The sequence below is a fragment of the Halomonas alkalisoli genome, assembly GCF_021412585.1.
Classification (GTDB): domain Bacteria; phylum Pseudomonadota; class Gammaproteobacteria; order Pseudomonadales; family Halomonadaceae; genus Halomonas; species Halomonas alkalisoli.
This window is the reverse complement of sequence record NZ_JAKCMI010000037.1, coordinates 226,196-267,733: the sequence shown is the minus strand read 5'-3', so window position 1 is coordinate 267,733 and position 41,538 is coordinate 226,196. Positions and strand designations below refer to the sequence as shown.

Here is a 41,538-nt window from a genome sequence, read left to right as displayed (position 1 = left end):
GGCGACACCTTCGAGTCGCGCAACCCGGCGACAAACGAGATCCTGGCCCAGGTGGCAAGCTGCGACGCCGTCGATGCCGAGCTGGCCGTGACCGCGGCCCGGGCGGCCTTCGCCGGCGGCGAGTGGTCCCGCCTGGCGCCGAGCAAGCGCAAGAAGGTGCTGCTGCGCCTGGCCGATCTGATGGAAGCCAACAAGCACGCGCTGGCGCTGCTCGATACCCTGGACATGGGCAAGCCGGTTTCGAGCTCGCTGGGCGACATGAATGGTGCCATCGCCTGTATCCGCTACCAGGCCGAGTGCATCGACAAGCTCTACGGCGAGGTGGCGCCCACCGGCGAGGACGCCCTGGCGCTGGTGCTGCGCGAGCCCATCGGCGTGGTGGCGGCCATCGTGCCGTGGAACTTCCCGCTGATGATGACCGCCTGGAAGATCGCCCCGGCGCTGGCCGCCGGCAACAGCGTGATCCTCAAGCCCTCGGAGAAGTCACCGCTCTCGGCGCTGCGCCTGGCCCAACTGGCGAAGGACGCGGGGATACCGCGTGGGGTGTTCCAGGTGCTGCCCGGCTTCGGCCATACCGTGGGCAAGGCGCTGGCGCTCTCCATGGAAGTCGACTGCCTGGCCTTCACCGGCTCCACGGCGGTGGGCAAGCAGCTGATGCAGTACGCCGGCCAGTCCAACCTCAAGCGGGTCTACCTGGAGTGCGGCGGCAAGTCGCCCAATATCGTCTTCGCCGACTGCAAGGAGCTTGACCGGGTGGCGAGCCACGCCGCCGCGGCGATCTTCCACAACCAGGGCGAGGTGTGCATCGCCGGCTCCCGGCTGCTGGTGGAGAACGCGATCCGCGAGGAGTTCGTCGAGCGCGTATTGAAAGCGGCGGAGACCATGCAGCCCGGCGATCCGCTCGACCCCGAGAGCTTCATGGGTGCCATCGTCGACGAGACCCAGCACCGGCGCATCCTCGACTACATCCGCCAGGGTGTGGAAGAGGGCGCGCGGCTGCGCACCGGTGGCCAGGCCATCGACGGCCCGGGGTTGTTCATTCCGCCCACGGTCTTCGATGGCGTCACGCCACAGATGACCATCGGCCGCGAGGAGATCTTCGGCCCGGTGCTGGCGGTGTTCGGCTTCGACAGCGAGGAGGAGGCCGTGGCGATGGCCAACGACACGCCCTACGGGCTTGCCGCGGGGCTGTGGAGCCAGGACATCGACCGCATCATGCGCGTGACCCGGCGGCTGCAGTCGGGCCAGGTGTTCGTCAACAACTGGGCCGGGGGCGACCAGACCATGCCCTTCGGCGGCGTGAAGCAGTCGGGTAACGGTCGCGACAAGTCGCATCACAGCCTGGAGGAGTACTCCAGCCTCAAGAGCGTATGGATGGCGCTTGAGACCTGAGTTCTCTTCCTGCGATGCATCGACGTGGGAATCAACGTTCTGGCCGGCTTCTTCTCGTCTACGGAGCCGGCCTTTCTCGTTTCAGCCGGTCATCACGCCTGCTGGCGCGAGACCAACGCCACGTGATCGAGGAATAGCCGGAACAGCTGCGACTGGCTGGAGACCTCGAGGCGCTGGTAGATGTGCTTGCGGTGCACCTTGACAGTACCGTCGCTGATGTCGAGCTCTCGGGCTGCCGATTTCGTCGAGTGGCCAGCCAGCAGCAGACGCACGATCTCCTGCTCACGCATCGTCAGTACCCCGGCCCCGAAACTGGCCAGGGCCGCTTCCACCGGTTCCTGCTCCGCCAGGCGTTGCTGGAACTGGCTTCCTTGCCATTTCCAGTATTCGACCAGCAGCGCTTCCATCATGGGTGAGAGGTGACGCAAGGCCTGCAGGGCGCGACGGGTCAGCGGTGGCGACGTGACTCCGAAGCCCAGCGACACGGCAATGACCACATCCTCTTCGACCCGGCAAAAGATGCCGACTTCATCTACCAGGCCCAGGGCGCGGTAGTAGTGAGCGTAGTAATCGCTGGCCTCGAAACGGTCCGGCGCCAGTTCGCGCAGGCGGTGGGCGCCCTGGTCCAGGCCATCGCTCACGGCCGTGAAGAAGGGGTCAAGCAGGTAGGCCTTGCTCAGGTAGCGCTCGATGCCCTGTTCGCGTCGATGCAGGGGGTAGTCGTCATGAATCAGCAGTGGCCGGCGGCGGCCGCGATAGGCGTTGATCAAGACGGTTTCGTGGCCCACGAGCTCGCGCAAGCATTGGTCGAGCCTGGCCGGAAAGTCGGACGCTGCCGCCGTGCGCATCAGGCGTGCCAGCTGCTGATGCCAGGCAAGGCTTTTGGAATGGGCAAGGAAATCGAGCATGGAGTCGTAGGCTAAGTGGCGCGGAAGACTCACGATACCATGGCCTCGCGTTGACGACTGCACGCTGGTCGTGACCCGACCGAAGCCGATGAGGGCACAGGGGCTTCAAGCAGGATATCCGTGGGTAAACAGTGACAAGCCTGACGGTTTTGGGGAGACTTTCGCCCCGGCCCCATTCGCGCTGCAGCAGGAGAAAGCCCCTTGACCGATCTGACGACACTGCTGGACTCCCTTCCCGTCGGCTATGCCATGGCGCTCTCGGCGCTGCTGGCATTCCTGCTCGCCTTCGGCCTGGCCGGCCTGTTCGCTGCCCGGCGTCAGCGCGCCGATGCGCAACGGCACGCCGCCGCCCTGGCCGAGCTGCGCGAGCGGCTTGCCGAGCGCGAGCGACGCCTCGATGAATCGCAGCGCATGCTGGGTGAGGTGCAGATAAGCGAGGCGCGCCTGGCTACCACGCTGGAGCAGAAGCAGCAGCACTTCGCCGAGCAGCTAACGCTGTTGCGCGACAGCCGCGACCAGCTCAAGCAGGAGTTCGAGAACCTTGCCAACGAGATACTCGAACGCAAGGGCAAGGCCTTCTCGGAGCTGTCCCAGAAGCATATCAGCGGCTTGTTGCAGCCTATCCAGAGCGAGATGAAGGGCTTTCGCGAAAAAGTGGAATCCATCCACCGCTTCGACACCGAGCAGCGCGCCAGCCTGCGCACCGAACTCAAGCATCTGCAGGGCCTCAACCGCGAGATTACCGACCAGGCCGACCGCCTTACCCGGGCGCTTCAGGGGCAGAAGAAGGTGCAGGGGAACTGGGGTGAGCTGATGCTCGAGAACGTGCTGGAGGGCTCCGGCCTGCGCGCCGGCAAGGACTACCAGCGCGAGGTCAGCTTCGCTACCGAGGAGGGGCGGCGGCGGCCCGATGCCATCGTCTACCTGCCCCAGGGCAAGCATCTGGTCATCGATGCCAAGACGTCGCTATCCGCCTATGTGCGGTACGTGAACGCGGACGAGGAAGTGGCGAGGGGGCAGGCGCTGGCCGAACATGCCCGGGCAGTAGGCGATCGTATCGCCGAGCTGGCCGACAAGCACTACTACGACCTGCCGGGGCTCAACTCGCCGGAAGTGGTGGTGATGTTCATTCCGGTGGAGTCCGCCTATGTGGAAGCACTGAAGTTCGACGAGTCGCTCTTCCAGCGGGCCATCGAGAACAACGTCCTGGTGGCGACGCCCACCACGCTGCTCACCAGCCTGAATATCGTGCGCCAGCTGTGGCGCTTCGAGGATCAGAGCCGTCACAGCGCCGAGCTGGCCAGCCGTGCCGAGAAGTTCTACAACAAGCTGCGTCTCTTCCTGGAGAGCATGGAGGACGTGGGCAGGAAGCTGGACGGGGCCCGTGACAGCTATGACAGGGCCATGGGCCAGCTGGTCAATGGCCGTGCCAACCTGATCAAGCAGACCGCCGAGTTCCAGGAGCTGGGGGTGGCGGTGAAGAAGGAGCTGCCCGCTGAGCTCGTCGAGCGAGCCCGCCTCGAACTCACCCCCGGCTGGAACGACGAGCCGGGGGACGAGGAGGATGACCTGGCGCGCAGCGCTCCGGGGTCTCTGAAATAAGCCGGCCTTTCGGCGGCACTCGCTTGGCTATGGGTATTGCCTGAGCTCGGCGAGCAGGCTTTCGGCTTCCTCGGTCAGGGACGCATTGGCGCGCATGTCGCCGTTGCGGGCTGCCTCCATCGCCTGCTGCAGCTTGTGCTCATACGCTTTCTGCAGTTTCTTCTTCGGGTCAGGCTTCAACCATCCGAACATGGTGTCTCTCCGTTAGGGTCTTGAGGGGCACGAGACGGCGCTCCCTCGTGCTCAGAAATTTTCCCATTCGGGCTGGAGTCGCTGTCCAACGATACCCTTGGGCGAGCGGCTCCGGGTGGGTTGTGGGTCATCGAGTGTACGCCAATCACTGTAGGTAGCCCCCATGGAGGAGGGGGGCCGGTTTGCGACAGTGCTGCCTTGGGGCAGGTGGAAGGCCGACATGGCGTTGATCAGCTGCTGGGCATGCTGGCTCAGGTTGGCGGCGGACGAGGCGCTCTGGTTTACCAGGATGGCATTCTGCTGGGTCACCTGGTCCATTTCGTAGACCGCCTTGCCGGCTTCCTGGACGCCGGTGCGCTGTTCGGCGCTGGCCTGGCTGATCTCCTGCATTATCTGGCTGACCCGGCCGATCGCTTCGATGATCTCCTCCGTTGCCTGGCTGGCATCGGCGGCACGAGCGTTGCCATGCTTGACGCGCTCCACGTTGCTGGTGATCAGCGCATTGATCTCGCGGGCGGCATTGGCGCTGTTCTGGGCCAGCTTGCGCACCTCGGCGGCGACCACGGCGAAGCCGCGACCGTGCTCGCCGGCCCGGGCGGCTTCTACCGAGGCATTGAGGGCCAGGATGTTGGTCTGGAAGGCGATGTTGTCGATGGTGGAAATGATGCTGGCGATCTCGCTGGAGCTGCGATCGAGGTCGTTCATGGTTTCCGCGACCTGCTGCACGGCGGCGCCACCGCGCCTGGCCGTGACGGACGCGCCCTCTGCCTCGTGGCTCGCCTGTTCGGCATTGGCGGAGTTCTGGGACACGGTACCGTTGAGCTCCTCCATGGCGGAGGCGGTCTGGGTCAGGGCGCTGGCCTGCTGCTGCGTGCGTGATGCAAGGTCGTTGTTACCTTCGGCGATCTGCTCGCTGTTGATCGCCACGGCGTCCGCTGCGGCACGTACCTGGGCGACGATGTCCTGGAGCTGCCGTGCCATGTTCATCTGGGAGGCCATGATGCTGCGGTCGTCGTTCTGCCGCAGTCGCCCGGTGGTCGTCAGCTCGCCGCGGCCGATTGCCTCGGCGAATGCCTTCACTTCGTGGGGCTCGGCGCCCAGCTCCCTGAGCAGCTGGCGGGAGAGCAGGTAGGCGATGATGCCGCCGATGAGCAGCGCGGCCAGGCAGAGCCCCAGCATCAGTATCTGGAAGCCCTCTGCCGTGTCGCGGGCCACGGCGGTGTCGGCGGCGCTGTTGCCTTCCTGGTAGTCGATGAAGCCGTTGATCTCGTCAAGCCAGGCGAAGAAGGCGGGGCCGGCCGCGGCGAGCAACTGCTGGCGGGCCGCCGGCAGATTCCCGGCCTGGCGTTGCGCCATGACGTCGGCGGCGAGCGCCTGGGTGGCGGCGGCCTGGCTTTCGATGGCGGACAGCAGGGTGCGCTCCCTGGCGGTAACGCTGTCCGGCGCGGCGCTCATGACATCGCTGAGCCCCCCGGTGGCGCGCTCGTAGTTTTCGGCCAGCACCCGGTAGTCGGCCTGCAGGGCGGCCAGGTCAGCGTCGCTGGTGACCAGGGTCATGTCGCGCAGGAGGATGGCGCGGTCATGAACGCTGCCTCGCCAGTCGATGGCGTGGCGCAGCTTGGCGCCATTGATGTCGTTGATGGTGGTGAGGCCACTGTCGATGCGGTTTACCTGGCTGATGCCGATGAGGGTCAGGGCCACGATCAGCACCAATACGGCTGAGAAGCCGCTGGCCAGTCGGGATCGGATGCCAAGCCGGGAGAAACGTGCCGTCAGGGAGCTCATTGTCTTTCCTTCTTTTTTTATGAGGCGCTCTGCGGCGCCCGGGCCAGCGGCGCTTGATCAGCAGCCTGCGTAGGAGTGCAGTCTATTCCCTGTACTGTAATTGTACAACTATATATCTTATGTACAGGTATTGTCGGGCAGGCGCAGTAACACGCCGCCTGGTGGCGGTGGCCTGGCAATCGGCGCGGAAGAAGTGGAAGGCGGGTCAGAATGTTCGAGCGGGGGTGCAGCAGCTCACCAGACGGCAGGGTTCCTTGCCGGGGTTGCGAAAGCGATGGGGCACGTTGGTATCGAAGTAGTAGGCTTCGCCGGCACCGAGGGTGCGGGATTCGGCACCGATGGTGATCTCGATCTCGCCTTCCAGCACGACGCCGGCTTCCTCGCCCTGGTGGGCGATCATCTCGCGGCCGGTATCGGCGCCGGGAGGGTAGGTCTCGATCATGAACGCCAGCGCACGGCTGGCGCGGTTGGCGCCGACCAGCTTGTAGATGACCTCGCCGGTGCCCACATCGGCGAGCTCGGCGGCGGAATAGAACACCTGATCTCGGCTCTCCAGGTCCATGGTGAAGAAGTCGCCGACACTGATGGGAATGGCATCGAGGATCTTCTTCAGGGAGCTGACCGAGGGACTGACCTTGCCCTGTTCGATCAACGACAGGCTGGAATGGGTGACGCCGCAGCGCTTGGCCAGCTCGCGCTGTGAAATGCCGCGTAGAGTACGCAAGGCGCGCAGCCGTGCACCGACGTCATCCGCCATCCTGATCTCCTTGTGGTTTAGGCAGCCGGGGCATGCGCGCCGTCGGCGCGTCATGCCCCGATGGGCTCAGCAGAGCGCGTCCAGCTTCTCTTTCAGCAGTTGGTTGACCTGCTGGGGGTTGGCGGTCCCCCGGGAGGCCTTCATGACCTGGCCGACGAAATAGCCGATCATCTTGCCGCGCTTGTCCGGCTCGGCGTCGCGGTACTGGGCGACCTGGGCGGGGCTCTCGGCAATCACCTGGTCGATCATCGCTTCGATGGCACCGCTGTCGGTGACCTGCTTGAGACCCTGGGCCTCGATGATGTCGTCGGCACTGGCGCCCTGACCGTTCCACAGGGCCTGGAAGACCTGCTTGGCGGCCTTGCCATTGATGGTGTCGTCCATCACCCGGGCGATCAGTTCGCCGAGCTGGCGGGCCGAAACGGGGCTGTCGGCGATCGGCAGGCCCTCCCGGTTGAGTGCACCGGAGAGCTCGCCCTGGACCCAGTTGGCGGCCTGCTTGGCATCGCCACAGACGTTCTTGGCCTCTTCGAAGAAGTCGGCCATCTCCCGCGTGGCGGAAAGCACGCTGGCATCGTAGGCGGAAAGCCCCAGCTCCTGCTCGAAGCGGGCGCGCTTCTCGGCGGGCAGCTCCGGCAGGTTGCTGCGCAGGTGATCGACATAGGCCTGGTCGAGCACCACGGGAAGCAGGTCGGGACAGGGGAAGTAGCGGTAGTCGTTGGCTTCCTCCTTGGTGCGCATGCTGCGGGTCTCGTCCCGGTCGGGGTCGAACAGGCGAGTCTCCTGGATCACCTTGCCGCCATCCTCGATCAGCTCCACCTGGCGCTCCACCTCGAAGGCGATGGCACGCTCGACGAAGCGGAAGGAGTTGACGTTCTTGATCTCGGCACGGGTGCCGTAGGCTTCCTGGCCCCGGGGGCGTACCGAGACATTGACGTCGCAGCGCATCGAACCCTCGGCCATGTTGCCGTCGCTGATGCCGAGGTAGGTGACGATGGAGTGGATCGCCTTGAGGTAGGCGGCGGCCTCCTTCGCCGAGCGCAGGTCCGGTTCGGAGACGATCTCCAGCAGCGGGGTGCCGGCCCGGTTGAGGTCGACCCCGGTCATGCCGTGGAAGTCCTCATGCAGCGACTTGCCGGCATCCTCTTCCAGGTGGGCATGGTGGACGCGGATGCGCTTGGTGCTGCCGTCATCCAGGGTGATCTCCACTTCGCCGGCACCGACGATGGGGTGATACATCTGGCTGGTCTGGTAGCCCTTGGGCAGGTCGGGGTAGAAGTAGTTCTTGCGGTCGAAGACCGATACCTCGGGGATTTCGGCGTGGATCGCCAGGCCGAACTGCACGGCCATGGCCACGGCGGCCTCGTTGAGCACCGGCAGCACGCCGGGCAGGCCCAGGTCCACGGCGCAGGCCTGGGTGTTGGGCTCGGCGCCGAAGGCCGTGGACGCACCGGAGAAGATCTTCGAGCGGGTGGCGAGCTGGACGTGGACCTCCAGCCCGATCACGGTTTCCCATTGCATCAGGCGTTCTCCTCGGCAAAGGCGGGACGGCGACGGTGCCAGTCGGTGGCCTGCTGGAACTGGTGGGCGACGTTGAGCAGCCGCGCCTCGCTGAAGTGGCTGCCGAGGATCTGCAGGCCCACCGGGCGCTGGCCCACGAAACCGGCCGGCACGCTGATGCCGGGAATGCCGGCCAGGTTGACGGCGATGGTGTAGATGTCCTGCAGGTACATCGACACCGGGTCCTTGTTGGCTCCCAGGTCGAAGGCCGGCGTAGGTGAGGCTGGCCCCATCAGCACGTCGACCTCCTCGAAGGTGTCGAGGAAATCCTGGCGGATCAGACGACGAACCTGCTGGGCCTTCTTGTAGTAGGCGTCGAAGAAGCCCTCGGAGAGGGTATGGGTGCCGATCAGGATGCGTCGCTTGACCTCGTCGCCGAAGCCTTCGGCGCGGCTGCGCTTGTAGAGGTCGATCAGGTCGGCCGGGTTGTCGCAGCGGTGGCCGAAGCGGACGCCGTCATAGCGCGACAGGTTCGAGGAGGCCTCGGCCGGGGCGATGACGTAGTAGGCCGGGATGGCGTAGTGGGTGTGCGGGAGGCTCACCTCGCGCACGCTGGCACCCAGCGACTCGAAGACGGCGATTGCTTCGCGGGTGGCCTTCTCCACTGCCGGGTCGAGGCCGTCACCGAAGTACTCGCGGGGCAGGCCGATCTTGAGGCCGTTCAACGGTGCGGCGAGTTCCTTCGAATAGCCGGGTACGCCGCGGGCGACAGAGGTGGAGTCGCGCAGGTCGTGCCCGGCGATGGCGCCGAGCAGCAGCGCGCAATCCTCGGCGGTGCGGGCCATGGGACCCGCCTGGTCGAGGCTGGAGGCATAGGCGATGATGCCGTAGCGCGACACCCGCCCATAGGTGGGCTTGAGACCGGTGATGCCACAGAAAGCGGCCGGCTGGCGGATCGAGCCACCGGTGTCGGTGCCCATGGCCGCGGGCACCAGCCCGGCGGCAACCGCGGCGGCGGAGCCCCCCGAGGAGCCCCCGGGAACCGCGGTGAAGTCCCAGGGGTTGTGCACCGGGCCATAGTGGCTGTTCTCGTTGGAAGAGCCCATGGCGAACTCGTCCATGTTGGTCTTGCCCAGGCTCACCGTGCCGGCGGCCCTGAGCTTCTCGACCACCGTGGCATCGTAGGGTGAGACGAAGCTGTCGAGCATCTTCGAGCCGCAGCTGGTCTTCACCCCGCGGGTGCAGAAGATGTCCTTGAGGGCCAGCGGCAGGCCGGTGAGCGGCCCGGCGTTGCCCTTGGCACGCGTGGCATCGGCTGCGTCGGCGGCGGCCAGGGCCTGGTCGAAGGTGACGGTGATGAAGCTGTTCAGTTCACCGTCGAGGCGGTCGATGCGGCCCAGCAGGTGCTGGGTCAGCTCGCGGCTGGAGAACTCGCCGGCGTCGAGCGCCCGGGCGAGTTCGACAAGAGTCTTGTCATGCATGCGGCATGGCTCCATGAAGGCGTGCCGTTAACGGAAGAGGGCGCGTGCGGTCATTCGACGACCCGGGGCACCAGATAAAGTCCGTTCTCGACGGCAGGGGCACAGCGCTGGAATTCGTCGCGCTGGTCGCTCTCGGTGACTTCATCGGCACGCAGGCGTTGAGTGGCATCCAGCGGGTGGGCCAGGGGGGCAACGCCTTCGGTATCGAGGGCCTGAAGCATGTCGACCATTTCCAGAATACGACCAAGATCATCGACATAGCCGGCCGCCTCGTCGTCGTTCAGGCCAAGGCGGGCCAGGTGGGCGGCCCGCTGCACGTCTGCGTGTTCAAGCGCCATGGGCTGGGTGTCCTCGCACGGATTGGGGGTGTTGAATAGCGGGAAAAGGTACCACATTCGACGTGCCGCGGGCACTCTTCTCTCGGTGATGGGCGTGGCATGTTGCTTGCTGCGCGGGGGCCGCGATGATACCGTTTGCATCCGCACAAGGGTCCCCGGTCTGCACTAGGTAACGACGTCCATGTTCAAACGCTTGAGGGGGCTGTTCTCCAGCGATCTGTCGATCGATCTGGGTACGGCCAATACACTGATATACGTCCGTGGTCGCGGCATCGTGCTTGACGAGCCGTCGGTGGTGGCCATCCGCCAGTCCGGCAATATGCGCAGCGTGGCCGCCGTCGGCGCCGATGCCAAGCGTATGCTGGGCCGTACGCCGGGTAACATCACCGCCATACGACCGATGAAGGACGGGGTGATCGCCGATTTCACCGTCACCGAGCAGATGCTTCAGCACTTCATCCGCAAGGTTCATCAGAGCACCTTCCTCACGCCGAGTCCGCGCGTGCTGGTCTGCGTGCCCTGCATGTCGACCCAGGTCGAGCGACGCGCCATCAAGGAGTCGGCCGAAGGTGCCGGTGCCCGCGAGGTGTTCCTGATCGAGGAGCCCATGGCGGCTGCCATCGGCGCCGGCCTGCCGGTGGACGACGCCCAGGGCTCCATGGTGGTCGACATCGGTGGTGGTACCACCGAAATCGCCATCATCTCGCTGAACGGCGTGGTCTATTCCGAATCCATCCGCGTCGGTGGCGATCGCTTCGACGAGGCCATCACCGCCTATGTTCGCCGCCACTATGGCAGCCTGATCGGCGAGGCCACCGCCGAGCGCATCAAGGAGGAGATCGGCTGCGCCTACCCCGGCGGCGAGCTGCGCGAGATCGACGTGCGCGGGCGCAACCTGGCAGAGGGCATTCCGCGCAGCTTCACCCTCAATTCCCACGAGATCCTCGATGCCCTGCAGGAGACGCTGGCCTCCATCGTCGCTGCGGTCAAGAGTGCGCTGGAACAGTCTCCGCCGGAACTGGCCTCCGATATCGCCGAGCGCGGCCTGGTGCTGACCGGTGGTGGTGCCCTGTTGCGTGACCTGGACAAGCTGATCGCCGAGGAGACGGGGCTGCCGGTCATCGTCGCCGAAGATCCGCTGACCTGCGTGGCCCGGGGTGGCGGCAAGGCGCTGGAGATGATCGACCGCCATACCTTCGAACTGCTGTCCAGCGACTAGGCCTTGTCCGCAAGTGCCTGAGCGGTCGGGGCGCTTCGTCGTGCGGTGGTACCTTGCGAGCCGGTCCATGCAGCCCATTCGCTTGCATGGCCCGCCGTGCTCCATGCGCCTGTACTCGACCGCTCGGTGACGGCTTCAGACCTTCCCTGATACCGGCAAGGCGTAAAGGAGACTTGGGGGAGATTCGCCATTAAGCCGCTGTTTTCTCACGGATCGGTACCAGGTTATCGCATGCTGTTGTGTGCGATGCTCGCCTCCGCCCTGATGTTTGCCGATCATCGCTTGACGCGCATGGAAGAGGTGCGTGCCCAGCTTTCCTCCGTAGTGGCGCCGATCCAGTGGCTGGTGGCCGTGCCCAGCGATGTCCTGGCCTGGGGCTCCCTGGCCCTCTCGGACCAGCGGGCCCTGGTGGAAGAGAATCAGCGACTGCGGGAGCAGATCCTGCATCTCTCGCATCGAGTTCAGCATATGTCCAGCCTGACGGCCGAGAACGTGCGCCTGCGAGAGCTTCTGGGTGCGGCGGCGCGCAAGGAATCCCCCTATATCACCGCTGAGTTGCTTTCGCTGGACCCCGACCCCTTCAATCACCAGATGGTGATCGACCGGGGCCGGCGCCATGGCGTCTATGTGGGGCAGCCGGTGCTGGATGCCTCGGGTCTGGTGGGGCAGGTGACGGCCGTCTCCGCCTATTCGAGCCGAGTCTTGATGGTGGCGGATGCGAGCCATGCGCTACCGGTACAGGTCAATCGCAACGGCCTGCGCTTTATTGTGCAGGGCAGCGGTCATTACGATGAACTGCGGGTCCTGCATGTGCCGGATACCGCCGATATTCGTGAGGGTGACCTGCTGGTGACATCGGGGCTCGCCGGACGTTTTCCTGCCGGTTACCCGGTGGCGCGGATCACCGAGGTGGTGCATGACCCCGGCCAGCCCTTCGCCCGGGTCAACGCTGCGCCTGTCGCCATGTTGCAGCGTTCACGCCACTTCCTGCTGCTGTTTCCGCCAGACCCCGTGGCGGTGCCGGACGATGAGTCATGGGATATCGACCCGGATCGGCTTTCTGATGAACAGGCGCCTGCCGTGCAGGTTCCTGCCGGACAGGCCGCCGGCGCCGATGCGGTGCGCGGGGAGGAGGCAGACTGATGGCGAATACGCACCGCACCGCACTGCCCTGGGTATGGCTGACGCTGTTGCTGGCCCTCTGCCTCCAGGTGATGCCCCTGGCCGAAGGGTGGCAGATATGGCGCCCGGACTGGCTGGGTCTGATGCTCATCTACTGGTGCATGTCGGCTCCCGACCGGGTGGGGGTGCTCCACGGCTTCGTGCTGGGCATCCTGCTGGATCTGATCGAGGGCGCCCCTCTGGGGCAGAATGCCCTGACGCTCTCGCTGCTGGCCTTCCTGGCCGCGCTGGTCTATCCGCGCTTTCGCACCTACTCCCTGTTGCAGCAGTCGCTGCTGATCCTGGTGCTGCTCGGCCTGGTGCAGCTTGTCGAGCAGTGGTTGCGGACACTCTTCGGCCCCTTCTCGATGCATCTTGCCTTTCTGCTGCCTTCGCTGATCGGTGCCGTGCTGTGGCCCTGGCTGACCACCATGTTCCAGGCCATGGAACGCCGCCTCGCCGACACTGGCTGATCCGGAGTCCACCGCATGAGCGCATCGTCCACCACTGCGGTCCTCTGCCTGGCGTCGGCATCGCCGCGCCGCCGAGAGCTGCTGGCGTCGATCGGGGTCGAGGTCGAGGTTCGCCCGGTCGACATCGATGAGACACCCGGCGACGCCGAGTCCGCCGCTGTCTACGTTGCCCGCCTGGCCCGCCAGAAGGCGAGCGCCGGCGCCAGGTTCTCCTCCCTGCCCGTGCTGGGGTCGGACACGGCGGTCGTCTGTGATGGCGTGATCCTGGGCAAGCCCGATGATCGGCAGCATGCGGCCGCCATGCTGCGCACGCTATCGGGACGCCGCCATCGGGTGATGACTGCCGTGGCGGTGTCCGGTCCGGCGGGTATGCTGGAAGCCTGCGTCACGACGGAGGTGGTCATGCGCGACATAGCCGAGCACGAGATTGCCGCCTACTGGGACACCGGCGAGCCTGCCGACAAGGCCGGGGGGTATGCCATCCAGGGCTTGGCTGCGGTCTTCATCGAGCGCATCGAGGGGAGCCACTCGGCGGTGGTCGGGCTGCCGCTGTTCGAGACCGCGACGCTCCTGACGCGTCAGGGCGTGCCGCTGTGGAACCGTCTCGGCCGATAACGCCCCTGTCTGCCGACCGCACTATGTCATAATGCTCCGAAGACTGACTGGACAAGGATTTCCGCATGAGCGGCGAAGTACTGATCAACCTGACGCCGATGGAAACCCGGGTAGCCGTGGTGGAAAACGGAGTACTGCAGGAGGCGCTCATCGAGCGTACGCGCCGGCGAGGCATCGTCGGCAACATCTACAAGGGACGCGTGGTGAGGGTTCTGCCTGGCATGCAGGCAGCCTTCGTCGACATCGGCCTGGACCGTGCCGCCTTCATCCATGTCCATGAGGTCATGCCGCCGGGCACCCCTTCCGAGGAGCAGGTCGCCATCGGGCAGCTGCTCAGCGAAGGGCAGTCCCTGGTGGTCCAGGTCACCAAGGATCCCATCGGCTCCAAGGGCGCCCGCCTGACCACTCACCTGTCGGTGCCGTCACGCTACCTGGTCTATATGCCGGACTCCCCGCATCACGGCGTCTCCCAGCGCATCGAGGACGAGCGCGAGCGCGAGCGCTTGCGTGAACTGCTCGAACGCTGCCAGCTCGAGCAGGATATCGAGGTCACCGGTGGCTTCATCGTTCGCACCGCAGCCGAGAACGTGGGGCAGGAAGAGCTCTTCGCCGACATGCATTTCCTGCTGCGACTGTGGCGCAAGGTCAGCGAGCGCAAGGTCTCCGCCCCGTCTCCCAGCGTCATCTACGACGACCTTCCCCTGTTCATTCGTACCCTGCGCGACCTGATGCGTGACGACATCGAGAAGGTGCGCATCGACTCGCGGGAGAATTACGTCAAGCTGATCGAATTCGCCGAAGAGTTCATGCCCGACTCCTCGGCTCGCATCGAGTACTACCCCGGCGAGCGTCCCATCTTCGATCTCTACAGCGTCGAGGATGAGATCATCAAGGCCCTGGGGCGCAAGGTGCAGCTGAAGTCCGGCGGCTACCTGGTGATCGATCCGACCGAGGCGATGACGACCATCGACGTCAATACCGGTGGCTACGTGGGCCATCGCAATCTCGAAGAGACCATCTTCAAGACCAACCTCGAGGCGGCCAACGCCATCGCCCGGCAGCTGCGCCTGCGGAACCTGGGTGGCATCATCATCATCGACTTCATCGACATGGAGGAGACGGAGCACCAGCGGCAGGTGTTGCGTGTGCTGGAGAAGGCGCTGGAGCGTGACCATGCCAAGACCAAGTGTACCGGCGTGACCGAACTGGGGCTGGTTCAGCTGACGCGCAAGCGCACCCGGGAAAGCCTGGAGCAAACGCTGTGCGAGGCCTGTCCAACCTGTGGGGGGCGCGGCACGCTGAAGACTGCCGAGACGGTCTGCTACGAGATCTTCCGCGAGATCCTGCGCGAGGAGCGCGCCTACAGCGCGGAGACCTACATGGTGCTGGCCTCCCAGTCGGTGGTGGATCGTCTGCTCGACGAGGAGTCCGCGGCGGTGGCCGATCTGGAGACCTTCATCGGCAAGACCATCCGCTTTCAGGTGGAGAACCACTACTCCCAGGAGCAGTACGACATCGTGCTGATGTGACGCCGCGATGCATCCGATACGTCTGCTAGGCCGCTGGGTCTTGACGCTGGCGGCCATCGTGCTGGGGCTATTGGCGCTGGCGACGCTGGTGCTGCGCCTTGCCCTGACCCAGGTCGACGAACTCGCGCCGCGGGTCGAGCGGCTGCTGGAGGCCCGTTCGGGAGCGGTGGTCGAGCTGGCGAGCATGGAGGCCCGTCTGGCCGGGCTCGATCCCCTGCTTCGGGGCGGTGGGTTGACCGTCCGCAGTCAGCGTGGGCCCGACGGGGTGCCGCTACTGGAAGTCGAGCATGCCAGCCTGCGCCTGAACGCCACTGATACCGCCAGAAACGGTTTTCCGGTCGTGGAGGATGCCCGGCTGAGAGGCCTGACGCTGCACCTCTACCAGGATGAGCAGGGCGGCTGGCACTGGCCCGATCCCGCTGACATTCCCCCTGAGTTCATGCCCAAGGGCGACTTCGACCTGGAGGCGCTGGACTTCTGGGTAGGTGTGTTGCTGCGCCAGCGTGCCTGGGCCGAGGACGTTCGCCTGGTGCTGCATGGCCAGCAGGAGCGGGTGGAGATGCATGCCCCGCGGCTTCTGCTCACCGGTGACGAGCGTCATGCCCATCTCGAAGGGGAAGTGCATCTCGAAGGCCAGGATGAGCCTGCCTTGGTGGCCGCCCTGGACGTCTTCCCGGGTCCCGGTGGGCTGCGCGACTTCAGCGCCGCCCTTCAGGCCGACATGAAGTTCGATACGCTGATCGGCCTGGTCGAGCTGCTTGCCTTCGATGACCCCCTGCGGCTGGAGGAGGCCCAGGGGGACGCCCGACTATGGGGGCGCTGGCACCGGGGATCGCTGGCCGATGCCCGGCTGGATATCGATGTCCCCCGGCTGGCCCTGCGGCGCGGTGGCGATCTCGTCCTGATGGAACCCTTCAAGGCCCGCGGTCAATGGTTGCGCAGCGAGGATGGCTGGGAAGCCTGGATGGAGGGCGATGCCGAGGCCACCGACTGGGCCGAGCCGGAGGCGCTGGCGGCAGCGCCGGGGCCGGCGTTGCCGCGCTACTGGTACCTGCGGCACAGCCCAGACGAGTGGTGGCTTACCACCAGCGAGTTCGACCTCGCTTCACTCGCCGCATGGCGGGAGCGGGCCCTGCTGCCCGAGGGCCTGACACGGGTGATCGAGACGCTCGATCCTCGCGGGCTGGTCGCGGGCCTGGCGGTGGGCCGGGAGAACGGCAGCTGGGTGGCGCGAGCCGCGGTCCATCAGGTTGCCGTCTCGGCCTGGGGAGAGGTGCCGGGCGGCGGGCCGCTGGATGCCTGGGTCGAGGCGCGGGACCTCTCCGGTCGGGTGCATTTTGTCGGCGTCGACGACCCGGTTTTCGAACTGCCGCGGATCTTCGCCGACCCCATGGCGCTGTCCCACGCCAGCGGAGTGGTCAGCTGGTCCTATGACGGGCCGCGCAGCTTCGTCAGCGGACGTCGCCTGAAGGCGGGCTGGCAGGGGGCCGAGGTGGAGGGCGGCTTCGGGCTGGTGGTCGGCGGCGATCTGCGCGGCGGCCTGGGCTTGGACCTGCAGTTCCGTGATGCCGATGCCCTGGAGCGTCCCCTCATGGCGTGGCTGCCGGTCGGCGTGCTCGGCGACGAACTCGAGGCGTGGCTGGGCGCCGGGGTGGCCGGCCATGTGCCCAGGGGCTCGCTCAAGCTCCACCTGCCCCTGTTCCTCGGCGGGGAGCGTGTTCCTCCCAGCATGGCGCTGGACCTGGATATCGAGCGTGGTCGGCTACCCTTCTCGCCCGACTGGCCGGCCCTCGAGCAGGTCGAAGGCCGGCTGCAGCTGGGTATCGATACCCTGGAGGCCGATGTCCACTATGCCGAAAGCCTCGGCGTCGAAGTGCGTCGCGGCCGCGTCACCCTTGCCGATGAATATCTGGCGGTGAGCGGTGACCTGATCGCCGATGCCGACGCGCTGCGCCGGTATCTCGGGGCCATGCCGGTGGAGGGCATGGAGCTGGTCGATCCATGGCGGGGCGTCGGTGGGGCCACCGGTGAGCTGCTCCTTGGCCTGCCTCTCGGCGAGCCCGAAAACATGGCGCTGGACCTCGAGACCACGGTGGCGCTGGAGCAGCTGACCCACCGGGACTTCGGCGTCACATTGCGCGACGTCAGCGGCCCGCTGGCCTGGCGTCAGCGAGGCGAGGAGGCGGGTGCGCTCCAGGGGCGGCTGGAGGCTCGCCTGCTGGGGGGCCCTCTCGCGGCGGATATCGATACCCGGGCCGGCAGGGTCGATCTCGAAGGTGCCATCGACGTAGCCCGCCTGTTCGAGCTGGACGCCGTGCCCGACCTCGGGCCACTGCTATCCGGCCGGCTGCCCTGGCAGGGAAGGCTGCGCACCAGTGAGCGCAACACGTTTCGCCTGGAGAGCGGTCTGCAGGGCCTGGCCATCGATCTGCCGGCCCCGCTGGGGAAGGCGGCGGGAGAAACGCGCTCCCTGTGGGTCGACGCCGACCTGGACAGGCGAAGCGTAGAAGCCGAGCTGGGTGGCGAGCTGCGGGTGCGCTGGAGGGACACGCCGGGTCCGGGCGGCGGCCAGGGGCAGGCCTGGCTGGGGCGCTGGCCAAGCTCTCCGGCCTGGCCCAACGGTGAGGGTTGGGATCTGGACCTCTACCCGACACGTCTCGACTTCAGCGAGTGGGGCGGTGTCCTGGCTTTGCTGGCGGACGCCGGGGAAGCGGCGGCCGGCGAGTCTCCGTTGCGGCGGCTGAGGCTGGAGACGGCCTGCCTGGTAGGCCCGGATGGTTGCCTGGGGGCGGCGACGGCGTCGGCCCAGCCTCAGGCCGGAGGGGGATGGCGTGTGAACATGGACTCCAGCCTGTTGACCGGCCATCTCGACTACCGTCCGACGCTGGCCGATCCCCTCGATATTACCCTGCAGCGCTTGACCCTGGACGGCCTGATGCCGGCACAACAGGAGGGCGTGGGTGCATTGCTGGACGAAATCGACGTGGCAACCGACCCCGCGCCGCTGCCAAGCTGGGTCGGCCAGCTACCTCATGGACGCCTGCGGATTGCCGATATTCAGTACCAGGGGCGTCAGATGGGGCCCTTGACCGCTCGCTGGCAGAGCGGGCCGGACCGCTTGACCGTGTCGCCATTGGGCCTGACCCTGGGGCAGGTCTCGGCCCATGGCGAAGTGATCTGGGAGTCGGCCGGTCCGGGCGACAGCCTGACCCGCTCCCGGCTCTCCCTGGATGGCCGGGACCTGGGCTCGGCGCTGGAGAAATTCGGTCAGCCGGTGGCCATTCGCAGTGGTGAGACCCGGGTCAGAAGCCAGCTTGCCTGGCCGGGAGCGCCGTGGCAGTTCGCGTTGGCCCGCTCGCGTGGCAATATCGACGTGGAGCTGCGCAATGGGCGCTTCGTCAACCTGGAGTCACCGACGGCCAGGCTTGTCGGCCTGCTCAACGTGGACAACCTGGTACGCCGGCTGCGAATGGACTTTTCCGACGTGACCGGGCAGGGTACGGCTTTCGATCATGTGGTTGGTGCCGCTACCCTGTATGCAGGCGTGCTGGAAACCCAGGGGCCCGTGCATATCAGCGGACCGGCAACCACCTTCACGCTCGATGGCACCGTCGACCTGGCCCGGCGGGAACTCGACCAGCGGCTGGGCGTCACAGTTCCAGTCAGCAGCAGCCTGCCCCTGGCCGCCGTTATCGCCGGGGCCCCGGTGGTGGGCGGTGCCCTGTTCATCGCCGATCGCCTCTTCGGCCGCGCCATCGACCGGGTCACCCGAATTCACTATCGCGTGCGCGGTCCCTGGACCTCGCCGCAGATCACATTGGAAACCGCCGAATGACGACACGACCGCAAGCCATGCTCGATACCGCCGCCGATATCCTGCTGCGTCCCGGCGGCCTCGGCCTCGAGTCGCTGGATGCCGGCCTGAGGCACGTGCTCACTCCCGGCGTCGACTACGCCGACCTCTATTTCCAGCGCAGCTGGCACGAGAGCTGGGTGCTGGAGGATGGGGAGGTGAAGGAGGCCGGCTACAACATCGATGGCGGCGTAGGCGTGCGCGCCATGGCCGGTGAGAAGACCGGCTTCGCCTACTCCAACCAGATCACGGCCGATGCCCTGGCTGAGACGGGGCGTACGGCGTCTGGCATCGTGCGTAGCGGCGCTGCGCTGTCGGCGGCGCCCCGGGTGATCAGCCAGGCCAGCGTACGCTACGACGCCATCGATCCCCTCTCCGGCCTTTCGGCCGAGGAGAAGATCGCCCTGCTCAAGGAAGCCGACCGCGCGGCTCGCGCCGCCGACCCCTCGGTTTCCCAGGTCAGTGCGTCGCTCTCCGGCGTCCACGAAGTCGTCCTGGTACGCGCCAGCGACGGCACCCTGGCGGCGGATATCCGGCCGCTGGTGCGCTTCAACGTCAGCGTGATCGCGGTGAAGAATGGGCGTCGCGAACGTGGCAGCGCGGGCGGCGGTGGGCGCTATGCCATGGCTCGCCTGCGTGACGAGAACGTGGCCGAGCGCTATGCCCGGGAAGCCGTGCGCCAGGCACTGGTCAACCTCGATGCGGTGGATGCGCCGGCGGGACAATTGCCGGTGGTACTGGGGCCAGGCTGGCCGGGCATCCTGCTGCACGAGGCGGTGGGGCACGGCCTGGAGGGCGACTTCAATCGCAAGGGAAGCTCGGCCTTTGCCGGGCGCATGGGCGAGCGCGTGGCATCGCCTGGCGTGACGGTGGTCGACGATGCCACCCTGGCCGATCGGCGAGGCTCCATGAGCGTGGATGACGAGGGCACGCCGGGGCAGTATACGCCGCTCATCGAGGACGGCATTCTCACCGGCTACATGCAGGACAAGCTCAACGCCAGGCTGATGGGGATGGCGCCCACCGGCAACGCCCGTCGCGAATCCTTCGCCCATATGCCGATGCCGCGCATGACCAACACCTACATGCTGGCCGGTCAGGACGAGCCGGCCGATATCATCAAGAGTGTCAGGCGCGGCATCTATGCCGTCAGCTTCGGTGGCGGGCAGGTGGATATCACCTCGGGCAAGTTCGTCTTCTCGGCAAGCGAAGCCTACCTGATCGAGGACGGCCGCATCACCGCGCCGGTCAAGGGCGCGACGCTGATCGGCAATGGCCCGGAGGCCATGGGGCGGGTCTCGATGATCGGCCACGACCTGGAGCTGGATACCGGGATCGGCGTCTGTGGCAAGGACGGGCAGGGGGTGCCGGTGGGCGTGGGCCAGCCGACGCTCAAGCTTGATGAACTCACTATCGGCGGGACTGCCTCCTGAAGATAGGCGGCATGTCGCAGGCTGGTTGAGGTGCACTGTAGAAGGCCGGCTGTGCCATGCCGAGCGCTCCAATAGAGACTTGTCTATGAGTCTTCGCTGTAGGAGCGCCGGTTCCCGTCGCGACTGGAGGCCGCAGGCCTCCCGGCGGTGTTGCCGGGGCTGCTAGAGCCCCGCCGTATCGCGGATCAGCCGGAACAGGCGCCGCGAGCTGGTGGGGGGCTTGTCCTGTTCACGCTCGCGACGAGCGTTGCGAATCAGCTGGCGCAGGGCCTGGCGGTCGACATCGGGATAGTCGGCGATGAAGGTCTCGACGGCGTCGTCGCCCTCCTCGATGAGGCGGTCACGCCACTTCTCGAGACGGTGGAAGGCCAGGTCGCGATGGCGGGACTCCTGCTCGATGGAATCGAACACCGCCTGGATGGCGTCGAGGTCCTCGCCGCGCATGAGCTTGCCGACGTACTGCATATGGCGGCGACGCCCCTCATGGGAGCGGATGCGCGAGGTCTCCTCCACCGCCGCCAGCAGGTCGTCGGAGAGCGGGAACCGTGACCGCTCCGCGGGCGTCATGGCGATGATCTGTTCGCCCAGCGCCTGCAGCTTGTGCATCTCGCGCTTGAGCTGTGACTTGCTGGGCCGCTCGTCTGGCTGTGAAGGGACTTCCTGGGACATGCCGTTACCAACTAGTGTGAAGGGTCAACAGTATCGTGAGCTTGATCGCCCCGGTGGGATCAATGCGACACAGTATACCAGCCCGCCAGCGCATGGCGGGATACTGACACGTTCGAATGCCGGCCGGGCCGGTGAATGAGGGAGAGACAGATGACACAGGCTTTCGATGCCGCCGCTCAACAGCCGTTGCTGACGTCCCGTGCCGAGCAGGCACTGGCGCTGGCACGCCGCCTGGGCGCCGACGCCTGCGAAGTGGGTGCCAGCGTCGACCAGGGAATCGGCATCAGCGTGCGTGAGGGCGAAGTGGAAACCGTCGAGTTGTCCCGCGACCAGGGCATCGCGGTGACCGTCTATCAGGGGGGGCGCAAGGGTAGTGCCTCCTCGACGGATGCCAGCGATGAGTCGATACGCGCGGTCGTGGAAAAAGCCATGGCCATCGCCCGTTACACCGGCGAGGATCCCGCGGCGGGGCTGGCGGATGCCGCGCTGATGGCGACGGAGCTCCCCGATCTGGACGTGCACCACCCATGGGCGTTGACCACCGAGCAGGCCATCGACCTGGCCCTGGCCTGCGAGGCTGCCGGCAGGAGCCAGCCGGGGATACGCCAGTCCGAAGGGGCCTCGCTCTCCAGTGGCGAAGGCGTGCGGGTCTATGCCAATAGCCACGGCTTCCTGGGCAGCCAGTGCGGCAGCCGACACTCGCTTTCCTGCATGCTGATCGCCGAGGACGAAGGGGGCATGCAGCGCGACTACGACTACACCAGTGCCCGCGATCCGCAGGACCTGCTTGCACCCGAGGTTGTCGGCCGGTCGGCGGCGGAGAAGACACTGCGCCGCATGGGCTCCCGGCGGCCCGATACCGGGCGCCTGCCGGTGCTGTTCGATGCCACCGTTGCCAGCGGCCTGATTGGCCATTTCATGAGTGCGATCGCCGGTGGCTCCCTGTATCGGCAGGCCTCCTTTCTCTGCGACCGCCTGGGCGACGGGCTCTTCCCGGCCTGGTTCTCCCTCTATGAGCGGCCCATGGAGAGGGGCGGCATGGCCAGCTCCCCCTTCGACAACGACGGGGTCCAGACCCGTGACAACGTCTTCATCGAGAATGGGCAACTGGCCAGCTACATGCTGTCCGCCTACAGTGCCCGGCGTCTCGGCATGCAAACCACCGGCAACGCCGGCGGTGCGCGGAACCTGCGTATCGACGCTCCGCTGGCAACCCGTGACGAACTGCTGGCGCGCATGGGCCGCGGGGTGCTCGTCACCGAGCTGATGGGGCAGGGGGTCAACGGCGTCACCGGCGATTATTCCCGGGGCGCTGCCGGCTTCTGGGTGGAGAACGGGGAAATCCAGCACCCGGTGGAGGAGTTCACCATCGCTTCGAATATGGAAGCGATGTTCAAGGGGCTGGCCGCCGTCGGCAGCGATATCGACACCCGTGGCAGCATCCATTCCGGCAGCTGGCTGATCGATGAGATGACCATCGCCGGAGGCTGAGGCGGGTTATCGGGGCGCTGTGTCACGTCCAGGCGAGGGGGGGCTTTAGGCATCCTCCTCGAAGCGGGCATCGAACAGGGTTTCCAGCGCATCGAGTACCTGTTCGGCGTCCTCGCCCTCGGCGCTCACCGTCAGCTCGGTGCCGCATGGGGCGCCGAGCATCAGCAGCGACATGATATTGCAGGCGTCGGCATCCTGGCCGCCACGGCTGACGGTGACGCGTGCCTGGAAGGGTTGGCAGCACTGGACCAGCTTGGTGGCCGCTCGGGCATGAAGGCCGCGCTTGTTGGTCAATACGAGCTTGCGGCTGACCACGCTCAGGGCTCCTTGCATTCAGGTTTTCCCGGTGCGGCCGGCGCGGAAGAGGAGATCGGCGTATGGATGCCGAGCTCCCGGTGGCGCAGGCGAACGTCGGGTTGCCGCTGGGCCAGGTGGTGTGCCAGCCGCTCGGCCAGGTAAACCGAACGGTGCTGTCCGCCGGTGCAGCCGATGGCGACGGTGAGGTAGCTTCGATGGCTGCTGCGATAGGCGGGGAGCCAGCGCTCGATCCAGCCGATGATGTCGTCGAGCATTTCGCCCACCAGCGGGTACTGCTCAAGAAAGGCGACGATACTGGGATCGCGGCCGGTGGCGGAGCGCAGGCGCGGGTCCCAGTACGGGTTTGGCAGGCAGCGGGCGTCAAAGACGATATCGGCATCCAGCGGCACGCCCCCCTTGAAGCCGAAGGATTCCACGGTAAGGGTCAGCTGATCGGGCCGGTGGCTGGCGACCTGGTCGGTGATGCGGCCGCGCAGGTCGTGGACCGACAGCCGTGAGGTGTCGATGATCAGGTCCGCCAGATTGCGGATGTCGCTCAGGGTGGCGTCTTCCGACTCGATTGCCTCCCCCAGCGTCATGTCGCTGCCGCGGGTCATCGGATGGCGACGCCGTGTGGCCGAGTAACGCTCGATCAGGATGCGGGCGTCCGTGGTGAGGTAGATGACCTGGCAATCGATCTGCCGCGAGCGAAGCTCCTCGAGCAGGCGTGGAAAGCGCTCCAGGGCGTGGGGCAGGTTGCGGGCATCGATGCTGACGGCGATGGAGGATTGTCCGGACGGTCCGCTGGGGAGTTCCTCCACCAGCGATCCCAGCAGCATTGCCGGGAAGTTGTCGATGGCGTAGTAGCCCAGGTCTTCGAGCGCCTGCAGTGCGATCGACTTGCCGGAGCCGGAACGGCCACTGATGATCACGAGCTGCATGCGGGTCTCCTGGTTGGCTGGCCGGGCGGCCCGGGGTGTATCAGGACGGCGTCTGTCGTCGAATCGCCTCGATGAGTCGCTCGTGGAGCTCACGCTGGCTGGTGCTCTTGCGCAGCCCGACTCGCGTGTCGACGTCGTTCATCACGCTGGCGACCTGGCTGAGTAGCGCCAGGTGCGTGTCATCGGCTTCTTCCGGCACCAGCAGCACGAAGACCAGGTCGACCGGCTCGCCGTCGATGGCGTCGAAATCGATGGGTTCTGCCAGCTTCAGGAATGCCGCGACCGGGCTGTGGCAGTGGGGGCTCCGGGCGTGAGGGATGGCCACGCCATTGCCGATGCCCGTGCTGCCCAGGCGCTCCCTGCCGATGAGGCGGGCAAAGACTTCCTGGCTGTCGAGGCTCGGCGTGTTCTGGGCGATGAAGGTGCTGAAGAACTCCAGCACCCGCTTCTTGCTGCCACCGGGCACGTCGAACAGGGCGCGCTCCGGGGGCAGGATGGTTTCCAGTGTCATGGCAATCAGCGAATGCCGGCGCCCTGGGCGCGGGCCTGGGCCTTTTCCTTGTGTTTGACCAGTTGACGATCGAGCTTGTCGGTCAGTGCGTCAATAGCGGCGTACATGTCGGGATCCATGGCTTCGGCGTGAAGGTCTGCGCCGGCGGCATGCAGGGTGCAGGCGGCCAGTTGACGCTCCTTCTCTACCGAAAGCGTGACCTGGACGTTGGTGATGTTGTCGTAGTGGCGCTGCACGCGGGTCAGTTTTTCGCTGACGTAGTCACGCAGGGCATCGGTCAGTTCCACATGGTGGCCGGTAATATTGACTTGCATGACAGGCTCCTTCGTCCTTCGAGTGGTGTCCCGATTGTAACCCTTTTTAGGGCCCTGCAAACCCCTACCTTGCCGGTTTCCTGCGAAGGGCCAAAGGTAGGGGTGTCGGGTCAGCGAAAGCGCTTGCGCTCGCTGGAAGAGGCTATGCCCAACGCTTCCCGGTACTTGGCGACGGTTCGCCGCGCAACGCGGATGCCGTCCTCGGCCAGCAGATCGACCAGGCGACTGTCCGACAGCGGCTTGCGGGGCGGCTCGTCCTGTACCAGCTTGCGGATCCGGGCACGAATCGCGGTGCTGGAATAGGCGTCGCCTTCGCCTTCTCCGCCGCCGACATGGCTGGAGAAGAAGAACTTGAGTTCGAACACGCCGCGTGGCGTGTGAATGAATTTCTGGGTCGTCACACGGGAGATGGTCGATTCGTGCATGTCCACGGCCTGGGCGATATCGGCCAGGATCAGTGGCCGCATGGCCTCCTCCCCCTGCTCGAGAAAGTCGAGCTGGCGGGCCATGATCTCGCGGCCGACCCGCAGCAGGGTGTCGTTACGGCTGGCCAGGCTCTTCATCAGCCAGCGCGCCTCCTGGAGGTGATCCTTGAGAAACTGGTTGTCCTGGCTCTTGTCGGCGCGGCGTACCAGGGCCACGTAGTCGGGCTGGATGCGTAGCCTGGGCAGGGCGTCGGCGTTGAGCTCGACGCGCCAGCCGCGCTCGTCATGGCGAGCGAGCAGGTCGGGGGTGATGTAATTGCCACCCACCTCGGCGAACTCGCTGCCCGGGCGCGGGTCCAGCGAGCGAATCAGGCCGATCACCTCCTCCAGGGCCTCATCGTCCAGGCCCAGGCGGCGCTTGAGCAGTCGGCGATCGTCGCTGGCCAGGGCCTCGAGGAACTGGCGCACGAGGCGCCTGGCCTGGGGGAGCAGCGGGGTGTCGTCGGGTAGTGCCGCGAGCTGCAGCATCAGGCATTCACGCAGGTCCCGGGCGAAGACGCCAGTGGGCTCGAACTGCTGCAGGCGCAGCAGCACCTGCTCGACCTCCCGGGTCGGCAGGCCTTCCAGGCCCTGCTGGCGCAGCCCGTCGCGAATCTCTTCCAGCGGCTGCGCCAGGTAGCCGGTGCCGTCCACGGCATCGATCAGGCTCTCGGCGATCTGGCGCTGGCGCTCGCTCAGGTCGGTCATCGCCAGCTGCCAGATCAGGTGGCTGGCCAGGCTCTGGCCGGCGGCCTGGCGCTCGAAGTCGGGTCCTTCGCCGCTGCCCGAGCTGGCGCCATGGTCGGGGTAGGTGTCCGACCAGTCGCTGTCGGTGGAAAGTTCGGAGGGAATTTCGCTGGCCCAGTCGTCGTCTTGGGCCTCTTCGGCGGTCTGCTCGCCGAAGCCGTCGTCGAGCTCCAGCATGGGGTTGGCTTCCAGCGCCTGCTGGATCTCCTGACGCAGATCGAGCGTCGAGAGCTGCAGCAGCGCGATCGCCTGCTGCAGCTGGGGCGTCATGGTCAGCTGGGTGCCGACACGGAGTTGCAAGGATGCTTTCATGGCCATGAGAATAGGGGCTCATCTGCCGAAAAAAACCACCCTAGCCCGCTGCGGGTCGTCTTGCAAGTGCTTTGTTTGCAATAAGCATGCCATGCGCAATTTCCATGCCGCATGACCATATAATTATTGACAACAAGCGGTTGTGTTGCCCCGGCTCGGGCTCGTTACAGGCGAAAGTCCTCGCCCAGATAGACTTCACGCACCCTGCGATTGGCCAGAATGGCATCGGCGTCGCCTTCGGCGATGATCTGTCCGTCTCCGACGATGTAGGCGCTATTGCAGATATCCAGGGTCTCGCGCACGTTGTGGTCGGTGATCAGGACCCCGATGTCGCGCGCCTTGAGCTGGCGGATGATGCCCTTGATCTCGCCGACCGAAATGGGGTCCACGCCGGCGAAGGGCTCATCGAGGAGGATGAAGGCGGGCTCGGTGGCCAGCGCCCTGGCGATCTCTACCCGCCGTCGCTCGCCGCCGGATAGGCTCATGCCGAGATTGTCGCGGATATGGGTGACGTGAAAGTCTTCCAGCAGCTCCTCGAGACGGGCCCGGCGTCCGCGACGGTCCAGGTCCTTGCGCGTCTCGAGAATCGCCATGATGTTATCCGCCACCGAGAGCTTGCGGAAGATCGATGCTTCCTGGGGAAGGTAGCCGATGCCGGCGCGGGCGCGCTCATGCATGGCCGATCCGCTCAGGTTCAGGTCGTCGATGTGCACTTCGCCGGCGTCGGCGCGGACCAGGCCGACGATCATGTAGAAGGAGGTGGTCTTGCCGGCGCCGTTGGGGCCGAGCAGGCCGACGATGCTGCCCTGCTCGATGGAGAGGCTGATGTCGTGCACCACGCGGCGACGCTTGTAGCTCTTGGCCAGGTGAGTGGCTCGCAGGGTCTTCATGGGCACATCAGCGCTCCGGTTGCAGGGTCATGCGAATCCGCTGGCGACCTTCGACCCCTTCGCTCTCGGCACGCGCCTGAACCACGCGGCGATCGAGGAAGTATTCGAGATAGCCGCCATCGAAGGTGTCGCCCCGCTGATGCAGCTCGGCCTGGTCGATCAGCTCTACCCGTCGCTCGGCGACATGGTAGACGATGGTACGTCCCCAGCCACGCACCACGGGTTCGTCGGGATCGGGCTGCTGTTCGATATAGGCGCGTTCGCCGGTGGCGGTGGCGCGGGTCAGCTCACCGGCCTGGTTGCGGCGGATCTCCACCCGGTTGCCGGTCAGTCGCATGGTGCCCTGGCGAATGTCCACGTCGCCGGTATAGACGGCGGTGCCGGCGGTGTCGTCGAGGTCGAGCTGGTCGGCCTCGACTTCGATGGGCTGATCGGCGTCGCGCTGCTGGGCCACGGCGGCACCGCCTGCCCATGCCATGCCAACCAGCGCCAGGGTGAGCAGCATTCGGGCGGTCGGGAACTTGTATCGCTTCATGGCGTGACATCCTCTGGGTTGACGGCGTCGGCCTGGCCCCGCTGGGCGCCTACCGGGGGGTGGTGGCCGCGAACATTGTCGGTCAATCGTGACCGGTTGTCATGGATCCAGGCATCGAAGCGATCGCCGCGCATGTGTTGGGGCGGCTGCTGGAGCAGTGCCGGGGTGTCGCTCCAGGCGTGCCCGACATCGGCATCGAAGTGCAGGATGTCGGTATCGAGCTGCCAGCGCTCCTCCGGGGCGAACAGGCGGGCGTTGCCGGTCAGCGTCAGTGGATTGCCCCCGGGGCCGAGCCGCCCCTCGTCGCCGTTGGCGATCCAGAGCCGCCCCTCTCGATCGATCAAGTGGGCGACCGGGGTTACTGCCCGGGTGACATCATCATGGGGGGTATGCACCAGGCGCGGGCTGTCCAGGCGCTGGTGGGCCCGCCCCTGGGCGTCGAACCGCGTCAGTCTGGCCTCTTCGAGGTAGTAGTCCGGCTCCCCGGCCTCATCGGTGGGCACCGGGCCGGGGGAGGGGGTCTGCCAGGGGGCCAGCCACGCCAGCAGTGCTCCCAGGCCAATCAGGATCAGCAGAAGCCACAGTCGAAACGAGGGGCGGGGCAGGCGCTTGGGTAGCATGCGGTCAGTGCTGGACGTGAAGGTAGGTGTCGACCAGTGCGTCCCGGTGACCCTGGGCTTCGAGCAAGGTATCGCAGATCTCGCGAACGGCCCCGTGGCCACCGCTGCGCGTGGTGATCCAGTCGGCCAGGGAGTGGATATAGGGCGGGGCCCCGGGCACCGTGATGCCGATGCCGGCACGCTGGATGGCGGCCAGGTCGGGGAGGTCGTCGCCGCAGTAGGCGACCTGCTCCAGGGAGAGGTCCTTGCGCCGGCAGAGCTCGCGCAGGGTGGCCAGCTTGTCCTGGCAGCCCTGGAAGACGTGGTCGATGCCCAGTGACGCGGCGCGATGGCTGACCATGGGAGAGTCACGGCCCGTCAACAGGGCGACCTGGATGCCGGCGCGGCGCAGCAGCTTGATGCCCAGTCCGTCCTGGGTGTGGAATGCCTTGATCTCCACGCCGTCGGCCTGGAAATAGAGGCGACCGTCGGTCAGTACCCCATCGACATCGAGGGCCAGTAGACGGATCTGGCGCAGACGGTCGAGGAGGCGGGGGTCGTTGATCGGGGTTGCCAGAGCCATGGGCTCTCCTTAATGGTTCAAAAGGTCAGAGGTTCAAAAAATCAGAGGTTCGATGGGTCGTCAGATCACGCCGCTGCGCAGCAGATCGTGCATGTGCAGGGCGCCGACCGGGTGCCCCTCGTCGTCGACCACGGCCAGGGCCGTGATCAGGTTGTCCTCCATGACGCGAACTGCCTCGGCGGCCAGCAGGTCGGGGGCGATGCGCTTGCCGGGACGGGTCATCACGTCATCGACCGTCAGTTGGCTCAGGTCGTTGTGCTGGTCCAGGGTGCGGCGCAGGTCGCCATCGGTGTAGACGCCGATCAGGTGATTCTGCTTATCGACCACGCAGGTGAAGCCGAGCCCCTGTCGGGATATCTCCAGCAGGGCGTCCCGCAGCGGGCTGCCCAGCGGTACGCTCGGCAGCCGCGCCCCCTGATGCATGAGATCGGCGACCCGCAGCAGGAGTCGCTTGCCCAGGCTGCCGCCAGGGTGGGAGCGGGCGAAGTCCTCGGCGGTGAAGCCCCGGGCTTCCAGCAGGGCCACGGCCAGGGCATCTCCCAGGGCGAGTGCCGCCGTGGTCGAGGCGGTGGGGGCCAGGTCAAGCGGACAGGCCTCCCGGGCGACGCCGGCATCCAGGTGGGCGTCGGCGTGGCGCGCCAGCGTCGAATCGGGGCGCCCCGTCATGCTGATCAGCGGTGTGCCCAGGCGCTTGAGCAGCGGCAGGATCGCGGTGACCTCGCCGGTTTCGCCGGAGTTGGAGAGGGCCAGCACCACGTCTCCGGGGGTGATCATGCCGAGATCGCCATGGCTGGCCTCGCCGGGGTGGACGAAGAAGGCGGGCGTGCCGGTGCTGGCCAGGGTCGCCGCGATCTTGCCGGCAATATGGCCGGATTTCCCCATGCCGGTGACGACCACCCGCCCCTGGCAGGCGAGCATCAGTTCGCAGGCGCGATCGAACTGGCTGTCCAGGCGGTCGGCAAGCGCGGCGATGGCCTGCTGTTCGACCTCCAGGGTGCGGCGCGCACTGTCCCGCAGTGGCGATGCACCGTTGGCTGGGTCGACAGGCTGGGGTGAAGAGGTGTCGATGGTCATGGCGATGATTGTTGCCCGTTGTGGCGTTTCACTCAAGGGCTGCCGTTGCCGGCAAGCGCCAGCCAGCCCAGGTAGCCGAGATAAGCCGCCAGCAGCAGGCCGGCCGGCAGTCGTGTGAGGCGGCCCTGGCGCTGCCACAGCAGCAGCATGGCCATGGCCAGGGTCAGCAGCAGCATGACGGGATAGTCGCGGCTGGCCGCTGCCGCATCGATTGGTCCGGGTGCGAGCAGGGCGGGAATGGGCAGCACTGCCAGCAGGTTGAACAGGTTCGAGCCGATGACATTGCCGATCGCCAGCTCATGGTGCCCCTTGAGGGCGCTGGCCACGCAGGCGGCAAGCTCCGGAAGGCTGGTGCCGATGGCCACGACGGTGAGGCCGATGATCAGGTCGCTGACGCCCATGCCCTGGGCCAGCTCGCTGGCACCCCAGACCAGTATGCGGGAGCTGAGCATCAGCAGCAGCAGGGTGCCGGCCAGCCAGCAGAGTGCCCGCGGCAGTGGCAGATCGGGTATCTCTCCCACCGGGACGGCGTCCGGTGTATCGGCGCGCACCAGCCACCACAGGCTGAAGATCAGCAGCAGGGCGAGGAAGAGTGCATCGAAGCGTCCGAGGATGCCGTTGGCCAGGGCATATCCGGCCATGCCGGTGGCACCCAGCAGCAGCGGCAGTTCGCGCCGCACCAGCGAGAAGGGCACGGGGATCGGTCGTACCAGTGCCGTGACGCCGAGTACGAGGCCGATATTGGCGATATTCGAGCCCAGGGCGTTGCCGGTGGCCAGGTCGGGAATGCCGTCCAGGGCGGCGAATACCGCCACGACCATTTCCGGGGCGGAGGTGCCCAGTGCCACCACGGTCATGCCGATCAGCAGGGTGCTCAGGCCGGTGCCGCGGGCGGTGGCCGCGGCCGCGCCGACGAAACGATCGGCACTCCAGACCAGGGCGATGAGTCCGGCGATGACCATGAGCAGGGGTATCAGCATGAGTAGGACAGGGCCGAGGCGTTGAGGAGGCGCATATTAGACGTGCTGGCGGGCCAGTGTGCAAGTGCGGCCGGGGTTGGGCTGGCGCCCTGCGGCCTGGTTAGGATACGATGTTCGATAATTTTTCGATGGACATCCGCAATGACCGATTCCCCCTTCGTGGTGGTGGAGGGTCTGCATTTTGCCCGGGGGGAGAAGGATATCTTCCGTGGCGTGGAGCTGCAGATCCCGCGGGGCAAGATTACCGCCATCCTGGGTCCCAGCGGCACGGGCAAGACGACCCTGCTCAAGCTGATCGGCGGACAGCTCGCTCCCGATGAGGGCCGCGTCAGGATCGACGGCGAGGATGTGCATGCCCTGTCGCGCAAGGCACTGTTCCGGCTGCGGCGCCGGATGGGCATGCTGTTCCAGAGCGGTGCGCTCTTCTCCGATCTCAGCGTGTTCGAGAACGTGGCCTTTCCCCTCCGGGTGCACACCGACCTGCCCGAGGCGATGATCCGTGACGTGGCGCTGATGAAGCTGCAGGCAGTCGGGCTGCGCGGCGCGCGCGACCTGATGCCGTCCGAGCTCTCCGGGGGCATGGCCCGCCGGGTTGCCCTGGCCCGAGCGATTGCCCTGGACCCCGAGCTGATTCTCTACGATGAGCCCTTCGTGGGGCAGGATCCCATTTCCAAGGGCGTCCTGGTACAGCTGATCAAGCGGCTCAACGATGCGCTGGGACTGACGGCCATCGTGGTGTCACACGATATCCAGGAAACACTGTCCATAGCCGACTATGTCTACGTGATTTCCGACGGCCGGGTCATGGCCCACGGTACGCCGGACTCGCTGGATGTGGATGAGGATCCGCGGGTCAGTCAATTCGTCCATGGGGAGCCCGACGGGCCGGTGCCCTTCCACTATCCGGCGACCGATTTCTTCAGCGACATCCTCAACATGGAGAAGCGTTCATGATCGGGCGAATCGTGAGCCTGGGGCGTCGCGGTTGCGAAGTGCTCGAAGCCCTGGGCCGGGCGGGGCAATTCCTGGCCCAGTCGGCCGTTGGTGTGCCATCGCGGGAGGGCTGGTACCTGTGGCTGCGGCAGGTGCATTTCGTCGGCGTGCTGTCGCTGGCCATCGTGCTGGTCTCGGGGCTCTTCATCGGCATGGTGCTGGCCCTGCAGGGGTACACCCTGCTGGTCGATTTCGGCGCCGAACAGGCGCTGGGGCAGATGGTGGCGCTCTCTCTGCTGCGTGAACTCTCTCCCGTGGTTGCCGCACTGCTGTTTGCCGGCCGGGCCGGCTCGGCGTTGACCGCCGAGATCGGCCTGATGAAGGCCACCGAGCAGCTCACCAGCATGGAGATGATTGGCGTCGACCCGCTGCGACGGGTAGTGGCCCCCAGGCTATGGGCCGGTTTCGTGGCGCTGCCGCTGCTCACCGTCGGTTTCAGCGTGGTCGGTATCTACGGTGGGTACCTGGTGGGTGTCGAGTGGCTGGGGGTCTTCGAAGGCTCCTACTGGGGCAACATGCAGGCCAGCGTCGATTTTGTCGGCGACGTGGGCAATGGCATGGTCAAGAGTGTTGTCTTCGCCCTGGTGGTCACCTGGATCGCGGTATTTCAGGGCTACGATCTGGTGCCCACCTCGGAAGGTATCTCGCGGGCGACCACACGAACGGTGGTCTACTCCTCGCTGGCGGTGCTCGGCCTGGATTTCGTGCTCACCGCGCTGATGTTTGGAGGATTTTCCTGATGACGGGAAGGCTTGTTTTGACGTTCGGAGAGACGGAATGAAACGCAGCAAGACGATGGAGCTGGGTGTCGGCCTGTTCATGCTGGCGGGCATCCTCGGGCTCCTGTTCCTGGGGATGCGGGTCAGTGGCATGGCCTTCACCGTGCCGGGGGATACCTTCCGGCTCGAGGCCAACTTTGCCAATATCGGCAGCCTCAAGCCGCGCGCCCGAGTCACCATGGCGGGGGTGACAGTGGGTCGAGTCACCGCCATCGAGCTCGATACCGACTGGTACGATGCCCGCGTGGTGCTGGAGCTCGACGGCGAGCTCGAGGGTCAGTTAGCCCGCGACACTACCGCGGCGATTCTCACTGCCGGCCTGCTCGGTGAGCAGTACATCGGACTCACGGTAGGGGGTGATCCGGAGACCCTTGCCGATGGCGATACCATCCGCGACACCCAGTCTGCCATGGTGCTGGAAGAACTCATCCAGCAATTCGTGTCCAATATGGTCAGCGACTAGAGGCCCTTGCCTTGCATCACTCAATCATCGTTTCGTTAGAGGTCAGCCCATGACAGGTCAAGCCAAGACATTGATGTCTAGCTCCCATACTCTCCTTCGTCTGCTGGTGGTCGGGTTGTGCCTGGCGCTGTTCTCGCTGTCGGCCAAGGCCGAGCCGGAGCGCAGCCCGGAGCAGGTGATTCGCGACAGCATCAACGAGATGATGGGCCAGATAGAGGGGCGGGAAGATTACTTTGCGGCCAATGTGAATGAACTGAAGGCATTGGTCGACGAGAGCCTGGATGAGATTGCCGACTTTCGCTACATCGGGGCAAGCGTGATGGGGCGCTATTTCCAGAACGCCACGCCCCAGCAGCGCTCCCGCTTCGTCAATACCTTCCGCCAGACGCTGATCGATACCTACACCAAGGGCCTGGTGACCTTCGACTATCGCGAGCTGCGGGTGCTGGACAGTCAGCGGCCGCCGCGTCATGAAGATCAGGCGAGCGTGGCCATGGAGGTGGTCGCGGTCGATGGCACCGTCTACCCCGTCAGCTATACCCTGCGCCTCTCGGATGGTCAGTGGAAGGTGGTCAATGTCATCGTGAACGGCATCAACCTGGGGCTGACGTTCCGCAATCAGTTCGACCAGGCCATGCGCGATCACAACCGCGATTACGATGCCGTGATCGACAGCTGGTCGCCGGAGCTGGCTGCCGACGAGCTCGAAGAAGGCGGCAGTGAATGAGCCTGCTGCTCGACCGTGGGGGTGTCCGTCTCGAGGCCAGCCCCGCCAGGCTGGCCGTGACCGGCGATGTCGATTTCGACATGGCGGCTCAGCTTGCCGAAGCCGGTAGCGGCTGGCTGGTCTCGCAGTCGGCCGGTTCCCGACTGGAGCTGGACCTGCATGGCGTCGAGCGGGTCAGCAGCGCGGCGCTCAGTGTATTGCTGGAGTGGACCCGGTGCGCCCGCGGGGCCGGCATCCAGATTGATGCGGTACGTCTCTCCGAGCCCTTGCTCAGGTTGACCAGGGTCGCCGGTCTCGATGCCCTGCTGCCGGTTGCCGAATCGACCTCTTCTTGAGTTCTGCCCTGCCCGGCATCGCCAAGCGGGGCGCTTTTCATTACCATGTCACCATTACCCGACTCTGGCACCGGCCCTGGCGGCCGTGTGCCCCCTTTTTCGACCACAGGAGTTCCGGTTTCCATGCAACCCAGTGATGTCAAGGCGCTGCTAGAGACCCGTATCGAAGGCTGCGATTTTCATATTCAGGGCGAAGGCTGCAACTTCCAGGTCATCGCCGTGGGTGACGTGTTCGACGGCCTGTCGCCGGTCAAGCGCCAGCAGTTGATCTATGGCGCCCTGTCCGAAGAGATCGCCTCAGGGGCCGTTCATGCCGTCAGCATCAAGACCTATACCCCGGCGCAGTGGGCTGGCGCGCCGGAAAATGCGGCTTCACAGAACCAGGGTGCCTGACGGTCGAACCTCCATGGACAAGTTGATCATAACCGGTAGTGGCCCCGTCAGCGGCGAGGTCTGGGCCAGCGGCGCCAAGAACGCCGCTCTGCCCATTCTGTGTGCCACACTGCTCGGCGACGAGCCCGTGACCATCGGCAATCTGCCGCATCTGCAGGACATCACCACCACGCTGGAGCTGCTCGGCCGCATGGGCGTCGAGCCGGTGATGGGGGAGAAGATGACCATCCAGCTGGATGGCTCCCAGGTGAAGGATTGCCATGCGCCCTACGAGCTGGTCAAGAAGATGCGCGCCTCCATCCTCGTGCTCGGGCCCCTGCTGGCTCACTTCGGCCATGCGGACGTGTCGCTGCCCGGTGGCTGTGCCATCGGCTCGCGCCCCGTGGACCTGCATATCCGGGGGCTGGAGGCCATGGGGGCGGAGATCCGCGTCGAGGGCGGCTATATTCGCGCCCGGGTCGACGGGCGCCTCAAGGGCGCCACGATCTTCTTCGACACCGTCACCGTCACCGGTACCGAAAACCTGCTGATGGCTGCGACCCTGGCCGCCGGTACTACGATACTGGAGAACGCCGCCCGCGAGCCCGAGGTGGTCGACCTGGCCGAGTGCCTGATCAAGATGGGGGCGAAGATTCGTGGCCACGGTACCGACACCATCGTGATCGAGGGTGTCGAGCGACTCCACGGTGCCTACCACGACGTCATGCCGGATCGTATCGAGACCGGTACCTTCCTGGTGGCGGCTGCGCTCAGCCGCGGGCGCGTGCGGGTTCGCAATACCCGCGCCGACATCCTCGAGGCGGTGCTGGCCAAGCTGGAGGAGGCCGGTGCGAAGATCACCCTGGGGGAGGGCTGGATCGAACTGGACATGGAGGGGCGTCGGCCACGGCCGGTGAATATCCGTACTGCACCGTACCCCGCCTTTCCCACCGACATGCAGGCCCAGTTCGTGGCCCTCAATGCGGTGGCGGACGGCAACTCCCGGGTGGTCGAGACCATCTTCGAGAACCGCTTCATGCACGTGCAGGAACTGAACCGCATGGGGGCGAAGATCGTGCTCGAGGGCAACACCGCGCTGATTACCGGCGTCGAGCGGCTCTCGGGCGCACCGGTCATGGCCACCGACCTGCGGGCCTCGGCCTCGCTGGTGATCGTTGCCATGATGGCCGAAGGCGAGACGCTGGTGGACCGCATCTACCATATCGATCGCGGCTATGAGTGCATCGAGGAGAAGCTGCAGCTCCTGGGCGCGCGGATCCGCCGAATTCCCGGCTGAGCGGCTCCTTCGACATGCGCTTTTCCCGACCACAGGCGAGACCATGAGCAAGCAACTGATTCTGGCCCTCTCCAAGGGCCGTATTCTCGACGAAACCCTGCCGCTGCTGGCCGATGCCGGCATCACGCCGGCAGAGGACCTGGGCAAGAGCCGCAAGCTGCTCTTCGACACCAACCTGGCGGACGTCAAGCTGGTGATCATCCGCGCCACCGACGTACCGACCTATGTCCAGCTCGGGGCCGCCGACCTGGGTGTCGCCGGCAAGGACGTGCTGCTCGAGCATGGCGCCGAGGGTCTCTACGAGCCGCTGGATCTCGAGATCGCCAAGTGCAAGCTGATGACCGCCGGCATCGATGGCGCCGAGCCGGCTCGTGCGCGTCGCCGGGTGGCCACCAAGTTCGTCAACGTGGCCCGGCGCTATTACGCGGAGCAGGGCATCCAGGCCGAGGTGATCAAGCTCTATGGCGCCATGGAGTTGGCGCCGCTGATGAATCTGGCCGACGAGATCGTCGATATCGTCGATACCGGCAATACGCTGCGCGCCAACGGCATGTCGCCGCGGGAGCTGATCGCACCGATCAGTACTCGTCTGGTGGTCAACAAGGCGGCCATGACCATGAAGCACGCTCAGCTCAAGCCGTTGATCGCTCGCCTGACCGATGCGGTCGGCAAGCGGCGTGCCAGCGAAGGCGCCATCTCGCCTTGAACGCCGCGGCGCAAGGCAAGTGAGCGCATTACCACTGCTTTCATTCTTGTAGAGGCGAACGCCATCATGAGCGAAACCCTAGTCGATACCGTCGAGATCGCGCGGCTCTCAACCGCCGACGGCGATTTCGAGACGCGCCTCGACGCGCTGCTCGCCTGGGAGGGCGTATCCGATGCCGAGATACAGCGCCGCGTCGATGACATCCTCGCCGGTGTCAGGGCGCGTGGCGATGCGGCGCTGATCGAGTACTCCAATCGCTTCGACCGGCTCGCCGTGTCGGGCATGGCGGAGCTGACCCTCGGTGCGGAGCGGCTCGAGGAGGCCTTCGTCGGTCTTCCCGAAGAGCAGCGCGATGCCCTGTCGAAGGCGGCGGAACGGATCCGCGCCTACCACGAGCGCCAGAAGCCGGAGTCCTGGGCCTTCACCGAGGCCGACGGCACCGTCCTGGGGCAGCAGGTCACGGCCCTGGATCGTGCCGGTATCTACGTCCCCGGGGGCAAGGCGGCCTACCCCTCCTCGGTGCTGATGAATGCCATACCCGCCCATGTTGCCGGGGTGCGCGAGATTGTCATGGTGGTGCCCACGCCGGATGGCGTGCTCAATGAGCTGGTGCTGGCGGCGGCGCACCTGGCGGGGGTCGACCATGTCTTCACCATCGGCGGTGCCCAGGCCGTAGCGGCCCTGGCCTATGGCACCGAAACGGTGCCCCGGGTCGACAAGATCGTGGGTCCCGGCAACATCTACGTGGCTACCGCCAAGCGGGCGGTGTTCGGCCAGGTGGGGATCGACATGATCGCCGGGCCCTCCGAGATCCTGGTGATTTCCGATGGGGGAACCGATCCCGACTGGCTGGCCATGGACCTCTTCTCCCAGGCGGAGCATGACGAGGACGCCCAGGCTCTGCTGGTCAGCTGGGACGCCAACCACCTGGATGCCGTGGAGGCATCCATCGAGCGGCTGCTGCCGACCCTGGAACGAGAGGAGATCGTACGTCAGTCGCTGTCGCGTCGTGGTGCCTTGATTCATTGTCGAAACAGGGAGGAGGCGGTCCGCTTGATCAACCGGATCGCACCGGAGCACCTGGAGTTGTCCATGGCAGACCCGGAGGCGCTGCTGCCTGAGGTGCGCCATGCGGGCGCCATCTTCATGGGGCGCTACACCGCCGAGGCGCTGGGCGACTACTGTGCCGGCCCCAACCACGTGCTGCCGACATCGGGAACGGCGCGCTTCTCGTCGCCGCTGGGCGTCTACGATTTCCAGAAGCGTTCTTCGATCATCAACTGCTCCCGGGAGGGAGCGTCGGAACTGGGGCGGGTGGCATCGATCCTCGCCCGCGGCGAGTCGTTGACCGCCCACGCCCGCTCGGCCGAGTACCGGATCCAGGAGTAGCGCTTGCCGGCCGCTGCCGGGGCGATAACGCGAAAGACCCTGTCCAGCGAATGGACAGGGTCTTTTTGTGAAAGCTCAGTGTACGTTCGTATCGGCTGCGTGTTGGCAGGTGGCGCGGCAGCCTGCGCCTTAGCGTTCCGGCTGTCTCAGCTGCGGGGGTGGGCGCTCGCCGACTTCCAGTTCGATGCCCAGTTTCTCGCCGCTACGCACGACCGTCAGCGGCAGGGTGGCGCCGGGCTGGATGGCGGCGATGTCGCTCATTGCCACGCGGGCATCGAGGATGGGGCGGCCATCGACTTCCAGCAGCACGTCGCCCGGGCGCAGGCCTGCCCGGGCGGCGGGCCCCTCCGGTACCACGCCGGAGATCACCACGCCGCGAGGGGCCTGCAGGCCGAAGGAGGCGGCCAGCTCCGGGGTGATCTCCTGCGCCTCGATGCCCAGCCAGCCGCGGATCACGCGTCCCTGGGTCACCAGGTCATCGAGGATGCTGTGGGCCAGGCGCGTGGGAATGGCGAAGCCTACGCCCTGGGAGCCGCCTGAGCGCGAGAAAATGGCGGTATTGATGCCTACCAGGGCGCCTTCGGCATTGATCAGGGCGCCACCCGAGTTGCCGGGGTTGATGGCGGCATCGGTCTGAATGAAGTCTTCATAGGCACTCAGGCCCAGGTGGGTGCGCCCCGTGGCGCTGATGATGCCCATGGTGACGGTCTGGCCCACGCCGAAGGGGTTGCCGATGGCCATGGCGATGTCGCCTATCGCCACATCCTCGGTGTCGTATAGGACGATCACCGGGAGGTCTTCCAGGTCGATGCGCAGAACGGCCAGGTCGCTATCCGGGTCGGTGCCGATGACCTCGGCCAGGGTTTCACGACCGTCGCGCAGGGCCACCTGGATTTCGTCGGCACCGTCGATCACGTGATGGTTGGTCAGTACATAGCCGTCTTCGCTGACGATGACGCCGGAGCCCAGACTGGAGAGGAATCGCTGTTGGCTGGGCAGGTCGTCGCCGAAGAATTGACGGAAGAACGGATCCGACATCATCGGATGCTCTTCGAGAGCGACGACCCGCGAGGAGTAGATATTGACCACCGCCGGGGCGGCCTTCTCCACCGCCTCCGAATAGCTGACCGGCCCCTGCATGCGGCTCAGGGGTTCGGCTTGGCGCACCTCGGGGGTGGCGCGCGAAACCGGTGGCTGCAGCTCGCTGGGCGCTTCGGCCACCGGCGCGGAGGCGGGAGGCTCGGGAGGTTTAGGGCCCAGCAGCTGCGGAAAGGTATTGAGCAGCACGATGGCCAGTAACACGCCAATGAGGACGGGCAGGGCATAGGCTAAGAGCGGACGACGCATGCGGTGCTTTCCTGATTGGCGAGGCGCAGTCGATGCCGCCCCGCGCAGTCGTTACAATGACAGCATTGTAACATTCCAAGCGAACCGCTGTCCGGAGGCTGAATGATTTCCCGCGACGACCTGGTAAGGACCTGCGACGCCCTGCTCGATGCGCCTCGCTTCAAGGATTACACGGTCAATGGGCTGCAGGTGGCAGGGCGTGCTCGCATCGCCCGGGTCATGACCGGTGTCACCGCCTGTCAGGCGCTGCTTGACGAAGCGGTGACCTGGGGGGCCGACCTGGTGCTGGTGCATCACGGCTACTTCTGGAAGAACGAGCCGATTCCCATCACCGGCATGAAGCAGCGTCGTCTGCGGACGCTGCTGCTCAACGACATCAACCTGCTCGCCTACCATTTGCCGCTGGACGCCCATGCCGAGCTGGGCAACAACGCCGAGCTGGCCCGCCGGCTGGGCTTTCTGGTAGAGGGCTGCGCCGATGGCGAGATCGGTGAAGGGTTGATATGGATGGGCCGGCTGCCGGAAGCCAGTGGGGCCGCCGAGTTGGCGAGCCACGTGGCCGCTTGCCTGGGACGTGAGCCGCTGCTGGTCGAGGCGCCTGGCGTGGGTGCGGTGAGGCGTGTGGCCTGGTGTACGGGCGGGGCGCAGGACATGATTACCCAGGCCTGGGAGGCCGGCGCCGACGCCTTCATCTCGGGTGAGATATCCGAGCGTACCACTCACCTGGCCCGCGAGCTCGGTATCCACTATCTGGCCGCCGGGCATCATGCCACCGAACGCTACGGAGTCCAGGCGCTGGGCGAGTGGCTGGTCCGGGAGTTCGGCATCGAGCACCGCTTCGTCGATATCGACAACCCGGCGTGACGCCGGGCTGGCGGCATCCTTCCGTCCCCTGGTCAGTAGCGTGGCGGCTGGGGGGCGTCGCTGGTCTCGGTGTCGGACTTGAGTCCGAAGTCCTCGGAGAGGGTGCCACCGGTGCCGTCGGCATAGTCCCGGGGCGTGGGAATCTCCTCGTCCCGGGGGGCGAGCGTCTTCTGCTTGGCTGCGTCGAGACGGCGGGTGGCTGGCGTCTCGCAGTGCAGGGTGCTGGCGTCTTCGGTCACCCGGTGCTCGAGAGTGCGGATCTCGCGCTGTATGTTGGCGACCATCATGCCGACCTGGGTGAAATGCTCTCCCAGGCCCTCCTTCAGCTCGCTCAGTTCCCTCTCGCGTTCTGCCAGCTGCCGCCGCTGGTACTGCAGGCGGCTCGCGGAGGCGCCGAACAGATGATAGCCCAGGCCGCCGAGGCCCATGCCGGCCAGCAGGCCGACGATGGCGACGAGCCAGTTGATGTTGCCGTATTCCACGTGGTTCTCCCCCTGATGCTGATACACGCTGCGCGCGTGGTGTCGCCATGGCGCCGCACTCGGCCGTCTGGCGACCCATTATAGGGGTGTGGGCGGCTGGCCGGTCAACGCAGTGTCGGCACCGCGGCGGCGCGGGCCAATATTCTGCGCAATGGCGCCAGGGGGCGTATAATGCCGAGCTTGCCAACTTTCGAGCCAAGTCAGCAAGGAATTGCCATGTGCGCGACTGCCCCCCCCGTGGACTCCCGTTCGACATCCGTGAATACGCCCCTGGCGCGTTACCGTGCCGATGTCGAGCGTGAAGGCTTCCAGTACGATCCGGCCCAGGAGCAGGCCGTCATGCACCTGCAGCATCTCTTCGATCAGCTGGTTGCAACGCCGCGTGTGGAGCCAAGGGCGGTGACCACGGGGCGCGGTATCAAATCGAAGATGGCGGGCCTGTTCGGCAAGCGCGACAGGTCTGACGATGCACCCTCGCTACCGGCGATTCAGGGGCTCTACCTCTGGGGTGGGGTGGGGCGCGGCAAGACCTATCTGGTCGATACCTTTCACGAGTCGCTGCCGTTTCCCGACAAGATGCGCACCCATTTTCACCGCTTCATGCAGCGTGTGCACAACGAGCTCGAGCACTACAAGGGCGAGAAGAACCCGCTCACCCTGATTGCCGGCAAGTTTGCCGCCGAGGCGCGGGTGATCTGCTTCGATGAATTCTTCGTCAAGGACATCACCGATGCGATGATCCTGGCCAATCTCCTGGAGGCGCTCTTCGAGCGTGGCGTCGTGCTGGTGGCGACGTCGAATATCATCCCCGACGAGCTTTACAAGGATGGCCTGCAGCGGGCGCGATTCCTGCCCGCCATCGACCTGCTCAACCGGCACTGCCGGGTGGTCAATGTCGATTCCGGCATCGATTATCGACTGCGGGCGCTGGAGCGTGCCGAGATCTTCCATGCGCCCCTCGACGAAGCGGCCGATGGCGAGCTCGCGCGCAGCTTCCGGGAGATTGCCGGGCACGACGGCGAGGCCGATGTGACGATAGAGGTCAATCATCGTGTGCTCCATGCGCGCCGGCTCCATGACGACGTGGTGTGGTTCGAGTTTCGCGAGCTGTGCGACGGGCCGCGGAGCCAGAACGACTA

42 protein-coding genes (1 of these 42 running past the window's edge) are annotated in these 41,538 nt (G+C 66.1%); 21 read left to right on the top strand and 21 right to left on the bottom strand.

Going from position 1 to position 41,538, the window contains the following annotated elements; translation table 11 throughout:
* Positions 1-1,392: aldehyde dehydrogenase (locus tag LY622_RS17450; RefSeq protein ID WP_234292042.1), on the top strand; the 1,392-nt coding region annotated here is incomplete at its 5' end.
* Positions 1,393-1,484: 92 nt separating this feature from the next.
* Here LY622_RS17450 and LY622_RS17445 read toward each other — a convergent pair.
* Positions 1,485-2,333 (bottom strand): LuxR C-terminal-related transcriptional regulator, encoded by an 849-nt coding sequence (locus LY622_RS17445; protein ID WP_234292041.1) that lies wholly within the window; start codon positions 2,331-2,333, stop codon positions 1,485-1,487.
* Between the two features lie 168 nt (positions 2,334-2,501).
* Here LY622_RS17445 and LY622_RS17440 point away from each other — a divergent pair, with 168 nt between their 5' ends.
* Positions 2,502-3,902, top strand: a complete 1,401-nt coding sequence (locus LY622_RS17440) for a DNA recombination protein RmuC (RefSeq protein WP_234292040.1) — start codon at positions 2,502-2,504, stop codon at positions 3,900-3,902.
* Between the two features lie 27 nt (positions 3,903-3,929).
* Here LY622_RS17440 and LY622_RS17435 read toward each other — a convergent pair whose 3' ends face one another.
* The 6 genes from LY622_RS17435 to gatC all read right to left on the bottom strand — a co-directional run bounded on the left by LY622_RS17435 (position 3,930) and on the right by gatC (position 9,955).
* The gene (locus LY622_RS17435) at positions 3,930-4,094 is read right to left on the bottom strand and encodes a DUF6435 family protein (RefSeq protein ID WP_114477782.1); all 165 of its coding nucleotides are present in this window, start codon (positions 4,092-4,094) and stop codon (positions 3,930-3,932) included.
* A gap of 51 nt (positions 4,095-4,145) precedes the next feature.
* Entirely contained in the window at positions 4,146-5,879 is a 1,734-nt protein-coding gene (locus tag LY622_RS17430; RefSeq protein WP_234292039.1) for a methyl-accepting chemotaxis protein, read from the bottom strand.
* Positions 5,880-6,084: 205 nt separating this feature from the next.
* Complete coding sequence (locus LY622_RS17425; protein ID WP_234292038.1) at positions 6,085-6,636, bottom strand: cupin domain-containing protein; 552 nt, start codon at positions 6,634-6,636, stop codon at positions 6,085-6,087.
* 66 nt (positions 6,637-6,702) lie between these two features.
* Positions 6,703-8,157: an Asp-tRNA(Asn)/Glu-tRNA(Gln) amidotransferase subunit GatB gene (gatB, locus tag LY622_RS17420; protein ID WP_234292037.1), complete on the bottom strand. Its 1,455-nt coding sequence runs from the start codon at positions 8,155-8,157 to the stop codon at positions 6,703-6,705.
* A complete protein-coding gene (gene gatA / locus LY622_RS17415) occupies positions 8,157-9,617 on the bottom strand; it encodes an Asp-tRNA(Asn)/Glu-tRNA(Gln) amidotransferase subunit GatA (protein WP_234292036.1) in 1,461 nt (486 codons plus the stop codon). Before gatA ends, gatB begins: the two co-directional genes overlap by 1 nt.
* A 50-nt stretch (positions 9,618-9,667) precedes the next feature.
* A complete protein-coding gene (gene gatC, locus LY622_RS17410; protein WP_234292035.1) occupies positions 9,668-9,955 on the bottom strand; it encodes an Asp-tRNA(Asn)/Glu-tRNA(Gln) amidotransferase subunit GatC in 288 nt (95 codons plus the stop codon).
* Between the two features lie 181 nt (positions 9,956-10,136).
* Here gatC and LY622_RS17405 point away from each other — a divergent pair, with 181 nt between their 5' ends.
* The 7 genes from LY622_RS17405 (at position 10,137) to tldD (ending at position 20,238) form a co-directional block, all read left to right on the top strand.
* Positions 10,137-11,174 carry a rod shape-determining protein gene (locus LY622_RS17405; protein ID WP_043514225.1) on the top strand — a complete coding sequence of 346 codons (1,038 nt, stop codon included), beginning with the start codon at positions 10,137-10,139 and terminating at the stop codon, positions 11,172-11,174.
* Positions 11,175-11,405: 231 nt separating this feature from the next.
* Positions 11,406-12,317 carry a rod shape-determining protein MreC gene (gene mreC, locus LY622_RS17400; RefSeq protein WP_234292034.1) on the top strand — a complete coding sequence of 304 codons (912 nt, stop codon included), beginning with the start codon at positions 11,406-11,408 and terminating at the stop codon, positions 12,315-12,317.
* On the top strand, positions 12,317-12,808 hold the full coding sequence (gene mreD / locus LY622_RS17395; protein WP_234281296.1) for a rod shape-determining protein MreD: 492 nt from the start codon (positions 12,317-12,319) through the stop codon (positions 12,806-12,808). Before mreC ends, mreD begins: the two co-directional genes overlap by 1 nt.
* A gap of 15 nt (positions 12,809-12,823) precedes the next feature.
* Complete coding sequence (locus LY622_RS17390) at positions 12,824-13,423, top strand: Maf family protein (RefSeq protein WP_234292033.1); 600 nt, start codon at positions 12,824-12,826, stop codon at positions 13,421-13,423.
* Positions 13,424-13,488: 65 nt separating this feature from the next.
* Positions 13,489-14,952, top strand: a complete 1,464-nt coding sequence (gene rng, locus LY622_RS17385; protein WP_066449777.1) for a ribonuclease G — start codon at positions 13,489-13,491, stop codon at positions 14,950-14,952.
* A 7-nt stretch (positions 14,953-14,959) separates the two neighbouring features.
* On the top strand, positions 14,960-18,787 hold the full coding sequence (locus LY622_RS17380) for a YhdP family phospholipid transporter (protein ID WP_234292032.1): 3,828 nt from the start codon (positions 14,960-14,962) through the stop codon (positions 18,785-18,787).
* Positions 18,784-20,238 carry a metalloprotease TldD gene (tldD, locus tag LY622_RS17375; protein WP_066449774.1) on the top strand — a complete coding sequence of 485 codons (1,455 nt, stop codon included), beginning with the start codon at positions 18,784-18,786 and terminating at the stop codon, positions 20,236-20,238. Before LY622_RS17380 ends, tldD begins: the two co-directional genes overlap by 4 nt.
* A gap of 162 nt (positions 20,239-20,400) precedes the next feature.
* Here the strand turns inward: tldD and yjgA are convergent, their stop codons facing one another.
* Entirely contained in the window at positions 20,401-20,907 is a 507-nt protein-coding gene (yjgA, locus tag LY622_RS17370; RefSeq protein WP_223135646.1) for a ribosome biogenesis factor YjgA, read from the bottom strand.
* 150 nt (positions 20,908-21,057) lie between these two features.
* Here yjgA and pmbA point away from each other — a divergent pair, with 150 nt between their 5' ends.
* Complete coding sequence (pmbA, locus tag LY622_RS17365; protein WP_234292031.1) at positions 21,058-22,398, top strand: metalloprotease PmbA; 1,341 nt, start codon at positions 21,058-21,060, stop codon at positions 22,396-22,398.
* A 45-nt stretch (positions 22,399-22,443) separates the two neighbouring features.
* Here the strand turns inward: pmbA and LY622_RS17360 are convergent, their stop codons facing one another.
* The 11 genes from LY622_RS17360 to LY622_RS17310 all read right to left on the bottom strand — a co-directional run bounded on the left by LY622_RS17360 (position 22,444) and on the right by LY622_RS17310 (position 30,645).
* The gene (locus LY622_RS17360; protein ID WP_234292055.1) at positions 22,444-22,713 is read right to left on the bottom strand and encodes an HPr family phosphocarrier protein; all 270 of its coding nucleotides are present in this window, start codon (positions 22,711-22,713) and stop codon (positions 22,444-22,446) included.
* A 2-nt stretch (positions 22,714-22,715) separates the two neighbouring features.
* Positions 22,716-23,636 (bottom strand): RNase adapter RapZ, encoded by a 921-nt coding sequence (gene rapZ, locus LY622_RS17355; RefSeq protein WP_234292030.1) that lies wholly within the window; start codon positions 23,634-23,636, stop codon positions 22,716-22,718.
* 40 nt (positions 23,637-23,676) lie between these two features.
* Positions 23,677-24,147, bottom strand: coding sequence for a PTS IIA-like nitrogen regulatory protein PtsN (ptsN, locus tag LY622_RS17350; RefSeq protein ID WP_234292029.1), 471 nt, complete (start codon positions 24,145-24,147; stop codon positions 23,677-23,679).
* Between the two features lie 5 nt (positions 24,148-24,152).
* Positions 24,153-24,461, bottom strand: a complete 309-nt coding sequence (hpf, locus tag LY622_RS17345) for a ribosome hibernation-promoting factor, HPF/YfiA family (RefSeq protein ID WP_234292028.1) — start codon at positions 24,459-24,461, stop codon at positions 24,153-24,155.
* A 110-nt stretch (positions 24,462-24,571) separates the two neighbouring features.
* Positions 24,572-25,990 (bottom strand): RNA polymerase factor sigma-54, encoded by a 1,419-nt coding sequence (locus tag LY622_RS17340; RefSeq protein ID WP_234292027.1) that lies wholly within the window; start codon positions 25,988-25,990, stop codon positions 24,572-24,574.
* A gap of 158 nt (positions 25,991-26,148) precedes the next feature.
* Positions 26,149-26,874, bottom strand: coding sequence for an LPS export ABC transporter ATP-binding protein (gene lptB, locus LY622_RS17335; protein WP_234292026.1), 726 nt, complete (start codon positions 26,872-26,874; stop codon positions 26,149-26,151).
* 7 nt (positions 26,875-26,881) lie between these two features.
* Positions 26,882-27,409 (bottom strand): lipopolysaccharide transport periplasmic protein LptA, encoded by a 528-nt coding sequence (gene lptA / locus LY622_RS17330; RefSeq protein WP_439649597.1) that lies wholly within the window; start codon positions 27,407-27,409, stop codon positions 26,882-26,884.
* Positions 27,406-28,029 carry an LPS export ABC transporter periplasmic protein LptC gene (lptC, locus tag LY622_RS17325; RefSeq protein WP_234281286.1) on the bottom strand — a complete coding sequence of 208 codons (624 nt, stop codon included), beginning with the start codon at positions 28,027-28,029 and terminating at the stop codon, positions 27,406-27,408. The genes lptA and lptC overlap by 4 nt, the downstream gene beginning before the upstream one ends.
* Positions 28,030-28,033: 4 nt before the next feature.
* Complete coding sequence (locus LY622_RS17320; protein ID WP_234292025.1) at positions 28,034-28,591, bottom strand: KdsC family phosphatase; 558 nt, start codon at positions 28,589-28,591, stop codon at positions 28,034-28,036.
* A gap of 60 nt (positions 28,592-28,651) precedes the next feature.
* Positions 28,652-29,665 (bottom strand): KpsF/GutQ family sugar-phosphate isomerase, encoded by a 1,014-nt coding sequence (locus LY622_RS17315; protein WP_234292024.1) that lies wholly within the window; start codon positions 29,663-29,665, stop codon positions 28,652-28,654.
* A 32-nt stretch (positions 29,666-29,697) separates the two neighbouring features.
* Positions 29,698-30,645, bottom strand: coding sequence for a calcium/sodium antiporter (locus LY622_RS17310; protein WP_234292023.1), 948 nt, complete (start codon positions 30,643-30,645; stop codon positions 29,698-29,700).
* 141 nt (positions 30,646-30,786) lie between these two features.
* On the opposite strand from LY622_RS17310, the gene LY622_RS17305 reads away from it, so the two are divergent.
* The 9 genes from LY622_RS17305 (at position 30,787) to hisD (ending at position 37,706) form a co-directional block, all read left to right on the top strand.
* Entirely contained in the window at positions 30,787-31,599 is an 813-nt protein-coding gene (locus LY622_RS17305) for an ABC transporter ATP-binding protein (RefSeq protein WP_234292022.1), read from the top strand.
* Positions 31,596-32,378 carry a lipid asymmetry maintenance ABC transporter permease subunit MlaE gene (gene mlaE, locus LY622_RS17300; protein ID WP_234281281.1) on the top strand — a complete coding sequence of 261 codons (783 nt, stop codon included), beginning with the start codon at positions 31,596-31,598 and terminating at the stop codon, positions 32,376-32,378. Before LY622_RS17305 ends, mlaE begins: the two co-directional genes overlap by 4 nt.
* A gap of 37 nt (positions 32,379-32,415) precedes the next feature.
* A complete protein-coding gene (mlaD, locus tag LY622_RS17295; RefSeq protein WP_234292021.1) occupies positions 32,416-32,880 on the top strand; it encodes an outer membrane lipid asymmetry maintenance protein MlaD in 465 nt (154 codons plus the stop codon).
* A gap of 49 nt (positions 32,881-32,929) precedes the next feature.
* Positions 32,930-33,607: an MlaC/ttg2D family ABC transporter substrate-binding protein gene (locus LY622_RS17290; RefSeq protein ID WP_234292020.1), complete on the top strand. Its 678-nt coding sequence runs from the start codon at positions 32,930-32,932 to the stop codon at positions 33,605-33,607.
* Positions 33,604-33,942, top strand: a complete 339-nt coding sequence (locus tag LY622_RS17285) for an STAS domain-containing protein (RefSeq protein WP_234292019.1) — start codon at positions 33,604-33,606, stop codon at positions 33,940-33,942. The genes LY622_RS17290 and LY622_RS17285 overlap by 4 nt, the downstream gene beginning before the upstream one ends.
* Before the next feature lie 123 nt (positions 33,943-34,065).
* The gene (locus LY622_RS17280; RefSeq protein ID WP_234292018.1) at positions 34,066-34,335 is read left to right on the top strand and encodes a BolA family protein; all 270 of its coding nucleotides are present in this window, start codon (positions 34,066-34,068) and stop codon (positions 34,333-34,335) included.
* A 13-nt stretch (positions 34,336-34,348) separates the two neighbouring features.
* The gene (gene murA / locus LY622_RS17275) at positions 34,349-35,611 is read left to right on the top strand and encodes a UDP-N-acetylglucosamine 1-carboxyvinyltransferase (protein WP_234292017.1); all 1,263 of its coding nucleotides are present in this window, start codon (positions 34,349-34,351) and stop codon (positions 35,609-35,611) included.
* 43 nt (positions 35,612-35,654) lie between these two features.
* Entirely contained in the window at positions 35,655-36,317 is a 663-nt protein-coding gene (hisG, locus tag LY622_RS17270) for an ATP phosphoribosyltransferase (protein ID WP_234292016.1), read from the top strand.
* A gap of 66 nt (positions 36,318-36,383) precedes the next feature.
* Positions 36,384-37,706 carry a histidinol dehydrogenase gene (gene hisD, locus LY622_RS17265; RefSeq protein ID WP_234292015.1) on the top strand — a complete coding sequence of 441 codons (1,323 nt, stop codon included), beginning with the start codon at positions 36,384-36,386 and terminating at the stop codon, positions 37,704-37,706.
* Positions 37,707-37,835: 129 nt separating this feature from the next.
* On the opposite strand, the gene LY622_RS17260 is transcribed toward hisD, so the two are convergent.
* Entirely contained in the window at positions 37,836-39,053 is a 1,218-nt protein-coding gene (locus LY622_RS17260; protein ID WP_234292014.1) for a Do family serine endopeptidase, read from the bottom strand.
* 102 nt (positions 39,054-39,155) lie between these two features.
* On the opposite strand from LY622_RS17260, the gene LY622_RS17255 reads away from it, so the two are divergent.
* A complete protein-coding gene (locus LY622_RS17255; protein ID WP_234292013.1) occupies positions 39,156-39,917 on the top strand; it encodes a Nif3-like dinuclear metal center hexameric protein in 762 nt (253 codons plus the stop codon).
* A 32-nt stretch (positions 39,918-39,949) separates the two neighbouring features.
* On the opposite strand, the gene LY622_RS17250 is transcribed toward LY622_RS17255, so the two are convergent.
* Positions 39,950-40,399, bottom strand: a complete 450-nt coding sequence (locus LY622_RS17250) for a ZapG family protein (RefSeq protein WP_234292012.1) — start codon at positions 40,397-40,399, stop codon at positions 39,950-39,952.
* 216 nt (positions 40,400-40,615) lie between these two features.
* On the opposite strand from LY622_RS17250, the gene zapE reads away from it, so the two are divergent.
* Positions 40,616-41,538, top strand: partial view of a cell division protein ZapE gene (gene zapE, locus LY622_RS17245; RefSeq protein WP_234292011.1) — the 5' portion only. The gene runs 262 nt beyond the window's last position; the window shows 923 of its 1,185 coding nt (coding positions 1-923); it begins with the start codon at positions 40,616-40,618; its stop codon lies beyond the right edge, outside the window.

Bases quoted from the DNA above. Each gene is read 5' to 3' on its own strand.
- LY622_RS17435 (WP_114477782.1), bottom strand. From the start codon at position 4,094: ATGTTCGGATGGTTGAAGCCTGACCCGAAGAAGAAACTGCAGAAAGCG.
- LY622_RS17430 (WP_234292039.1), bottom strand. From the start codon at position 5,879: ATGAGCTCCCTGACGGCACGTTTCTCCCGGCTTGGCATCCGATCCCGA.
- LY622_RS17425 (WP_234292038.1), bottom strand. From the start codon at position 6,636: ATGGCGGATGACGTCGGTGCACGGCTGCGCGCCTTGCGTACTCTACGC.
- gatB (WP_234292037.1), bottom strand. From the start codon at position 8,157: ATGCAATGGGAAACCGTGATCGGGCTGGAGGTCCACGTCCAGCTCGCC.
- gatA (WP_234292036.1), bottom strand. From the start codon at position 9,617: ATGCATGACAAGACTCTTGTCGAACTCGCCCGGGCGCTCGACGCCGGC.
- gatC (WP_234292035.1), bottom strand. From the start codon at position 9,955: ATGGCGCTTGAACACGCAGACGTGCAGCGGGCCGCCCACCTGGCCCGC.
- LY622_RS17405 (WP_043514225.1), top strand. From the start codon at position 10,137: ATGTTCAAACGCTTGAGGGGGCTGTTCTCCAGCGATCTGTCGATCGAT.
- mreC (WP_234292034.1), top strand. From the start codon at position 11,406: ATGCTGTTGTGTGCGATGCTCGCCTCCGCCCTGATGTTTGCCGATCAT.
- mreD (WP_234281296.1), top strand. From the start codon at position 12,317: ATGGCGAATACGCACCGCACCGCACTGCCCTGGGTATGGCTGACGCTG.
- LY622_RS17390 (WP_234292033.1), top strand. From the start codon at position 12,824: ATGAGCGCATCGTCCACCACTGCGGTCCTCTGCCTGGCGTCGGCATCG.
- rng (WP_066449777.1), top strand. From the start codon at position 13,489: ATGAGCGGCGAAGTACTGATCAACCTGACGCCGATGGAAACCCGGGTA.
- LY622_RS17380 (WP_234292032.1), top strand. From the start codon at position 14,960: ATGCATCCGATACGTCTGCTAGGCCGCTGGGTCTTGACGCTGGCGGCC.
- tldD (WP_066449774.1), top strand. From the start codon at position 18,784: ATGACGACACGACCGCAAGCCATGCTCGATACCGCCGCCGATATCCTG.
- yjgA (WP_223135646.1), bottom strand. From the start codon at position 20,907: ATGTCCCAGGAAGTCCCTTCACAGCCAGACGAGCGGCCCAGCAAGTCA.
- pmbA (WP_234292031.1), top strand. From the start codon at position 21,058: ATGACACAGGCTTTCGATGCCGCCGCTCAACAGCCGTTGCTGACGTCC.
- rapZ (WP_234292030.1), bottom strand. From the start codon at position 23,636: ATGCAGCTCGTGATCATCAGTGGCCGTTCCGGCTCCGGCAAGTCGATC.
- ptsN (WP_234292029.1), bottom strand. From the start codon at position 24,147: ATGACACTGGAAACCATCCTGCCCCCGGAGCGCGCCCTGTTCGACGTG.
- hpf (WP_234292028.1), bottom strand. From the start codon at position 24,461: ATGCAAGTCAATATTACCGGCCACCATGTGGAACTGACCGATGCCCTG.
- LY622_RS17340 (WP_234292027.1), bottom strand. From the start codon at position 25,990: ATGGCCATGAAAGCATCCTTGCAACTCCGTGTCGGCACCCAGCTGACC.
- lptB (WP_234292026.1), bottom strand. From the start codon at position 26,874: ATGAAGACCCTGCGAGCCACTCACCTGGCCAAGAGCTACAAGCGTCGC.
- lptA (WP_439649597.1), bottom strand. From the start codon at position 27,409: ATGAAGCGATACAAGTTCCCGACCGCCCGAATGCTGCTCACCCTGGCG.
- lptC (WP_234281286.1), bottom strand. From the start codon at position 28,029: ATGCTACCCAAGCGCCTGCCCCGCCCCTCGTTTCGACTGTGGCTTCTG.
- LY622_RS17320 (WP_234292025.1), bottom strand. From the start codon at position 28,591: ATGGCTCTGGCAACCCCGATCAACGACCCCCGCCTCCTCGACCGTCTG.
- LY622_RS17315 (WP_234292024.1), bottom strand. From the start codon at position 29,665: ATGACCATCGACACCTCTTCACCCCAGCCTGTCGACCCAGCCAACGGT.
- LY622_RS17310 (WP_234292023.1), bottom strand. From the start codon at position 30,645: ATGCTGATACCCCTGCTCATGGTCATCGCCGGACTCATCGCCCTGGTC.
- LY622_RS17305 (WP_234292022.1), top strand. From the start codon at position 30,787: ATGACCGATTCCCCCTTCGTGGTGGTGGAGGGTCTGCATTTTGCCCGG.
- mlaE (WP_234281281.1), top strand. From the start codon at position 31,596: ATGATCGGGCGAATCGTGAGCCTGGGGCGTCGCGGTTGCGAAGTGCTC.
- mlaD (WP_234292021.1), top strand. From the start codon at position 32,416: ATGAAACGCAGCAAGACGATGGAGCTGGGTGTCGGCCTGTTCATGCTG.
- LY622_RS17290 (WP_234292020.1), top strand. From the start codon at position 32,930: ATGACAGGTCAAGCCAAGACATTGATGTCTAGCTCCCATACTCTCCTT.
- LY622_RS17285 (WP_234292019.1), top strand. From the start codon at position 33,604: ATGAGCCTGCTGCTCGACCGTGGGGGTGTCCGTCTCGAGGCCAGCCCC.
- LY622_RS17280 (WP_234292018.1), top strand. From the start codon at position 34,066: ATGCAACCCAGTGATGTCAAGGCGCTGCTAGAGACCCGTATCGAAGGC.
- murA (WP_234292017.1), top strand. From the start codon at position 34,349: ATGGACAAGTTGATCATAACCGGTAGTGGCCCCGTCAGCGGCGAGGTC.
- hisG (WP_234292016.1), top strand. From the start codon at position 35,655: ATGAGCAAGCAACTGATTCTGGCCCTCTCCAAGGGCCGTATTCTCGAC.
- hisD (WP_234292015.1), top strand. From the start codon at position 36,384: ATGAGCGAAACCCTAGTCGATACCGTCGAGATCGCGCGGCTCTCAACC.
- LY622_RS17260 (WP_234292014.1), bottom strand. From the start codon at position 39,053: ATGCGTCGTCCGCTCTTAGCCTATGCCCTGCCCGTCCTCATTGGCGTG.
- LY622_RS17255 (WP_234292013.1), top strand. From the start codon at position 39,156: ATGATTTCCCGCGACGACCTGGTAAGGACCTGCGACGCCCTGCTCGAT.